The sequence below is a fragment of the Pseudomonas sp. NFACC08-1 genome (assembly GCF_900106735.1).
In the GTDB taxonomy this organism is placed as follows: domain Bacteria; phylum Pseudomonadota; class Gammaproteobacteria; order Pseudomonadales; family Pseudomonadaceae; genus Aquipseudomonas; species Aquipseudomonas fluorescens_Q.
The window spans coordinates 543325-600113 of the sequence record NZ_FNNL01000002.1; the positions used below are offsets into that span (position 1 = coordinate 543325).

At 58.7% G+C, this 56789-nt stretch carries 51 protein-coding genes (2 of these 51 only partly in view); 27 read left to right on the plus strand and 24 right to left on the minus strand.

All coding sequences use genetic code 11. The features are described from left to right. The 4 genes in view from BLU76_RS06005 to BLU76_RS06020 are tightly spaced (at most 23 nt apart) and all read left to right on the plus strand, a layout consistent with a single transcriptional unit that may run on beyond the window. On the plus strand, positions 1 to 82 hold the 3' portion of the coding sequence (locus tag BLU76_RS06005) for a cytochrome ubiquinol oxidase subunit I (protein ID WP_092141763.1). 1490 nt of this gene lie to the left of the window's left edge; the window shows 82 of its 1572 coding nt (coding positions 1491-1572); the start codon falls outside the window, past its left edge; it ends in the stop codon at positions 80 to 82. Continuing rightward, entirely contained in the window at positions 75 to 1211 is a 1137-nt protein-coding gene (gene cydB / locus BLU76_RS06010) for a cytochrome d ubiquinol oxidase subunit II (protein WP_092221932.1), read from the plus strand. Before BLU76_RS06005 ends, cydB begins: the two co-directional genes overlap by 8 nt. 23 nt (positions 1212 to 1234) lie before the next feature. Next, the gene (gene cydX / locus BLU76_RS06015; RefSeq protein WP_092221934.1) at positions 1235 to 1357 is read left to right on the plus strand and encodes a cytochrome bd-I oxidase subunit CydX; all 123 of its coding nucleotides are present in this window, start codon (positions 1235 to 1237) and stop codon (positions 1355 to 1357) included. After that, positions 1354 to 1641 carry a cyd operon YbgE family protein gene (locus tag BLU76_RS06020; protein ID WP_092221936.1) on the plus strand — a complete coding sequence of 96 codons (288 nt, stop codon included), beginning with the start codon at positions 1354 to 1356 and terminating at the stop codon, positions 1639 to 1641. The genes cydX and BLU76_RS06020 overlap by 4 nt, the downstream gene beginning before the upstream one ends. A gap of 92 nt (positions 1642 to 1733) precedes the next feature. On the opposite strand, the gene BLU76_RS06025 is transcribed toward BLU76_RS06020, so the two are convergent. From BLU76_RS06025 to BLU76_RS06035, 3 genes are read right to left on the minus strand one after another with little or no spacing between them, the layout of a single operon-like run. Continuing rightward, positions 1734 to 2219: a hypothetical protein gene (locus tag BLU76_RS06025; RefSeq protein ID WP_092221938.1), complete on the minus strand. Its 486-nt coding sequence runs from the start codon at positions 2217 to 2219 to the stop codon at positions 1734 to 1736. 42 nt (positions 2220 to 2261) lie between these two features. After that, positions 2262 to 5009, minus strand: coding sequence for a cation-transporting P-type ATPase (locus BLU76_RS06030; RefSeq protein ID WP_092221940.1), 2748 nt, complete (start codon positions 5007 to 5009; stop codon positions 2262 to 2264). 60 nt (positions 5010 to 5069) lie between these two features. Then, positions 5070 to 5993, minus strand: coding sequence for a universal stress protein (locus BLU76_RS06035; RefSeq protein WP_092141745.1), 924 nt, complete (start codon positions 5991 to 5993; stop codon positions 5070 to 5072). A 256-nt stretch (positions 5994 to 6249) separates the two neighbouring features. Between BLU76_RS06035 and BLU76_RS06040 the strand changes: the two genes are divergently transcribed. Together BLU76_RS06040 and BLU76_RS06045 are read left to right on the plus strand one after the other, a co-directional pair. Continuing rightward, positions 6250 to 7500, plus strand: coding sequence for an MgtC/SapB family protein (locus tag BLU76_RS06040; protein WP_092221942.1), 1251 nt, complete (start codon positions 6250 to 6252; stop codon positions 7498 to 7500). A gap of 100 nt (positions 7501 to 7600) precedes the next feature. Continuing rightward, positions 7601 to 8512, plus strand: a complete 912-nt coding sequence (locus BLU76_RS06045; RefSeq protein ID WP_092221945.1) for a universal stress protein — start codon at positions 7601 to 7603, stop codon at positions 8510 to 8512. Between the two features lie 51 nt (positions 8513 to 8563). Here BLU76_RS06045 and BLU76_RS06050 read toward each other — a convergent pair whose 3' ends face one another. Beyond that, positions 8564 to 9127 (minus strand): GNAT family N-acetyltransferase, encoded by a 564-nt coding sequence (locus tag BLU76_RS06050; RefSeq protein ID WP_092221946.1) that lies wholly within the window; start codon positions 9125 to 9127, stop codon positions 8564 to 8566. A 246-nt stretch (positions 9128 to 9373) separates the two neighbouring features. Here BLU76_RS06050 and BLU76_RS06055 point away from each other — a divergent pair, with 246 nt between their 5' ends. Then, the gene (locus BLU76_RS06055; protein ID WP_092221948.1) at positions 9374 to 10267 is read left to right on the plus strand and encodes a universal stress protein; all 894 of its coding nucleotides are present in this window, start codon (positions 9374 to 9376) and stop codon (positions 10265 to 10267) included. Here BLU76_RS06055 and BLU76_RS06060 read toward each other — a convergent pair. Next, on the minus strand, positions 10257 to 11240 hold the full coding sequence (locus BLU76_RS06060) for a zinc-dependent alcohol dehydrogenase family protein (RefSeq protein ID WP_092141734.1): 984 nt from the start codon (positions 11238 to 11240) through the stop codon (positions 10257 to 10259). The genes BLU76_RS06055 and BLU76_RS06060 overlap by 11 nt on opposite strands. Positions 11241 to 11410: 170 nt before the next feature. On the opposite strand from BLU76_RS06060, the gene BLU76_RS06065 reads away from it, so the two are divergent. The 3 genes from BLU76_RS06065 to BLU76_RS06075 all read left to right on the plus strand — a co-directional run bounded on the left by BLU76_RS06065 (position 11411) and on the right by BLU76_RS06075 (position 16196). Further along, a complete protein-coding gene (locus BLU76_RS06065) occupies positions 11411 to 13783 on the plus strand; it encodes a phosphoketolase family protein (RefSeq protein WP_092221950.1) in 2373 nt (790 codons plus the stop codon). A 66-nt stretch (positions 13784 to 13849) separates the two neighbouring features. Further along, positions 13850 to 14740, plus strand: coding sequence for a universal stress protein (locus BLU76_RS06070; protein ID WP_092221951.1), 891 nt, complete (start codon positions 13850 to 13852; stop codon positions 14738 to 14740). Between the two features lie 100 nt (positions 14741 to 14840). Further along, complete coding sequence (locus tag BLU76_RS06075; protein ID WP_092221953.1) at positions 14841 to 16196, plus strand: MBL fold metallo-hydrolase RNA specificity domain-containing protein; 1356 nt, start codon at positions 14841 to 14843, stop codon at positions 16194 to 16196. Between the two features lie 184 nt (positions 16197 to 16380). Here the strand turns inward: BLU76_RS06075 and BLU76_RS06080 are convergent, their stop codons facing one another. From BLU76_RS06080 to ftsH, 4 genes are all read right to left on the minus strand, one after another. Then, positions 16381 to 16920, minus strand: coding sequence for an Hsp20/alpha crystallin family protein (locus tag BLU76_RS06080; protein WP_092141722.1), 540 nt, complete (start codon positions 16918 to 16920; stop codon positions 16381 to 16383). 88 nt (positions 16921 to 17008) lie between these two features. Continuing rightward, a complete protein-coding gene (arcD, locus tag BLU76_RS06085; RefSeq protein ID WP_092221955.1) occupies positions 17009 to 18502 on the minus strand; it encodes an arginine-ornithine antiporter in 1494 nt (497 codons plus the stop codon). Positions 18503 to 18632: 130 nt separating this feature from the next. Further along, on the minus strand, positions 18633 to 19385 hold the full coding sequence (fnr, locus tag BLU76_RS06090) for a fumarate/nitrate reduction transcriptional regulator Fnr (RefSeq protein ID WP_092141716.1): 753 nt from the start codon (positions 19383 to 19385) through the stop codon (positions 18633 to 18635). 229 nt (positions 19386 to 19614) lie between these two features. After that, entirely contained in the window at positions 19615 to 21441 is a 1827-nt protein-coding gene (gene ftsH, locus BLU76_RS06095) for an ATP-dependent zinc metalloprotease FtsH (RefSeq protein ID WP_092221957.1), read from the minus strand. A 259-nt stretch (positions 21442 to 21700) separates the two neighbouring features. On the opposite strand from ftsH, the gene BLU76_RS06100 reads away from it, so the two are divergent. Then, positions 21701 to 21964 (plus strand): Lpp/OprI family alanine-zipper lipoprotein, encoded by a 264-nt coding sequence (locus BLU76_RS06100; protein WP_092141710.1) that lies wholly within the window; start codon positions 21701 to 21703, stop codon positions 21962 to 21964. A 78-nt stretch (positions 21965 to 22042) separates the two neighbouring features. On the opposite strand, the gene BLU76_RS06105 is transcribed toward BLU76_RS06100, so the two are convergent. Beyond that, complete coding sequence (locus BLU76_RS06105; RefSeq protein ID WP_092221959.1) at positions 22043 to 23386, minus strand: OprD family porin; 1344 nt, start codon at positions 23384 to 23386, stop codon at positions 22043 to 22045. Positions 23387 to 23696: 310 nt separating this feature from the next. On the opposite strand from BLU76_RS06105, the gene BLU76_RS06110 reads away from it, so the two are divergent. The 6 genes from BLU76_RS06110 (at position 23697) to BLU76_RS06135 (ending at position 29945) form a co-directional block, all read left to right on the plus strand. Beyond that, the gene (locus BLU76_RS06110; protein WP_092141704.1) at positions 23697 to 24428 is read left to right on the plus strand and encodes a GntR family transcriptional regulator; all 732 of its coding nucleotides are present in this window, start codon (positions 23697 to 23699) and stop codon (positions 24426 to 24428) included. Between the two features lie 122 nt (positions 24429 to 24550). Continuing rightward, a complete protein-coding gene (locus BLU76_RS06115) occupies positions 24551 to 25840 on the plus strand; it encodes an MFS transporter (protein ID WP_092141701.1) in 1290 nt (429 codons plus the stop codon). Between the two features lie 28 nt (positions 25841 to 25868). After that, positions 25869 to 26699 carry an amidohydrolase family protein gene (locus BLU76_RS06120; RefSeq protein ID WP_092221961.1) on the plus strand — a complete coding sequence of 277 codons (831 nt, stop codon included), beginning with the start codon at positions 25869 to 25871 and terminating at the stop codon, positions 26697 to 26699. 109 nt (positions 26700 to 26808) lie between these two features. Then, positions 26809 to 28992 carry a PAS domain-containing sensor histidine kinase gene (locus BLU76_RS06125; protein WP_092221963.1) on the plus strand — a complete coding sequence of 728 codons (2184 nt, stop codon included), beginning with the start codon at positions 26809 to 26811 and terminating at the stop codon, positions 28990 to 28992. Further along, positions 28989 to 29390 carry a response regulator gene (locus BLU76_RS06130; protein WP_092221965.1) on the plus strand — a complete coding sequence of 134 codons (402 nt, stop codon included), beginning with the start codon at positions 28989 to 28991 and terminating at the stop codon, positions 29388 to 29390. Before BLU76_RS06125 ends, BLU76_RS06130 begins: the two co-directional genes overlap by 4 nt. Positions 29391 to 29501: 111 nt before the next feature. Then, positions 29502 to 29945, plus strand: a complete 444-nt coding sequence (locus BLU76_RS06135) for an HIT family protein (RefSeq protein WP_092221967.1) — start codon at positions 29502 to 29504, stop codon at positions 29943 to 29945. Positions 29946 to 30147: 202 nt separating this feature from the next. Here the strand turns inward: BLU76_RS06135 and BLU76_RS31460 are convergent, their stop codons facing one another. The 7 genes from BLU76_RS31460 to BLU76_RS06170 form a co-directional block, all read right to left on the minus strand. After that, positions 30148 to 30741 (minus strand): hypothetical protein, encoded by a 594-nt coding sequence (locus BLU76_RS31460; RefSeq protein WP_170867280.1) that lies wholly within the window; start codon positions 30739 to 30741, stop codon positions 30148 to 30150. A gap of 118 nt (positions 30742 to 30859) precedes the next feature. After that, positions 30860 to 31819: a hypothetical protein gene (locus BLU76_RS06145; protein ID WP_092221971.1), complete on the minus strand. Its 960-nt coding sequence runs from the start codon at positions 31817 to 31819 to the stop codon at positions 30860 to 30862. 3 nt (positions 31820 to 31822) lie between these two features. Next, positions 31823 to 32734 carry a Rossmann-fold NAD(P)-binding domain-containing protein gene (locus BLU76_RS06150; RefSeq protein ID WP_092221973.1) on the minus strand — a complete coding sequence of 304 codons (912 nt, stop codon included), beginning with the start codon at positions 32732 to 32734 and terminating at the stop codon, positions 31823 to 31825. Between the two features lie 62 nt (positions 32735 to 32796). Continuing rightward, entirely contained in the window at positions 32797 to 34095 is a 1299-nt protein-coding gene (locus BLU76_RS06155; protein WP_092221975.1) for a hypothetical protein, read from the minus strand. A 39-nt stretch (positions 34096 to 34134) separates the two neighbouring features. Then, positions 34135 to 35226, minus strand: coding sequence for a hypothetical protein (locus BLU76_RS06160; protein ID WP_092221977.1), 1092 nt, complete (start codon positions 35224 to 35226; stop codon positions 34135 to 34137). Positions 35227 to 35964: 738 nt separating this feature from the next. Next, positions 35965 to 37824: an ABC transporter ATP-binding protein gene (locus BLU76_RS06165; RefSeq protein WP_063321528.1), complete on the minus strand. Its 1860-nt coding sequence runs from the start codon at positions 37822 to 37824 to the stop codon at positions 35965 to 35967. Between the two features lie 147 nt (positions 37825 to 37971). After that, complete coding sequence (locus BLU76_RS06170; protein ID WP_092221979.1) at positions 37972 to 38856, minus strand: LysR family transcriptional regulator; 885 nt, start codon at positions 38854 to 38856, stop codon at positions 37972 to 37974. 113 nt (positions 38857 to 38969) lie between these two features. Here BLU76_RS06170 and argC point away from each other — a divergent pair, with 113 nt between their 5' ends. Next, the gene (gene argC, locus BLU76_RS06175) at positions 38970 to 39899 is read left to right on the plus strand and encodes an N-acetyl-gamma-glutamyl-phosphate reductase (protein WP_092221981.1); all 930 of its coding nucleotides are present in this window, start codon (positions 38970 to 38972) and stop codon (positions 39897 to 39899) included. 28 nt (positions 39900 to 39927) lie between these two features. Here the strand turns inward: argC and BLU76_RS06180 are convergent, their stop codons facing one another. Next, complete coding sequence (locus tag BLU76_RS06180) at positions 39928 to 40719, minus strand: helix-turn-helix transcriptional regulator (protein ID WP_092221983.1); 792 nt, start codon at positions 40717 to 40719, stop codon at positions 39928 to 39930. Between the two features lie 138 nt (positions 40720 to 40857). On the opposite strand from BLU76_RS06180, the gene BLU76_RS06185 reads away from it, so the two are divergent. The 3 genes from BLU76_RS06185 (at position 40858) to BLU76_RS06195 (ending at position 44585) form a co-directional block, all read left to right on the plus strand. After that, positions 40858 to 41961: a polyamine ABC transporter substrate-binding protein gene (locus tag BLU76_RS06185; protein ID WP_092221985.1), complete on the plus strand. Its 1104-nt coding sequence runs from the start codon at positions 40858 to 40860 to the stop codon at positions 41959 to 41961. 152 nt (positions 41962 to 42113) lie between these two features. After that, on the plus strand, positions 42114 to 43442 hold the full coding sequence (tssI, locus tag BLU76_RS06190; protein ID WP_092221987.1) for a type VI secretion system tip protein TssI/VgrG: 1329 nt from the start codon (positions 42114 to 42116) through the stop codon (positions 43440 to 43442). Positions 43443 to 43877: 435 nt separating this feature from the next. Continuing rightward, complete coding sequence (locus BLU76_RS06195; RefSeq protein WP_092221989.1) at positions 43878 to 44585, plus strand: class I SAM-dependent methyltransferase; 708 nt, start codon at positions 43878 to 43880, stop codon at positions 44583 to 44585. Between the two features lie 19 nt (positions 44586 to 44604). Here BLU76_RS06195 and BLU76_RS06200 read toward each other — a convergent pair whose 3' ends face one another. The 3 genes from BLU76_RS06200 to BLU76_RS06210 form a co-directional block, all read right to left on the minus strand. Further along, positions 44605 to 46371: a S8/S53 family peptidase gene (locus BLU76_RS06200; RefSeq protein WP_092221991.1), complete on the minus strand. Its 1767-nt coding sequence runs from the start codon at positions 46369 to 46371 to the stop codon at positions 44605 to 44607. A gap of 97 nt (positions 46372 to 46468) precedes the next feature. Continuing rightward, entirely contained in the window at positions 46469 to 47035 is a 567-nt protein-coding gene (locus tag BLU76_RS06205; RefSeq protein WP_092141618.1) for a DUF6630 family protein, read from the minus strand. Between the two features lie 37 nt (positions 47036 to 47072). Then, a complete protein-coding gene (locus BLU76_RS06210) occupies positions 47073 to 47366 on the minus strand; it encodes a hypothetical protein (RefSeq protein ID WP_092221993.1) in 294 nt (97 codons plus the stop codon). Between the two features lie 217 nt (positions 47367 to 47583). Here BLU76_RS06210 and BLU76_RS06215 point away from each other — a divergent pair, with 217 nt between their 5' ends. Then, the gene (locus BLU76_RS06215; RefSeq protein WP_039011797.1) at positions 47584 to 47889 is read left to right on the plus strand and encodes an NIPSNAP family protein; all 306 of its coding nucleotides are present in this window, start codon (positions 47584 to 47586) and stop codon (positions 47887 to 47889) included. A 97-nt stretch (positions 47890 to 47986) separates the two neighbouring features. Here the strand turns inward: BLU76_RS06215 and arsH are convergent, their stop codons facing one another. After that, on the minus strand, positions 47987 to 48721 hold the full coding sequence (gene arsH / locus BLU76_RS06220) for an arsenical resistance protein ArsH (RefSeq protein WP_092221995.1): 735 nt from the start codon (positions 48719 to 48721) through the stop codon (positions 47987 to 47989). Positions 48722 to 48927: 206 nt separating this feature from the next. On the opposite strand from arsH, the gene BLU76_RS06225 reads away from it, so the two are divergent. Beyond that, entirely contained in the window at positions 48928 to 49644 is a 717-nt protein-coding gene (locus BLU76_RS06225) for a class I SAM-dependent methyltransferase (protein WP_092222166.1), read from the plus strand. Between the two features lie 23 nt (positions 49645 to 49667). Here the strand turns inward: BLU76_RS06225 and BLU76_RS06230 are convergent, their stop codons facing one another. Next, on the minus strand, positions 49668 to 49829 hold the full coding sequence (locus BLU76_RS06230; protein WP_080766468.1) for a DUF2986 domain-containing protein: 162 nt from the start codon (positions 49827 to 49829) through the stop codon (positions 49668 to 49670). A gap of 279 nt (positions 49830 to 50108) precedes the next feature. On the opposite strand from BLU76_RS06230, the gene BLU76_RS06235 reads away from it, so the two are divergent. After that, complete coding sequence (locus BLU76_RS06235; RefSeq protein WP_092221997.1) at positions 50109 to 50660, plus strand: cytochrome b; 552 nt, start codon at positions 50109 to 50111, stop codon at positions 50658 to 50660. Positions 50661 to 50771: 111 nt separating this feature from the next. Here the strand turns inward: BLU76_RS06235 and BLU76_RS30485 are convergent, their stop codons facing one another. Next, a complete protein-coding gene (locus BLU76_RS30485; RefSeq protein ID WP_139211584.1) occupies positions 50772 to 51299 on the minus strand; it encodes a hypothetical protein in 528 nt (175 codons plus the stop codon). Between the two features lie 1148 nt (positions 51300 to 52447). On the opposite strand from BLU76_RS30485, the gene BLU76_RS06240 reads away from it, so the two are divergent. The 3 genes in view from BLU76_RS06240 to fdhF are tightly spaced (each overlapping or abutting the next) and all read left to right on the plus strand, a layout consistent with a single transcriptional unit that may run on beyond the window. After that, positions 52448 to 52930 carry a formate dehydrogenase subunit gamma gene (locus tag BLU76_RS06240; protein WP_063321514.1) on the plus strand — a complete coding sequence of 161 codons (483 nt, stop codon included), beginning with the start codon at positions 52448 to 52450 and terminating at the stop codon, positions 52928 to 52930. Further along, a complete protein-coding gene (locus tag BLU76_RS06245) occupies positions 52924 to 54483 on the plus strand; it encodes a formate dehydrogenase beta subunit (RefSeq protein ID WP_092221999.1) in 1560 nt (519 codons plus the stop codon). The genes BLU76_RS06240 and BLU76_RS06245 overlap by 7 nt, the downstream gene beginning before the upstream one ends. Further along, positions 54480 to 56789, plus strand: partial view of a formate dehydrogenase subunit alpha gene (gene fdhF / locus BLU76_RS06250; protein ID WP_092222001.1) — the 5' portion only. The gene runs 567 nt beyond the window's last position; the window shows 2310 of its 2877 coding nt (coding positions 1-2310); the start codon lies at positions 54480 to 54482; the stop codon falls past the right edge of the window. Before BLU76_RS06245 ends, fdhF begins: the two co-directional genes overlap by 4 nt.

Below are 56789 nucleotides of genomic sequence, written 5' to 3' on the forward strand. Positions count from 1 at the left end.
GTTCGCCCGCCAGGGCCCCGGCAGCCTCGGTACAGGTCGTTATGTCCACGACGCCAAGTTGAAGGAGCTTCACCATGCTTGATTACTTCACGCTCAAGATCATCTGGTGGGCGCTGGTCGGCGTCCTGCTCATAGGTTTCGCCATCATGGACGGCCACGACATGGGCGTCGGCTCACTGCTGCCGTTTGTCGGTCGCAATGACATGGAACGTCGCATCGTGATCAACACCGTGGGCCCGCACTGGGATGGCAATCAGGTCTGGTTCATTACGGCCGGCGGCGCTTTGTTCGCCGCATGGCCGGTGGTCTATGCCACGGCGTTCAGCGGGTTCTATTGGGCGATGATCCTGGTGCTCTGGGCGTTGTTCTTCCGCCCGGTGGGTTTCGACTACCGCAGCAAGATCCATAACCCGGTGTGGCGCAGTACCTGGGATTGGGGGCTTTTCGTGGGTGGGGCCGTGCCGCCGCTGGTGTTCGGCATCGCGTTTGGCAACTTGTTGCAGGGCGTACCGTTTCACTTCAATCAATACCTGGTGTCAACCTATACCGGCAGCTTCTGGCAATTGCTCAACCCTTTCGCGCTGCTGACCGGCCTGGTCAGCAGCGCCATGATTACGCTGCAGGGGGGCACCTACCTGGCCCATCGTACGGAGGGCAGCATCCAGTCCCGGGCGATAAAAGGCGCGGTAGGCGCTGCGATCGTACTGGTGTGTTCGTTCATCGCAGCGGGTATCTGGTTGCAATGGATCGAGGGCTATCGCATCACGTCGCTCGTCGATACCGCCGGGTTGCCTGACATTCTCGGCAAGTCGGTCGTGAGGGAGGCGGGGGCCTGGATGGCCAACTATGGTCGCTATCCTTGGCTGTGGCTGCTGCCCGCGCTTGGACTGGCCGGCGCAGCCGGTGCGGCGCTGTTGCTGATGAGGCGCCGTACCCTTTGCGCGTTCGTTGCGTCATCGCTTGCGGTGGTCGGTGTCATCGGTACGGCAGGGGTATCGATGTTCCCCTTTGTCATGCCGTCGTCATCGATGCCAGCGGCCAGTCTGACCGTGTGGGACAGTGTTTCCAGTCACCTGAGCCTGGCCATCATGTTCTGGGCCACGTTGTTCTTCATGCCGTTGATCGTGATCTATACCGGTTGGGCGTATCGCGTCATGCGCGGCAAGGTTACGGCCACCCAGATCAACGCCAACGAACACTCGGCGTACTAGTGTCGACAGAGGAGTGAAGCAATATGTGGTATTTCGCCTGGATGCTGGGAGTCGGTTTCGCACTGCTGCTGGCGATACTCAATGCGATGTGGGGCGAGAACGAGACCGGTCGAGCCATGAGCGACCGTGACGAGGCGCAGCCATGACGCTGAATGTCGCGGGTGTCCAGCCCACGTCACGGCTGCATCGGCTGAGCCTCGTCGTTGCGGTGACGATCATGTTGGCCTGCTCGCTCTACCCGCCACTGATGACGGCGCCGGACGGGAAAGCCGACCATGTCTTGGCAACGGCCTTGTTTATCGCCATGAGCGTGGCGTTTGTCAGGGGCGTGGGGTTCATTCCCCGCAGGCCTTTCTGGCGAAGGATGTTTTCAGGTTGGACCTGCCTGGTGGCTCTTGCGCTTGCCGGTGGGTTGAAGTTGTTGCACTGAAGCCTGATGAGAAGCCCGGCGATGGCTGGACGGTGATCAAGAAAACTCACCTGCCGACGCGGCAGGTGAGTAGGGCAGTCCTGGGGGCCGGCCTAGCGAGCTGGCGGGCTCATTTGCTGTTGTTGCATCATCTGCTCCATCATCATCTGTTGCATGCCCATGTACCTGTCCATCATGTACTGGTGCTGCTTCATCTGCTCAGGCGTCATCTGGGAATAGTGGCTGCCCATTTGTTTCCAGCCCATCATCGGGCCGTTCCCCTTCATGTGGCCGCCCATCATGCCTGCCCCGCAACACCCCATCATCCCATTCATCATCTGCATGCTTTGCCGCATCGTGGCCTGGTGATCCTGCATGAGCTTCTGGCGTTGCGCCGGATCGCTGGTGTTCTGGATCTGGGTCATCTGTTCCTGCATTTTTTTCAGGTTTTCCTGGGCCGTCGCCATCTGCTGGTCGAATTGCTCAACGCTCATTGACGGCGGGGGCGCCTTGGCGGCGTCGGTGGCTTGCTGGGCAAAGCTCAGCGTGGGGAAAAGCACCGCGGTCAGGGCGAGGGCGGCGAGTCTGGATGCGTTCATGATTCAGTTCCTTGCAGGCTGGTGGCGCGGGGAGTGGGATCGTCACGGTTGACGATCGGACTCGGTTAAACGCAGTCGAAGCTGTTTTTCAATTTCGATGATGGCGAACAGCGCAATGCCCACCGCGATGATCAGCAGTCCATCCATGAAGGGCACCGCTTGGGTCGCGAACACGGTTTGCAGCGGCGGCGCGTAGGTGATGGCGAATTGAGCGACGGTCACTACCGCGACGGTCGCCCACACAACCTTCGTACCCCGAAGGCCCTTCCAGGTCAGTGACGTGCCGTAGAGATTGCGGATAAAGAACAGGTGGAAAATTTCCATCACGACCAAGGTGTTCACTGCCAGGGTGCGGGCCAGTTCGACGGAGTAGCCTCGGTCCAGGGCATAGGTAAAGATGCCGTAGACACCGCACAGGAACAGAATGGAAACGAGCACCATATGCCAGACTAATGCGCCGCTGATCAACGGCTCCTGTCGTGAGCGCGGTGGCCTGCGCATGGTGTTGTCTTCGGTTGGTTCGAACGCCAGCGCGATACCCAGCGTGATGGCGGTAATCAGGTTGATCCACAGGATCTGTATCGCCGTGACTGGCAATGTAAGGCCAAACAGCAGCGCGACAATCAGGGTCATTGTCTCGCCCGCGTTGGTGGGTAACGTCCAGCTCAGCACTTTCTTGATGTTGTCGTAGACCGTCCGGCCTTCACGCACAGCGGCCACGATGGAGGCGAAGTTATCGTCCGCCAGTACCAGGTCCGCGGCTTCCTTGGCTGCTTCACTGCCTTTGCAACCCATGGCGATGCCGGCATCTGCGCGTTTGAGCGCTGGCGCGTCGTTGACGCCGTCGCCGGTCATGGCTACGGTCATGCCGTTGAGTTGCAGCAACGTCACCAGCCGCAGCTTATGTTCGGGGCTGGTACGCGCGAAGATGTTCACTTGCTTGAGTGATTCCCTGAGGGTGGCATCGTTCATGGCGTCCAGGTCGCTGCCGGTCAGTACCTTGTCGGGGTTGTCCAGGCCGATCTGATCACCGATGGCGCAGGCGGTGCCGGCGTGATCCCCTGTGATCATCTTCACGACAATGCCGGCCGCCTGGCATTGCTTGATCGCCTGGATCGTTTCCGGGCGGGGCGGGTCGATCATCCCGACCAGGCCAAGCAAGGTCAGTGTCCCTTGCACATCGGCAAACTCCAGGATGGCGTGTTCGGGCGGGACGGATCTGACGGCGAGCGCCAACACGCGCTGGCCCTTGCGGGCGATGGCATTGGCCTGCGCGTGCCAATAGTCGGCATCGAGCGGGGCCGTCGCCCCCGTGTTGCTGCGCTGGTGCGTGCACATGGTCAGAATCTGCTCCGGCGCACCTTTGACATAAATGGCGGCTTGCCGGTCATGGTTGTGATGCAGCGTTGCCATGAAACGGTGTTTGGCGTCGAACGGAATGGCATCGGTGCGGGCCCAAGTGCCGCGTTCCTCTTCGCCGTTGATGCCGGCCTTGGCGCAAAACACCAGCAATGCACCCTCCATGGGGTCCCCTTCGACTTTCCAGGTGTCTTCGTGCTGCCTCAAGCGTGCGTCAGTGCAAAGGCTCGTCGCGCGCCCCAGTTCGGCCAGCACCGGGTGGTGGGAGGTGTCGATCAATTGATCGGCAAGGTTCATGTTGCCCGAAGGCTGGTAGCCGACACCGTCGACGGTGAAGGTCAGGTCACGGGTGACGACGGATGCCACCATCATCTCGTTACGGGTGAGGGTGCCGGTCTTGTCCGTGCAGATGACCGATACCGAGCCCAGGGTTTCGATGGCCGGCAGGCGCCGAACGATGGCGTTGCGCTGGGCCATCGCCCGCACGCCCACCGCCAGGGTGATGGTGAGTACGGCGGGCAATCCCTCGGGTATGGCTGCGACCGACATGCCCACCACGACCATGAATATCTCGGTGAAGACGTAATGCCCGACAAAGTGGCCATAAGCGAGTAGCAGACCGGCGATCAGCAAAATCAATAGCGTCAGCCAGCGGGCGAAGGCATCCATTTGCTTTATCAGGGGCGTCGTCAGCGGCTCCACTGCTGACAGCAGGTTGCTGATGCGCCCGATTTCAGTCGATGTCGCGGTGGCGACAACGACCCCTGTCGCTTGTCCGCAGGTCACCAGGGTGCCACTGAAGGCCATGCAGGCACGATCACCCAGGGCCGCTTCGATGCGCACCGGTTCGGTATTTTTTTCGGCCGGTGCGGATTCTCCGGTCAGGATGGCTTCCTGGACCTGGAGCCGGTTGGCATGCAGCAGGCGCAGATCCGCCGGGACCTTGTCGCCGGCCTCCAGCAAGACGATATCGCCGGGCACCAGTTCCTCACCTGCGATGCCCAGGCGTTCGCCGGCACGTATCACCGTTGCCCGGGGCGCGAGCATGTTGCGGATGGCGTCCATGGCCTGCTCGGCCTTGCCTTCCTGGACATAGCCAATGATCGCATTGGCCACCACGACAGCGAGAATGACCACCGTGTCCCACAGGTGTTGCAGCGCAGCGGTGATTGCAGCGCAACCCAGCAGCACATAAATCAGGATGTTATGAAATTGCAGCAGAAATCGCCGCCACGCTGGCCGTCGGGCTGACGCCGACAACCGGTTGAAACCCGTACGCTCAAGCCGGGCCTGGACTTCGGCGATGTCCAGCCCGGCTTGCTCATCGACATCAAGGTGTTTGAGCGCCTGTTCGGCGGGCAACGTGTACCAGGCCAGGCCCTGCGAGGGCGTTGTCGGGTGCGCCGCTGGTATGTTGCTCGGTCGGTTCATCAGCCGCGTTCCTGTGGATACGGAGCGGTTGTTCTACAGGCCATCGGCACAGGACTGCCTTCAGCCCATCTGCTGCGGCGCAATCACCCACAAGCTGCAGGGCATCTTGTACAGCAGGCCTTCGACGGTGCTGCCGATCAGCTTGTCCAGGCTGCCGTAGCGCACGCGCCCCATGACGATGACATCAATGTCATGGGACGCGGCGTAGCTCGCCAGCACCTTGGCCGGGTCACCCATGATCATGCGTCGCTGGTCCGCGGCGATGCCATTGCGTTCGGCCAGTGCATCGAAGGCGGCGCCCTGGGACTCGTAGAGCTGGCGGGCCAGGGTCGAGGAGAAGAACATCGAACCGTTGCCAAAACCGTATTCAGCGGCGGTAATGGACGAAAGGTCATAGGCGTAGATGACTTCCAGCGTCGCGTCGCAGCGGGTGGCCAGCTTGTTGGCTTCGCTCAGGATCCGATCATTGAGGCCTTCGTAGCGTCCGTCCTGATGGAACGGGTCGATGGCGGCCAGGATCTTGCGCGGGCGGGCGTGGGCGACCTTGTTGACGAAGTGCAGCGGGACCTCGCATTCGCGCAGCAGATGCACGTCCAGCGGCGTGAACATCAGTCGGGAAAACCACGACTCAGGGTCCACCGACTTGATCAGCGCAGCCATCGGCGCTTCCTTGAGGTGGACCAGGATTTCCTGCAAGGGGCGCTCGACCCACGTCACTTCTGTCGTGACTTCGATGCCGAGGTTGCGCAGGGGCCTGGCCTGTTCCTCCAGCCACTGCCGATGGCGCTCGATGTAGCCCAAGCGCATCTGCTCCAGCGCCTGCTCGTTGACCAGGCCCGCCGTGGCCAGGCCTTCGAGGTAGTCAAACGCGACAATATGCAGCGCCGCGCCTTCGGCCCTGGCCAGTGCGGCGGCCCGGTCGAACGCCGGGCTGTGTTCCATCAGTGGCGAGACGACCAGCATCAATCGTGATTGCGTAGACATGACAAACCTCCCGGGCAAGGACCTGTTGGCGCCGGGCGACGTTTCGCGCGGCGTGGTGTCTGTCATCGATCATGAGCGTCATGGAGCCCGGTAACTTGATTTGCATCAAACACGCTTCAAAGCGTTGCATCGAAGGCGGCAACGGCGCGGCAATCGCGCTATGTTTGAGCATGATCAGTCGCCCCAGGGCACGAGCGCAGCCGGCTCGGACCTCTGGATTGAGTGACAACCGCAGACAGTGCCAGAGAGCCGAACCATGACTGAAACCCTGGCCTTCGCCAATGCCGCCGCCGCGCTGGGAATCGGCCTGTTGGTGGGGCTTGAGCGCGAACGACGCAAAGGCGAGGGCGACCGGCGCGACTTCGCCGGCCTGCGTACCTTCGCCATCACGTCCGTGCTCGGCTACCTGGCGGTCCAGGCGGGCGGTCCCTTGTTGCTGGGGGGCATGACGCTCGCCCTGGGCGCATTGGTCACCGTGGCCTATTGGCGAAACCTCGACAAGGATCCGGGGATCACCAGCGAGGTGGCCTTGTTCGCAGTATTGGCACTGGGCGCGCTCTGTGCGAGCGCCCCAGGCCTGGCGACCTCGATTGGGGTGGTGATGGCCGGGCTGCTCGCCAGCCGCCAGGCGTTGCACCACTTTGCCCGCAACCAATTGACGGCCACCGAGATGCGCGATGGCCTGGTGCTGTTGATCGCCGCGCTGGTCGTGCTCCCGCTGGCACCGGATCGATTCCTCGGGCCTTATGACGCAATCAACTTGCGCAACCTGTGCACCCTCACCGTCATGCTGATGGCGGTGGGTGCGCTGGGGCATGTCGCGGTTCGAACCCTGGGGACCCGCTATGGCTACGCCCTCAGTGCGATTGCCTCGGGGTTTGCTTCTGCCACGGCGACTGTCGCGACCATGGGCGGTATCGCGGCCAAAGAGCCGATCAATCTCAAGGTGGTGAGCGCTGCGGCGATGTTATCCAATCTGGCGACGGTGACTCAAATGGGCCTGATTCTCGCAGCCGTGGACCCCGCGCTGCTGCGTTGGATGTGGGGGCCGTTGGTGTGCGGGATGCTGATGGTATTGCTCTATGCCGGCGTGCTGATGTTTCCCCGGCCAAGGGCGCGGGCCGATGAAACCATCAAGCACAGCGGCGCCTTCAGCCTCAAACTGGCGATGACGATGGTCCTGGCGATGGCCGCTATCACTGTCCTCTCGTCGGCGATGCTCGATGTGTTTGGCCAGGCCGGGGTGACCGTCACCGCGATTTTCAGCGGGTTGCTCGACGCCCATGCCTCGACGGCCTCCATCGCTTCTCTGGCCAAGGGCGGGTTGTTGCCCTTCGACGGCGTCGCCGTACCGGTCCTGATGGCGCTGAGCAGCAACTCTCTGAGCAAATGCGTCGTCGCCTGGCTCAGTGGCGGGCGAAGGTTCGCCGGGTATGTGATTCCCGGCCAGGTGCTGGTCACGCTGGCGATGTGGGCAGGGCTGTTGCTCCCGAGTTTGTCAGCCTGAATGATGGCTGTTTGATGAAGATCAAGTCCTGTCTCGGGCAGGCGTTCATTCTGGAACCCTCAATCCTTTAAGTGGCTGTCGCCACGTGCCGAGGTGTTCCATGTCCCAGACTCAACGTTTATTGCTAGTGGCGCCTGACGCCATGATCCGTACGCCGGCGTTCGACCGCGCCACCGAGTTGGCCCTGGCGCTGGACCTGCCCCTGCATATCGTGGCGTTCGACTACCTGGAGTTGCTCTCGGTGGCCGGTCTGTTCGCCCCGGAACAGGTCAAGCAAGCGCGTGAGGGTTATCTGGAAACCCATCGGCATTGGCTGTGGCAACAGGCCGAACTGGCACGTCGGCACGGCGTCGAGGTGACCTGCGAGGTGGTGTGGAGCAAGGATGCCTTCCAAGCCTTGCAGCAATACGTCAAGGAGATGCCGATGGCGTTGATCATCAAGGACGCGCAGCCGGAACCGGCAATGAAGCGGGTGTTTTTCACGCCCCTGGACTGGCGCTTGCTGCGTGACTGTCCGGTGCCAGTGCATCTGGTCACGGACGCTCGTAACCCGCGGCCTCGGCGGGTCCTGGCGATTGTCGATGTGCTGCGCAGCGAGGAGCAGGACCTGGTGTTCAACGACCGGATCGTCGACGCCGCGGTCAAACTGGCGGAACAATGCAACGCCCAGGTCGAGTTGCTGCACGCCTTCGATTGGACGGCTGTCTACGCCTCGGATATGGGCATTGGTGCGCTGCCCCTGGCCACTGGGCTCTATGAAGCGTTGGGCCAGGCACAGCACGAGGTGTTCGAGTCCCTGGCCGAGCGGCACGGGGTCGCACCGCAGCAGTGCCACTTCATCGAAGGGGCGCCGCTGAACAGCATTTGCACGTTCGCTACCGATCACCAGATCGATGTCATCGTCATGGGCACCACGGCGCATCGTGGCCTGGACAAGCGCCTGGGCACCACCGCTGAGCTGCTGCTGCAACGGGCGCCCTGCAGCGTATTGGCGATCAAGCCGCAAGCGTGATTGGCGCAACGCGGCGCGAGGCCATGCCAAGGCCTCGCGCAGCGTCCGGGATCAAAGGTAGAGCCGGTGGATGACCTGCCGGGTGTCGTCGGGATCGCTGTGGGTTTCAAAACCCAGGCTATGGGCCAAGTCCCGCATCGGCGCATTGCTGGCCGCATCGACGGAGTACATCTGGCGATAGCCGTTTTTACGCGCGGTGTCGATCAGGTGCTCCATCAACAACGTCCCCAGTCCCAGGTGTTGCCAAGGGTCGGCGACCGTCACCGCACACTCGCATTCGTGTTCCTGGGTCGCGCAATAGCGGCTGACACCGATCTCGATCAACTCGCCGTTGTCATGGACCAGGGCGATGTAGGCCATGCGCGTCTTGCAGTTGACGTCCATCAAGTTATCGAGCAGCGCCGCGCCTGGCTCATTGATCTGCGCCAGGAAGCGCATGTGCCGGGACTCCGGTGACAGGCGCATGATGAAGTCGTATTCGCGCTGGCGATCCTGCTCCCTGAGCGGGCGGATCAAGACATGCCGGCCGTCCTTGAGTGCCTGGATCCAGTGTTTGCCACTGATGCTGGCATACAGGGCAGCGGCGCGTTCGTTGTGGTCTTTGACAGTGAGCATGGTGCGATCCTCCCTCGGATGTGCACGTGCGGTGCGATAAAAAGCTACGCATTCGGTACTGTTCTACGCCCGCCACGGCGATCGATTCTGATCTGGATCAGTGCCTGCGTATCCGCCCGTCGATTGCCCGGCCTTTGATTCAGATCAAACCGTCCGGGGCCTTGATGGGCGCACGCTGAAGATCGCTCCGGAAAAGGCCGGTGCAAGGTTCTGGATTTCGTGTGGGCAATCCGATGGAGGTGTGCGATGGGGCAATACCAGCGTCTGCTATTGATCGTCGAACCTGATCTGCACCCCTCTGCAGCGATGCGCAGGGCCTGTGCCCTGGCCCGGGCCAGCGGCGCCGCACTGCACTTGTGCGCGTTCGTCCAACCGCCGGCGCGCACCCACTTATGGGGTGAAAAAATCGATGAAGCGAGTGTGCAGCGCTATCTGCACCGCTACCGTCGCTGGATGGTGGAGGAGGCGGCGCTGCTCAAGGAGGAAGGCCTGGATGTGACGACTCACGTGGTATGGACGCTCCATCCGTTGCTGGACATCCTGCGCTATGTCGAGCAGTTCCAGCCTGACCTGCTGATCAAGGACGTTGCCCTCGAACCTTTGCTCAAGCGCGTGTTCGCAACGCCGCTGGACTGTCATCTGTTGCGCGACTGTCCGGTGCCGGTGCATCTGGTCAACCAGGCGGTGCACGGCTTGCCGCGCCGGGTCGTGGCGGCGGTGGACCCTTCGGACCCCGAGGCCAATGCCTTGAACGAGCACATCGTCCAGACTGCTGCCGCGATGGCCCGGCAATGCGATGCCTCGCTTCATCTGTTGTACGCCTGCGACCTGTCGCCGGCCTTCAACGGCGAAGCCTCGTTGCTGGCCGGGGCTTGGGATGACGACTTTGCCGACGCCCTGCGCGAATCGCTGCATGCGGCGTTTATCAGCCTGGCCGGGCGCTGTGGCGTACCGGCGGAGCGTCGGCACTTCGTCGTTGGCCTGCCAGTGCCGGTGATCCAGGAATTCATCGACGAATTCGAGGCCGACGTGGTGGTGATGGGCACTGTGCACCGCGCCGGTCTTGAGCGTTTGATTGGCAGCACGACAGAACGTGCCTTGTACTCGGTGCCGGGCAGTGTGCTGGCGGTCAAGGGATGAGTACGATGGCCCCGTTGAGCTGTCCGCTCCTCAGGTGTTCCAGCGCTTGGTTGGCTTGGACCAATGGGTAGCAGGTCACGTTGCAATGCACGGGTGTGCGCTGGATCTGTTCGAAAAACGCCAGGCCGTCCGCGCGGGTCAGATTGGCCACTGAGCGCACGCTGCGCTCCTGCCACAACAGGCGATAGGGGAAGGCAGGGATGTCGCTCATGTGAATGCCGGCGCACACCACGCAACCGCCTTTGGCGGTGGCTTGCAAGGCCAGTGGCACCAGTTCGCCGACGGGGGCGAAGATCAGGCTGGCGTCCAGCAGATGGGGCGGGAGCTGATCCGATGCCCCGGCCCAGGTCGCGCCCAGCGAACGGGCATAGGCCTGGCCGAGGTCGTCACCGGGCCGAGTGAAGGCATAGACTTGCTGGCCCCGGCCCACGGCGACCTGGATCGCCAGGTGCGCAGCGGCGCCGAAGCCATAAAGGCCCAAGTGAGGGGCGTTTTGCGCCATCTGCAAGGCCCGGAAACCGATCAGCCCTGCACACAGCAGAGGCGCGGCTTCGGCGGCCTCAAGCGTATCGGGGAGGGGGAAGCAGAATCGCGCATCGGCGACGGTGTAGTCGGCATAGCCGCCGTCCAACTGGCAGCCAGTGAACAGTGCCTGGTCGCAGAGGTTCTCCCGGCCCGAGCGGCAGAACTCACACACCCCACACGTCCACCCCAGCCAGGGCACGCCCACCCGTCGGCCGATCCAGTCCGGGGCCACCTGCGCGCCGACGGCGGTGACCTCACCGACGATCTCGTGGCCCGGCACCCGAGGCAATCGAGCCTGGGGCAGTTCACCGTCGAACAGATGCAAGTCGGTGCGGCACACACCGCAGGCTTGCACCTTGATCAGCAGTTGCCCGGCGGCCGGCGTCGGTTGAGGGCGTTCTTCCAGTTGCAAGGGCTGGCCAATCGTGTGCAGGACCATGGCGCGCATGAGCATTCTCCTGTGTGAGCGGGCGCTCGCCATGCCAGTGAGCGGCGCCAGGGCATCAAGCAAGCACCTTGTATGACCTTAGCGTCCCTGGTTCTGATGTAAATCAAGTCACCCTTATTCCCGCGTTCCAGAATCAGGCATGGCAACCCTGTGTTTTTGCGGAGGACGTGATGAGCGATTTTCTCAGCCCCGACCAACTGGAAGGTATTGACGCCTACTGGCGTGCGTCCAATTACCTGGCCGTAGGACAGATCTACCTCAAGGACAACCCGTTGTTGCGCAAACCACTGCAACAGGGGCATGTCAAACCTCGCTTGCTGGGCCACTGGGGCACGACGCCTGGGCTGAATCTGATTTACGTGCACCTCAATCACCTGATCAAGACCCGTGACCTGAACATGATCCTGATCACCGGGCCCGGTCATGGCGGCCCGGCCATCGTCGCCCAGAGCTACCTGGAGGGTAGCTTCACCCAGTGTTATCCCTCGGTGGAGCAGAACGAAAACGGAATGTTGCGCCTGTTCCGGCAGTTTTCCTGGCCTTATGGCTTATCCAGCCATGTCTCGGCGCAGATTCCCGGCTCCATCCATGAAGGTGGGGAGTTGGGTTACTCCCTGGCCCATGCCTATGGCGCGGCGTTCGACAACCCTGACCTGATCGTGGCCTGCGTCATCGGCGACGGTGAGGCGGAAACCGGGACGTTGGCGGCGAGCTGGCATTCCAATAAATTCCTCAACCCCAGGCGTGACGGCGCCGTACTGCCCATTCTTCATCTCAACGGTTTCAAGATCGCCAACCCCACGCTGCTTTCGCGCATCAGTGAAGACGAGCTGTCGGCCCTGATGTATGGCTACGGCTACGATCCTTATTTTGTCGAAGGCGACGACCCGCAAGCGGTGCACCAACAGCTGGCCAGGACCCTGGACGGCATGTTGCTCAAGATTCGCGAAATCCAGCGCATGGCCCGCGCGGATTCGTCGGGACGTACCCTGGAACGCCAGCTCTGGCCGATGCTGGTGCTGCGCACGCCCAAGGGTTGGACCGGTCCGAAATTCGTCGATGGCCAGCAGGTCGAAGGCACCTGGCGCGCCCACCAGGTGCCGCTGAGCCACTTCGAGCTGCCCGTCCATTTGACGCAACTGGAACAATGGCTCCAGAGCTACCGTCCGCAGGAGTTGTTCGACGACAACGGTGCGTTGCTGCCGGACGTTGCCGCGTTGGCGCCGACGGGACATCGGCGCCTGGGCGCCAATCCTCATGCCAATGGCGGCGTGCTGCTCAAACCCTTGGAACTGCCCAGGTTCACCGATTACGCCATGCAATTCAACGCGCCCGGCAGCGTGCAGGCAGAGGCCACCCGGGTGTTGGGTGGTTTTGTGCGCGATGTGATGAAGCACAACCTGGGGGCAGCCAATTTCCGCCTGTTCGGTCCCGACGAAACCGCCTCCAATCGCCTTGATGCGGTGTACGAGGTCAGTGGCAAAGCCTGGATGGCGGCCCTGGAGACGGGCGATACGAACCTGGCGTGCGACGGCCGGGTGATGGAAATCCTCAGCGAGCAAGTGTGTGAAGGCTGGCTGGAGGGGTATCTGCTGACGGGTCGGCATGGGCTGTTTTCCTGCTATGAGGCGTTCATCCACATCGTCGATTCGATGTTCAATCAGCACGCCAAATGGCTCAAGACCGCTGCCCAGATCCCATGGCGCGCCTCGATTGCTTCGCTCAATTACCTGCTCACGTCCCATGTCTGGCGACAGGACCACAATGGATTTTCCCATCAGGACCCGGGGTTCATCGACCTGGTGGCGAACAAGAGCGCCGACGTGGTGCGCATCTACCTGCCAGCGGACGCCAATTGCCTGTTGTCCGTGGCCGATCACTGCCTCAAGAGCCGCGATTACATCAATGTGATCGTGGCCGGCAAACAGCCGGAATGGCAGTGGCTGGACATCGATTCGGCCGTTCGGCACTGCTCGGTCGGGATCGGTCGCTGGGCCTTTGCCTGCAACAACGACGAAGACCCGGACGTGGTGATGGCGTGTGCCGGTGACGTGCCAACGTTGGAAACCCTGGCCGCTGTCACGCTGCTGCGTGAATACGTGCCAGACCTGCGGGTGCGGGTGGTGAATGTCGTCGACCTGCTGGCCCTGCAACCGCCGCAACAGCATGCCCACGGGTTGCCGGACGCCGAGTTCGATGGGTTGTTTACCGTGGACAAGCCAGTGATTTTCGCCTTCCACGGCTATCCGTCGCTGATTCATCGACTGATCTACAAGCGTCACAACCACGATAACTTCCATGTCCGCGGTTTCATGGAGGAGGGCGCCACCACTACGCCGTTCGACATGGCGGTCATCAACCACCTGGATCGCTACCAACTGGCGCTCGATGTCATCCAGCGCGTGCCACGGTTGCAGCCGCTGGTGGACAGCGCTCGGGATCGCTACTGGGCAACCATGGAAAAGCATCAGCTGTACCTCATCGAGCATGGGCAGGACATGCCCGAAGTCTTGAATTGGCGCTGGACGCCGACGCCGCAATGACGGCCAACATGCCTCATGGCATCGACGCTGCGCCGTGGCGTTCGAGCCCGACTTTGGAGACCCATCATGAGCCAGTACCAACGCCTGTTGCTGATCCTCAACCCGGCACAACGCCATTCACCCGCCCTGCATCACGCCGCGGCCCTGGCGGCGGCCAGTGGGGCGCACTTGCATGTCACCGCCTTGATTCCCTCGCTGGACATCCTTTCGCTGCTTGAAGAAGGGCCTCGTGAGGAAGCGCGGCAGAACTATCTCCAGGACCATCGTCATTGGTTGGAGGATGAGGCGGACAAGTTGCGCCGCCGTGGCCTGCGGGTCACCACTGAGGTGGAATGGGCCCAGAAGATGGGCAAGCAGATCCTGCAACACGTTACGCAGATCCAGCCGGACTTGCTGATCAAGCAGGTACAACACGAGCCCATGCTCAAGCGGGCATTTTTCACCCCGCTGGACTGGCAACTGCTGCGCAACTGTCCTGTTCCGATGTACCTGGTGGGGGCCACCGGTCATGCGCTGCCGCGCACAGTGGTCGCGGCGGTGGACCCTTCCAGTGCGTTTGCCCAGAACAGCGGGCTGAATGACCGGATCATCCGCCAGGCCATGGGGCTGGCCTTACAGTGCGACGCCGAGCTGCATCTGGTTCACGCCTATGAGGTGTCGTCAGTCTATCTGGGGGATGCGGGCGGTGGCGGCCTGTCGCTGTCGCAGCTCAGCAAGGAACTGCGCAGGAGCCTGGAAAAAACCTTCCTGGAACTGGCGAACCTGTTTGGTGTGCCGGCCGAGCGCAGGCATTTTCTACTGGGGCATCCGGTCTCGGCCCTGAGTGAATTTGCCCTGGAGCATGAAGTGGACGTGATCGTCATGGGGCGATTCCAGCACGACGATCTGTATGGGCCACTGGGCAGCACGACCGAGCACATCCTGTACCAGGTGTCGTGCAGTGTTCTGGCGGTGTGATGAATCGGACTTGACCGCTGGGTTGTTGACAAAGATCAACGGCAACGAGGTCAAGCAATGTGACCAATAGACTTACGATCGATTGTCCAGGAGCACCGCCATGCGCATGACATTTCTCGGGGCCGCCGGTACGGTTACAGGCAGCAAGTACCTGCTGGAACACGACGATCAGCGCATCCTGATCGATTGCGGTCTGTTCCAGGGCTACAAGCAGTTGCGCCTGCACAACTGGGACCCCTTCGAGCTGCCGATGCGTGACCTGGATGCGATCGTACTGACCCACGCCCACCTGGACCACAGCGGCTACCTGCCGGTGCTGGTGCGTAATGGCTATCGCGGCCCCATCTACGCCACGCCGGCGACCTGCGAGCTGGTGAAGATCCTGCTGCGCGACAGCGCTCGCTTGCAGGAAGAAGAAGCCGAATACGCTAACCGCAAGGGGTTTTCCAAACACGCGCCGGCCTTCCCGCTGTACACCCGTGAACACGCTGAACGAGCGCTGAAACTGCTGCGCCCGATTGCATTCGAACACCCGGTGGAGATCGCCCGGGGGATCACCATCTTGCTGCGTCGCGCCGGGCACATCCTCGGTGCCGCGACGGTACAGGTCCAGGCTGGTGGGGTGACACTGGTGTGTTCCGGGGACTTGGGGCGACCCGAGGATCCGGTGATGTTCGCGCCGAAAGTCATCGAGCAGGCGGATGTCCTGCTGGTGGAGTCGACCTACGGCGACCGTCGACACCCACACGAGTCGCCGGAAGATCAATTGGCTGAGGTGATCACTCGCACCGCGCTGCGCCGTGGCATCACGTTGGTGCCCTCGTTCACGGTTGGCCGTGCCCAGTTGCTGATGTACCACCTGTATCGCCTGAAACAACGCCGGGCGATCCCCGATATCCCGATCTACCTCAACAGCCCCATGGCCATCGACGTCACCCGGTTGTACCAGCGCTTTGGTGACGAGCATCGTCTCTCCAGGGAAGAGTGCGAAGGCATGTGCCACATCGCCCATCCGGTGCGCTCGGTCAAGGACTCCATGGCCCTGGACCTGCAACGCACCCCGGCGGTGATCATTGCCGCCAGTGGCATGGCCACCGGCGGGCGCGTGCTGCACCACCTCAAGAGCCTGGCGCCCAACCCCATCAACACCTTGCTGATGCCCGGTTTCCAGGCTGGCGGTACGCGAGGTGCGAGAATTGTGGCGGGTGAGCCTGCGGTGCGCATCCATGGCAAGGACGTGCCGATCAATGCCGAAGTGGTGCCCATGCAAACGCTCTCGGCCCATGCCGATGCCGACGAAATCATGCAATGGCTGCGCGGCTTCAAGACACCCCCCCGGCACACCTATGTGGTGCATGGCGAACCCAATGCGTCCGACGTCTTGCGCCATCGCATTGGCGACGAACTGGGGTGGTCGGTGTCGGTGCCGGAGTACCGCGATAGCGTCGAACTCTGAACGACCGCCTTGGCGAGCAAGGGGATTTTCTGTGCCCACCGGATTTGTGCGCGCCACGCTCCAGAGTGGGAGCTAGCCTGCTCGCGAAGGGGCCGGCCGCTTCAACGACGCATTCGGCCTGAAATAAGCACAGGCATGAAAAAGCCCCTCGTCGTTGGCCGGCGAGGGGCAGGGTTCAAAGCGATCAATCGGCCTTGATCGGCACGACCTTTTCCGCTTTCAGTGCTTCCGGTTTTTTTGGCAGTGTCAGCGTCAGCACGCCTTTGCTGAACTGGGCTTCGATCTTGTCGCTGTCGACGCCTTTTGGCAGGTTGAACACCCGTTCGAAGGAGCCGTAGTGGCGCTCGGACAGGTGATAACCCTTTTTCTTTTCTTCCTTGGTTTCTTTTTTCTCCCCCTTGATGATCAGGTTGCCGTTGGCCAGGCGGATTTCGATGTCTTTCTGATCCATGCCGGGCAACTCGGCGGTGATTTCAAAGCTCTTTTCCTTCTCGGTGATGTCAACGGCCGGCAGGCTGCTCATGGAAAACTCGCGACGCCAGAAGGGTTCGACATCGAACAACCCGCGACTGAAGGGCGAAATCCCCGTGCCCCGGTTGAAGTCATCGAACAGGCGATCTACCTGCTGGCGGAGCTTTTCAAATGGATGCCTGAGGTCAGTCTTGGCGGGATGCGGAGCGTTGTCTTCGGTTTTGACCGGCATCTTTTTCACTGAATTGGACATTTGATTTTCCTCTTGGGTGATGTTCGGGCGGGTACCTGAACAGATGACCAGATACCGTTGCCGAACAGGTCAATGCATGCTTGCGAACTTACAAGGACAGTTGGCCGGACCAGAGCATCCAGCCGGCGAAGATCGCCGCCGCCCAGATCACCAGCAGCAGGCCCCAGCCAAAACCAGTGAGGGCCCGGCCCGTCCTGGCCCGTTGAGCGCTCAGGTAGATCAGCGAGCCGGGGGCATAGAGCAGGGCACTGAGCAGCATGTACCGGGGGCCGGCGGCGTAGAGCAGCCAGACGCAATAGCCCGTCGCGACCACAGCGATGGCCATGTCGCGCAGTTGCAGGCCGCGATGGCCGGCGTAGGTCTGGCCTTGCCAGGTCATTTTCAGTGCATACAGGCCACTGAACAGGTAGGGCAGCAGGATCATCGAGGTGGCGAGTGAAATCAGCGCCAGGTAGCTGGCGCTCGAATACAGGGTCAGCAACAGGAACAATTGGATGCAGCCGTTGGTGATCCATAGCGCGTTGGCCGGTGCGCCGTGTTGGTTTTCCGTGGCCAGCAGGCGCGGCATGACCTTTTCCTTGGCCGGGGTGAACACCGATTCGGCTGCCAACAGCGTCCAGGCCAGCAGCGCGCCGCCCACCGACACAATCAGGCCAATACTGATCAGCACCGCGCCCCAAGGCCCGGCCACCGCTTCCAGTACACCGGCCATGGAAGGGTTCTTCAGCGCGGCCAGTTCGGGCTGTCTGAGGATGCCCAAGGACAATAGGGAAACGGCGATCAGCAGCATCAATGTCAGGATGAAGCCAATCACCGTGGCGCGGCCGACGTCGGCCCGTTCGGCGGCCCGGGCGGAGAATACGTTGGCGCCTTCGATACCGATGAACACCCAGACCGTCACCAACATGGTGCTCTTGACCTGGTCCAGCGTACTGCCCAGCGCCGGCGTGCCCCAGAAATCCACCATGAAGGTGTCCTTGGAGAACGCGGCAATGACCAGTCCGATGAACAACAGCAACGGCACCACCTTGGCGATCGTCGTCAGGGCGTTGGCCTTGGCGGCGGTGCGCATCCCGCGCAGGATCATCCAGTGCAATGCCCACAGCACCACGGACGCGCCAACGATCGCGGCTTTGTTATTGCCTTCGCCAAACACGGGGAAAAAGTAGCTGAGCGCAGCGAACAGAATCACCAGGTAGCTGACATTGCCGATCCAGGCGCTGATCCAATAGCCCCACGCCGAATTGAAACCGAGGAATTCGCCACCCAGGGCACGGGCGTAGGCAAACACACCGTTGTCCAGTTCCGGTTGGCGGTTGGAGAGAGTCTGGTAGACCAGGGCCAGCGAGAGCATGCCCACGCCGGTGATGAGCCAGCCGATCAGGATCGCTCCGGCACCGGCGCTGGCGGCCATGTTCTGGGGCAGGCTGAAGATGCCGCTGCCGATCATCGAACCGACGACCAGAGCGATCAGCAAACTCAGCGACAGGCGTCTGGGCTCGACCTTTCGCAAACTGCCGGCCAAAGGGTGAGGTGTGACGGTCGGGATGACCGGTTCTGTACCTTGCAGGTGCGTTGCCATGATCAAAGCCTCCATGAGACGGGAGGTTCGGTAACCTTCGTCGATGCAAAGGTTCGAACGCTGAGTCTTAATCTCGGCTTGAAGGCGTGGAGGGGTATTGACGTAGATCAGATGTCATGCAGAGCAGGCATCACAGTTCCGCATGACGATGACAACCGGCGACTTTTTGCTTGAGGCCGGGCAAGTCCAGAATCGTGACGTTGCGCCCATGCATGTCCACCAGTTCCTCCTGGCGCAGGTGGGCGATGCCCCGGCAGATGGTTTCCAGGCGCAGGCCCAGGTAGGAGCCGATGGCTTCGCGGCTCATGCGCAGCACGAATTCCCTGGAGGAATAACCTCGCATGTTAAGCCGCTGGGACAGGTTCAATAGAAACGCCGCCAGGCGTTCGTCGGCGTTCATGTTGCCGAGCATCAACAGCATGCCGTGGTCGCGCACGATTTCCTGGCTCAGGAGTTTATTCAGGTTGTGCTGCAACGACGGTAAGTCGTGGGCCAGTTTTTCCAGGAGGTTGAAGGGGAGCGGGCAGACTTCGCTGTCTTCCAGGGCAATGGCATTACAGGCGTAGCGATCGGTGCTGATGGCGTCCAGGCCAAGCATTTCGCCTTGCATCTGGAAACCGGTGACCTGTTCGCGACCGTCTACCGAAAGGACGCTGGTCTTGAAGAAACCCAATCTCACCGCATACAACGAGCGCAGCGGGTCGCCGGTGCGATACAGCGCCGCGCCTTTCTTGACCTTCACTCGCTGGGCGATCAGGGTGTCGAGGCGCTCGACTTCACCGCCCGTCAGGCCAATGGGCAGGCACAGCTCAAGCACGCTGCAGTTCGAGCAAGCGGTCTTGAGGGCATGCACCCGCAGAAGTCGCGGTTCGGACTCGGCCATGAGGAAATTTCCTATAGTTGGAGCAAGCATAGAACAACAACTCAGCCATGCCTGTTTTTTGTCGCCTAAAGCCATACCGGCTATCGATAGACGCAGAACGGGTACAAAGGATGGGGGTGAAAACCTTCACTATGGGACTTGCAGATGACGCTATTGTGTCGTGGGTGGGCGTACAGGGGGGCGTTGGATTCGTTCACGCCGTGACAGATCGATCAACGGCCAGGCGCTGTCAAACCAGTCGCAAAGGCAGCGCAGCGCGTTTGAGCGGCAGGAGCGGGGCAAACTCTTCAGGTGTCAGGGTTTCCTTTTCCACCAGCAGATGGGCCCCGGCGTCGAGGTCTTCCCGATGGCTTTCCAGCAGTGTCCTGGCGCGTTGATAGGCTTCAGCGAGCAAGGCGCGGATACCCAGGTCGACTTCCCTGGCGGTTTGTTCCGAGTAGTCCTTGTCACCCATTTCCGTGCGCTCGCCCAGGTAACTGGCACTTTTGCGTTCCAGCACCGCCAGGCCAAGCTCTGTGCTCATGCCAAAGCGGGTGATCAACTGTCGGGCGATATCCGTGGCGTGGGCCAGGTCATCGGCGGCCCCGGTCGAGACTTGGCCGTAGGCAAGGCATTCGGCGGCACGTCCCGCCATCAGCACGACCATGCGGTCCTTGAGCATCTGGCAACTGACGAGAAAATGATCTTCCGTCGGTCGCTGCAGGGTATAGCCCAGCGAGCCAATGGCGCGCGGCACGATCGATACCTTATGGACCGGGTCCATGTCCGGGAGGTTGCTGGCCGCCAACGCATGTCCCATTTCGTGGTAGGCCACCACTTGGCGTTCATCGGGATGTAACAGGCTGCTCTTGCGTTCGATCCCGGCAACGATGCGCTCCACGGCCGCGGTGAAATCGTCGAGGCTGACCGTTTCGGCACCGCGGCGAGTGGCGATGATGGCGGCCTCGTTGACCAGGTTGGCCAGGTCTGCGCCAGTAAAACCCGTGGTGATGTCGGCGATACGCTCGCTATCGAGGTCCTGGCCAGTGACGATCTTCTGCAGGTGAACCTTGAGGATCGCCTGCCGGCCTTTACGGTCGGGGCGATCGATCAGGATCTGTCGATCGATCCGGCCGGCTCGCAACAGCGCCGGGTCCAATACCTCGGGGCGGTTGGTCGCCGCCAGCAGCACGACCCCTTCACGCGGGTCGAACCCATCCAGTTCTGCCAACAGCTGGTTGAGGGTCTGCTCTTTTTCGTCATTGCCGCCCAGGACGCCGACGCCGCGCATTTTGCCCAGCGCATCGAGCTCGTCGATAAAAATGATGCAGGGCGCGGCCTGTCGGGCCTGTTCGAACAAGTCATGCACGCGAGCGGCGCCGACACCAACGAACATCTCGACGAATTCTGACCCTGATATCGAGAAGAAGGGCACGCCGGCCTCTCCAGCGATGGCTTTGGCAACCAGGGTCTTGCCGGTGCCTGGCGGACCGACCAGCAATGTACCTTTGGGAATGTGCGCCCCCAAGCGTGCGTATTTCGCCTTGTCCTTGAGGAAAGAAACAATCTCCACCAGCTCGACCTTGGCTTCGTCGATGCCGGCAACGTCGGCAAAGGTCACGCCGGTATCGCGTTCGACGAACACCTTGGCGCGGGACTTGCCGATGTTCATCAAACCACCCATGCCCTGTTTTTCCGCCAGCCCACGAAACAGGAAATGCCAGATCACCATGATCAGCACGAAGGGCAGCAACCAGCCCAGCAGGCCACTCAGGAAGGTGTTTTCGTTGATGCCGGTGAACCCGACCCCCGAGTGGGCGAGATCTGCCGCCAGTGCCGGTTCCACCCTCACGGTCGCGAACTGGGTGTGGCCGTCGATGGGTTCCTGCAACTGGCCGCGGATCTGGTCCTTCTCTACCCGTAGATCGCTGACCTGCCGATTGTTCAGCAATTGCAGAAACTGGCTATAGGGGATGACCTGCACCGCGGGGCGTTCGAAAAACAGGAACTGCACCAGGCTGAACACGGCCAGCGCAATGAAGAAGTAGGACAGGTTCCATTGGTGGTTTTTTTTCATGGCCTCGACTCGATAAAAGGCCTCGGATGAACAGGCCGCGCATAAATGGTCGGGGAGATCGCCGGCTCCCTGGTTTGCTTTTTCTACGCCTGAGGGCTGCAAAGACATTGAGCTAAATCAACTCGGTTCAAGTGAGTCACGGTGTGGGCGTCGGACGAGCCAAGCAGTTGACAAGGATCAGAGTGGGCAGGGGGTGTTGCCAGATACTCGAGCCAGTTGCTAGCCGTTTTTCCTGCTGTGCTTAACCGAGGAAATAACCATGGCCTTGAATCGATACTTACCTGTCGTATTAATGAGTATTTTTCTGGCAACCACTGCCGGGTGCTGTAACAAGCTCGCCCAAGAAGTGGATGCCCGACTGGAATCGGCGGAAAATAACGCTGCAACGGCAAGGCTCAGGGCGGATGAGGCCTACAGGAAGGCTGAGCAGGCCGAGACAATGTCCGAGCAGGCCCAACGTACCGCCGAGGAGGCAAGCATCCGGGCCACTCGGATGACCGACGATAAGGCCTCGCGCAAGTAATCAGCGGATATATGGGGCATGGGCAACAGGCGGGCGCTGCGCGTGTTCGTCCACCTTCGGTTTCCTGACGCGCGAGGGTCAGAACGGCCCCAGCTTGAGCGGGTACTGGATGACGATATACAGCCGGTCGATGTCATCGCCGCCCTGGCTGCTGTTGGCGCGATGGGTGACATGGGACAGTTGCAACGACAGGTCCTTGGCCGGGCCTGACTGCACGATGTAGTGCAGGTCCAGGTCGCGCTCCCAATGGCGTCCGCCAGCGCCTTGTTGCGGACTGTAAGTGCCGGTGTCGCTATCGAACGGGTTGTAGGCACCGCCTTGGGGGGCATGGCTGCCGTCGATCCCGCGTCCAGTCACATAGCGGGCCATGAAGCTCAGGCCGGGGATGCCCAAGGTGCCCAGGTCGAGGTCGTAGCGCGCTTGCCACGAGCGCTCGCCGGGGCCGTTGAAGTCGGCATATTTGATTGAATTGGCCAGGTAGATGGAGTCGCCGCCGACGAAATCGAAGGGCGTGTCGCCGTTGATTTTCTGATAGGCCAGGGTGAACGCCTGGGCATTGAACCGGTACTTGCCGCTCAGGCTATAGGCTGTGGTGTCGATGGCCCCGGCAATGGCCTTGCCATCGTCGCGGGTGTGATACAGGTTGCCGTCGAGGAACAGTTCGCCAACGGTGGCATGCAGGTTGGCATAGTACTGGCGCCAGGTATCGCTCAGTTCGGAGGCGTAGAGCGCGCCGCCCAGGGCTTGGCCGGTGAGCAGGTCGGCGCCGATGAAGTCGATGACGCCGTGGCGCGTCGTCGCCCCATACCCGGAAAAATCACCCTTGCTGGTCGAGGCGTCCTGATTCTTGAACGCACTGAAGTGGCCTGCCTGCAGGGCTACCCCTTCGAACTCGCGGCTGGAGAGTAGCAGGCCGCTGGCGTATTCGGGTTGCAGGCGCTTGTCTGCGGTATCGAATACCGGGCTCTGCACCGTCATTTCGCCGACCGCCAGGGTGGTGCGTGAGGCGTTGAATTTCAGCGCACCGCCGGCACTGGAGTAGTGGTCCTCGCTTCGCCCGTTCTCATCCAGCGGCAATAATCCCGTTCCGGAGTGCCCCTTGCCGCCGTCCAGTTTCAACCCCAGGAACCCGTGGGCATCAATGCCTACGCCAATCGTGCCGGGGGTGAAACCGGACTCGAACGAGGCGATGAAGCCCTGGGCCCATTCCTGTTTGTAGCTTTTGCCTGCCGGGGTCGGGGCGCGATAGTCATTGTTGAGGTAGAAGTTACGGCTGAGGACTTGCAGCGTCGCCCCGTCGAGAAAGCCAGGCGTGCTTTGCGCGAGTTCCGCTGCCATCGCCGGTGCGGTGCCGCTTGTGAGCAGGGCAAGCAGCCAGAGCGGCTTCAGGGCGGCGGTTGAGTGGTGTGGTGCAGGTAACATGCTTCATTTCCATGTGAAATTGGGCGGGCGAAGGGGCGGTACTACGCGCAGCCAGGTGGGAAGCGTCCGGCGCGGCGCAGGGTGACCGAGCAGCTTGGCGCTTGAGAAACCAGGTCTGGGCAGAGGGCTTCATTCTTGGGCGTGGGGCGCGAGCGTGCGAGTTAAACGTTGTTAATTGCGGGCCGCTACATCATTGGCTTTACCATTCATCAACGGGCCACCCTGGCATTTCTTGACAGCCATCGCGCCTGGGTAAATACTCGCCACTCATATTCATATATATGACTAGATAACAAGGTGAATAAGGTCAATGAACGCTCTCTCCAGTGATGCCCGCCTGCCGCTTTATCAACGTTTACGCGACCAATTGGCTGAGCAGATCGCCAATAACCGCTGGCGCCCGGGGGAGGCGATTCCTACTGAGGCGGCACTTTCAGCCGAATACCAGTTGTCTACCGGTACGGTGCGCAAGGCCATCGATGCGCTGGTCAGCGAGGGCGTCCTGGAGCGCCAGCAAGGGCGCGGCACCTTCATTCGCCGGCCGCAATTCCAATCGTCGCTGTTCCGTTTTTTCCGCTTTCAAAGCGCTTCAGGCGAACGCCGGGTTCCCGAGAGCCGGATCCTGTCCGTGGAGCCGGTGGCCGCGCCTTCGGCGGTGGCCCAGGCGCTGGGGCTACCGGCCGACGCTCCGGTGATTCGTATCGTGCGAGTGCGTCTGCTGGAAGTGGAGCCGGTGCTCGCCGAAGAAATATGGCTGCCCCGTAGCCGCTTCCAAACCTTGCTCGAAATCGACCTGAGTCAAAAGGGCCCGTTGCTTTACCCCATTTATGAAGAGGTTTGCGGCCAGGTTGTCGCCTATGCCGAAGAAACCCTCACCGCCGAATCGGTGAATGAGGTGTACGCGCGATTGCTGCAAGTGCCGGTCAACAGCCCGGTGGTGGTGATCGAGCGTCTGGCGCGGGATTACGCCGGCAATCCCCTGGAGTGGCGACGCTCTCGCGGGCATGCCGAGCACTTCCGCTACAGCGTGGAAATTCGCTGACCCGACCCGGCTAGCGGCGAGTCGGTCGCCGCTGTCCCTACCGTTTTGTTTGTCATGACTGGCCCTGTAGCGGCGCGGTTCGCTCTCGGCTGCCTTTCGTTCCACCCATAAGGATAACAATCATGTTCAGTTGGTATCGCCAAGTCACCGCGCGGGAGCGCAAAACGTTTTGGGCCTGTTTCGGCGGATGGTCGCTCGACGCCTTGGAAGTACAGATGTTCGGCCTGGCGATCCCGGCGTTGATCGCCGCGTTCGCCTTGAGCAAGGGCGATGCCGGGCTGGTCAGCGGCGTGACCTTGGTCACTTCGGCCATTGGCGGTTGGGTCGGCGGGACGTTGTCGGACCGTTACGGTCGGGTGCGCACGCTGCAGTGGATGATCTTGTGGTTTTCGTTCTTCACCTTCCTGTCGGCGTTCGTCACAGGCTTCCACCAGCTGTTGATCGTCAAGGCGCTGCAGGGCTTCGGGATTGGCGGGGAATGGGCCGCCGGCGCAGTATTGATGGCCGAGACCATCAACCCCAAGTATCGCGGCAAGGTCATGGGCACGGTACAAAGCGCCTGGGCGGTGGGTTGGGGGCTGGCGGTCGGCGTCTTCACGCTGATCTACTCCCTCGTGCCCCAAGACATGGCCTGGCGGGTGATGTTCGTCGTGGGCCTGCTGCCGTCGTTCCTGATCATCTGGGTGCGGCGCAACGTTGAAGAGCCCGACAGTTTCCAGCGCCTGAAAAAAGACAACGTCATCCCGCAAAGTTTCTTCAAATCCCTGGCCGGTATCTTTCGCCCCGAGTTGATCCGCGTGACCTTGTTTGGCGGGTTGCTGGGGCTCGGGGCGCACGGTGGTTACCACGCCGTGATGACCTGGTTGCCGACCTTCCTCAAAACCGAGCGCAACCTGTCGGTGCTCAACTCCGGCGGCTATCTGGCGGTGATCATCTTCGCCTTCTGGTGCGGCTGCGTAGTCAGTGGCCTGTTGATCGATCGCATTGGACGTCGGAAGAACATCGTGCTGTTCGCGCTGTGCTGCGTGGTCACCGTGCAGTGTTATGTGTTCCTGCCGTTGACCAACACCCAGATGCTGTTCCTGGGGTTCCCGCTCGGCTTCTTCGCGGCCGGTATTCCGGCGAGCCTCGGAGCATTTTTCAACGAGTTGTATCCGGCGGATGTGCGCGGTGCCGGTGTGGGGTTCTGCTACAACTTCGGCCGGGTGCTCTCGTCGGTGTTCCCGTTCCTGGTCGGCCACATGAGCGACTCCATGTCCTTGGGCTCGGCCATTGGCATCGACGCCGGGATTGCCTACGGCGTGGCGGTGATCGCGGCGCTGTGCCTGCCGGAAACCCGCGGCCGCAGCCTGGAAGCCGCTGTGGCATCGGCGCCTGTGGTGGAGAGTGACGGCCAGGGCGCCCGAGCCTGATTTTCCCTATTTTCGATAGATGAAACCCATGGTTGATATCCGTACTACGCCGGTCACCGGCATTGACTGCCACGCCCACGTGTTCAGCCGCGGGCTGGAACTGGCGGCTGTCCGGCGCTACACACCTGACTATGACGCTACGCTCGCTCAATACCTGGGCCACCTGCACGTCCACGGCTTGAGCCATGGGGTGTTGGTGCAGCCGAGCTTTCTCGGCACCGATAACCGCTACCTGTTGGCCGCGCTACGGCAAGCACCGCAGCAGTTGCGCGGGGTCGTGGTGGTGGAGCGAGACGTCAGCCGAGCCGAGTTGGACGACATGGCCCGGCTGGGGGTGGTCGGTGTGCGCTTGAACCTGATGGGCAGGGCGTTGCCTGATTTTCGTGACGTTGCCTGGAACGGTTTTTTGCGTCATCTCGCGGAACTGGATTGGCATATCGAACTGCATGCCAACCTGGTGGACTTGCCGGGGCTGATCGGTCAACTGTTGCCGTTTGGTGTCCGATTGGTGGTCGATCATTTCGGTCGCCCGGATGCGCGTCTGGGGTTGGATCAACCTGGCTTTGCCCAATTGATGGAGTTGGGGCAGGGTGGGCAGGTGTGGATGAAGGTGTCCGGTATCTATCGATTGGGTGCAACGGCCCCGCGAAACCTTGAATTCGCCCGCGCTTCGTTGGCGGTGCTGGAACGCAGTTTTGGCCCCGAACGCCTGGTGTGGGGCAGCGATTGGCCGCACACTCAGCATGAAGCGCATGTCGGCTTCGAGACGGTCATGGCGCAGTTGCGCGCATTGGAATGTTCGGCGTCGCTGATGCATGCGTTAATGGTCCAGGCACCCCAGGCGCTCTTCAAGTTTTGAGGCGCGAGGCTGTGAGATTGAGTTTTCCTGAACTCGCCCGGTGAATAGGGATCTAGACATCCATTGATGCCCTGTGAAAGGTTTCAGCCAGGCGGTTTGAGGATGACTGATGTCGAACATTGAAGAGCTACCCAGGGAAACGCGTACACCAAGCGAGTACGAAAGCTTGATCGCGATGGGGACGAGCGCACTTGATGCCATTCCTGGTGCGGTATACCTCTGTGATCGCAAGGGGTGGCTCGTCAGGTACAACGGTGAGGCGGCTGAGCTATGGGGAAGGGCGCCGGCACTTGGGAAGAACGGTGACCGTTTCTGCGGCGCTCATCGACTGTTCCTGACCGACGGTAGGCCGCTGGCATTCGAACACTGCCCGACAGCCTTGGCGCTCGATACCGGCATTGCCTCGCGCAATCAGGAAGTGCTCATCGAGCGCCCGGATGGCTCGCGGTTCGTGGCGCTGATGAACATCCGCGCGCTCAAGGATTGCCGAGGCGTCATTCAAGGGGTGATCAACTGCTTCCAGGACGTTTCGGCGCACCACGCCATGGCCGAAGAGCTTCGGCGCAAGAGCGCCGACCTGGAAGACTTTTTCGAAAACAGCGCGGTGGGCCTGCATATCGTCAGCGGCGAAGGCATTATCCTGCGCGCCAACAAGGCGGAGCTGGCGCTGCTGGGCTACTCGGCCGACGAGTACATCGGCCGCCACATCACCGAGTTTCATGTCGACGAACCGGTTATCGGCGACATCCTCGCCAAGCTGGGCAGCGGCGACTGCCTGCAAAGCTACCCGGCGCGACTGAGGGCAAAGGACGGCTCGATCAAGCATGTCATGATCACTTCCAATGGCCGGTTCGAAGACGGGAAACTCTTCAATACGCGCTGCTTCACCATAGACCGGAGCGGTGTCCATGCAGCCGAGGCGGCGCGCCAGGACAGCGATGACCGACTTTCGGCGACCTATGAAGCGGCGACCATCGGTATTGCCGAGGCCGACGTCGACGGTCGCTTGCTCCGCGTCAACGACGCCCTGTGCAACATGCTGGGCCGCTCGCGGGAACAGCTCCTGTCGATGACATTCCTGGACTACACCCACCCGGATTGCATCCCGCAGGACGCCGGATTGTACGCCCGCCAAGTGGCCGGTGAACTTGATAACTACGTGCTTCGCAAGCGCGCCGTGAAGCCCGATGGCGAGGTCGTTTACCTCGACATCCATAGTTCCTCGGTGAGGGACGCCAACGGTACGTTTCGTTATGGCGTGCGAGTGCTGCAGGACGTCACGCTGGCGCGGCGGATGGAAAACCAGGTCCGCGAAAGCGAACGGCACATGCGCAATCTTCTCGAGGCGTTGCCTGCTGCGGTGTACACCACCGACGCCGATGGCCGCATCACCTTCTACAATCGCGCCGCCGTCGAACTGTCGGGGCGCATGCCTCAGTTGGGCGACATGTGGTGTGTGACCTGGAAGCTGTTCAATACGGACGGAACCGCGCTGCCTCACGATCAATGCCCGATGGCGGTGGCCCTGAAGGAAAACCGGCCGATACGCGGCGTCGAGGCCGTCGCAGAACGGCCGGACGGTAGCCGCGTTCCGTTCACGCCTTATCCCACGCCTTTGCATGATGCCGATGGAAACCTGGTGGGCGCCATCAACATGCTGGTCGACATCTCCGAGCGAAAGCAGGCGGAAAATCGGCAGAAGACGCTGATCGATGAGCTCAATCACCGGGTCAAGAACACCCTGGCCACGGTGCAATCGCTGGCAGCCCAGACGGCACGCAACGCAGAGGATGCGAAAGACGGCTACAGGCGTTTCGAGGCAAGGCTCTTGGCCTTGTCACGGGCACACGATCTCTTGACGAAACGGCATTGGGGGCAGACGCCGCTCGACACCCTGGCCCACGAAGTACTGATGCCGGTGTTTGGGCATGAGCCTGGCCGCATCGTGATCGAAGGCCCTTCTGCAGACGTCGGCACTCGTGTGGCGCTCAACCTTACGATGACCCTCAATGAATTGGCGATCAACGCGCTGAAATATGGTGCGATGTCGGTCGAGAGCGGGACGCTTGCCGTCACCTGGCACCTGCAAGCCCGGGCGGGCGGAACATTGCTGACCTTCGACTGGCGCGAACAAGGAGGACCCCCCGTGTCACCGCCGGAACGGGAAGGGCTGGGTTCTCGCTTGATGCAGCGTTGCATCGAGCGCGACTTGGCCGGCAAGTTCGACCTTACCTACGCTCCGCAAGGCGTTTGCTGCCGCTTTTCGTTCCTGATTGGGGTGCCCGGGGCATGAGCCCATTTGTAGGCGTCAGGGTGCTGGTCGTCGAGGACGAAGGCGCGGTTGCCCTGTTGATCGAGGATATGCTGGAGGAGTTCGGATGCGAAGTGGTGGCCTCGGTCGCCCGGCTCGCGGCAGCACGTGACATGGCCGGCTCGGCGCAGGTCGATCTGGCGATCCTGGACGTCAACCTCGCTGGCGAGCGCGTTTTTCCGGTGGCCGAAATCCTTCGCGGTCGCCATATTCCCTTCCTGTTCAGCACCGGATACGGCGCCAGCGGACTGCCAGCCGAATACGCTGGCTGCCCGGTCTTGCACAAGCCGTTTTCGCAAACTGAGCTGCAGCAAAAAATTGCCGTTACGCTGGCGGGGGCTCGTGAAAGCGGCTTGGCTGCCAGCACCGATGGCGACTGAGCCGCCGCCATCGTGAGCAAGCCCAGCCCTTGGCTTCAAGTGGGCCTCTGACTGTGCTAAATCTCTTACCGGCAGCCCACCAACCTCTCTAAACCCATTCAAGGAGTGATCATGAGTCTCCACGGTCATTACGATCCGCAGAACATCTTTGCGCTGATCCTTCGCGGCGATGCGCCGTGCTACAAGATTTACGAAGACGCCGATGTGTTGGCCTTCCTGGATCTCTTCCCTCAATCGCGCGGCCATGTCCTGGTCATCCCCAAAGCGTCCCAGGCGCGAAATATCCTCGAGGTCGAGCCCGCCGTCCTGGGTGCGATGATGTCTGCCGTGCAGCGCCTGACGCGGATCATCGTGGACGAATTGCAGCCGGACGGGGTTCAGGTCGCGCAGTTCAATGGTGCTGTGGCCGGGCAAACGGTCTATCACATTCACATGCACATCATTCCTCGTTGGGACGGTGAGGCGCCCGGTGTGCATGGCAGGGGCAAGGCCGATCCGGATGAGCTGGAAGCACTCCAGGCGCGTCTGGTCGAGCGGATTCGCTCAGGAGCCTGACGCCGGGCAGGATTCTGTAAGGGCACAGGGCGTGCCCTACTCATAAAAACTGACGGCAACCTTGCCTTTGAGCACCCCAACCGCACCTGTGGCCCATTGGCAGGTGATCGTGCGCCGGACGCACCGATGCGCGGGGCGGCCGGTCAACTGCAACGGCTGTTCGATCTGTTTCAGGGCGCGCCCCCACTTACTTTTAGCCAGGCTAAATTGAAAAATTGCCAGATAATCGGGGTTGCAAGTTATGTAAGTTTTCATAATGCGACACCGCAATCTTCAGCTTGTTTTTATCAAAAAAGAATTTTCTCTTTTCGATGTTTTCAGCCTTGTATTCCTGGCCGCTAAGCGCTTTCTTGAGTAGCCCGGATACTTGGAAGCCAGGCGGGTCGTTCGGTTTAATGTACTGGTTATACTGGTCAGGAAGTGGGACGCTGCCCATGGCCTTTCTGATCAGGTTTATTTTATTGCGGCAGTCTGCTTCGTCTTCCAGGATTAAAGAAACCGAATCCATTCGCTGAAGATATTTTGTATGCACCCGTACGGTGTTTTCATAGGCTTGCGATAGGCGTATTGCTGCCTCATCTGGAGTGACTTTAAAAGAGGCAAGCCATGATGAAAAACAGTCGATAGGGTTGCGAAGAATAGTGATCAGCAGGATTTTTTCAAGGTTGAGATTGTTCGCCAAAAGTTCTACTGGATCATAGGTTGCTTCCGAGGCAAGGTATGGACCAAAGGCCTCTTTGAGCACCAGCCGTTTGCCAGCAAAATCCCGGAGTGAGAGGGTGGGATCGATTTTCATGTGCTCGCATCTTAAGATGTGCTTTAACGGTTGGAAAATTCCTATGTAATGAGAGGACGCCAGTGCGTTGAAGAGGAATGTAGTGCCGCTTCTGCAGGGGCCAAGAATCAGCACGCAATCATACATTTAATATCTCCTTCTCGATTTGTCGCGTTAAGCCCTCTAGATCAGAATAACTCCAGTGGATACAAGCAGTACTTACCTTCTCGAGCAGCGACGCAAGCGGGAAATTTTGGGGGGCGCTAAAGCCTAGCCATTTGGGGCGCTGAGGATCTATTGGAGAAAGCATCTGGCTTGCGACAATTTCCGCCGGTGATGAGTCGTTTTGGATACGGGTTGGAAGAATTATTTTCTTCAGGTACACAGGTTTTTTTTGTATGCGCGATGGATCTACGTAGTCGGTAACACGGACAACTTCTTTTTTTGTGCTGCCTGGGATGACTAAACGGATCTCTTCAAACCACCCTAGAGCTTTGAATCCTTCCCCGCTTGGAATGATGGGTAACCTGTCATTGGTCAGGTAGCCAACGTCGGGTATCTGGAGAGATTGAAGCAAACTTGTTGTTTTTCCTTGACCTTTTTCCCCTACGAAGCAGAATCCGTAATCGCCGAAGGAGACGGCAGAGGCGTGGAGTATTGCGCCACCCTGGCGTTCTATCTCTGTAACAATAAGCTGTTTCAGTAAGCGTTGAAAATCTTTGGTGAATGAGCTGTTGTTGCGATACAAGACTTCAATGGTGTTCTTGTCTATTGAGAATAGTGTTCCGGAGTTGGGGTTGTAGATTGTGCGGGAAGTATCGGAGCTGTGCTTCACAAAGCCAGTACCAAAATCGCTTATGGCATTGTCGGTAAGGGGGTTGAAAAAAACAGTTTCTGACCAGTCAGAAAGGTCTGCTTTAAAGTCGGAGGTATTTTGGCGCAGGTTGATTTTATAGTCGAAGGTGTCGCGGGGAGACTCGCTAATGGATAGGAATGGAAAAAGGTGCGCTTCATAGAGGTCTAAAAAGGCTAGTTTTTCTGTGGGCGAATGAAAGGTTACCAGGAAAATAAACTCATCGTAGTAATTCAGGTATAACATGATTTACGCCACCTTGTAGTTGGATAGTTGATCGAGATGCATATCTATGAATTGCATGAGGCAGGTGTCGGTGCAACGCAGATTTTTCCCCAGCAGTGGCACGCCAATGAAATAGGTGGAGCCACTCGGGGTTACAACGCAAACCTCAGCGTGAATCACGCTATGGATGTTTTCGTTTAAATTGGATAAGGTTTGCATAATCGCCAATGCGCATGAATAGGAAGAGCTATTGACGACAGTATGGTATCTCTGGATTTTCCACCATTTATGGATGTCATTCTCCAAGAATGTGGAATGCAATTTTTCAAAGTCGCCACTGCTTACGTAGTCGTCCTGCTGGCTGCGAGCCTCAGAGTAAACCTTTGTAGACTTGAAACCATCAAACAGAAGTTGTTGGCTGTTATTGAAATAACACTGCTCATTCAGGTTGTGTGCCCCCATCACAAAGTCGACATGCGGGCACTGAAACTTCAGGCGATTGAAGTCATTTTGAACACCAACACCTACGATGAAGGCGTCAAGTCTCTGCCCTAGATAGGTGCCTAATAATGTCGTTGGATTGGTGACCAAAATTACGTTCTTGTGATTCAAGAAGTCCAAGTAAGGGTCAATGACTTCCTTGTTGAGCTGGTAGAGGTCGCTTTTTCCGCTTCCTCTACTGGTTCGTTTCCCAGCTATCAGGATAATAGTGTCAGCCTTCTGAATTGCTTGTGGAGATCTACAGATTTCAAAATCGACCAGATTATCCTGGAAGCTAGCTCGGAGCTTGCATTCTTGCTCGTAGCTTTCAGCGTAAAATACGATCGAGAGTTCGTTGGCTGTTCTCAGGAAAGAAACCAGCGTTTGACCTACTTTGCCCGTGCCACCGATGATGCAAACTCGCTTGACTGGGTATCCTTCCCTGAGTAACTTCATGTTTATCCTTTGTCACAGGCTGTAGATATGTGGATTTTTCAAACTTTTGCATTGGAAAATTTCTACAGCGATGGCTGTAGTTGTTTTGCCTGGAAATAGTGTACGTTGGCACCTAGAAATAAGAAGCTCAATAGATAGCAGAGTGAATAAGTGGTTAACAAGGTGGAGCCAGACATGCTTGAGTCGGCATACCTGAAAATGTAACCCACATACCCTATGTAAACGACGGCGTTCATGACTATTTGGGTGATGATAGTATTGCCCAGTGCTCGAATGTGAGCCGATACGAGCATCATCAGGCTTGTGCAGCAAAACATGAAAATCAGGCTAGGGTTCAACCAGGGGTCTGCCGTATACATGTGAGCAGTAACGCCAAAAAGCTGACCGATTTCAATGCCCCATGTCACAAGGATGGCGATAGGTATAAGCATGCTAAGCGCGAGGTAGCGAAAGACCATCGACGAAAGACCTGGTTGGCCATTTCTAGATACGTAGATGCTGTGAATCTGAGTAAATGCCGAAACCGGGATTATTAGTAGGGTTGTTATGCTTACTGCAATTGAAAAAATAGATACGAGGTCTTTATCAATTAAAAATAATTTTTTATTGGCCATGAAGAATGCGAATCGCTGGGATGCAAGGCCAAGTCCGTTGGGGCTGCCAATTATAAAAAGGTGCCGAAGTACCGAGTAATTGAAGCTGAGTTGCCAAAGCTTGAGAGTGCTGCTTTTATAGATGTAGTAGGCCAGTTCCAGGCATTCACAGCCAAGCATGAGGTACGCAATAGTGAGCGAATAATTTTCTTTGTCGCTCAGCGCAAACGCCGCGCCTGAAAAAAACATGAACGGGAAGAAGTTTATGAATCGGGCGATGCTGCTGCTGTTGCCTTTTACGTGAGCCTCAAAATATGCGTTAAAGAAGCTTGTAAGGATGTATATCGACATATAAATAAGGTACACATGGCAAAACGTCAGCGCCTTATAGCTTTTGGAAAGGCTGTCTATTTCACGATCGGATGTGATTGTGATCAGGTAACAAGCGGCTGCTACCAGGAATGAACAGGCAATGACCATAAGAAAGGATGACATGAAGATATTCTCACGTGTGCGTCCTCCCTCCAATGCCAGGTTTCCCACCGCCCTGAACATGAAGGTGACAACCGTCGCGGGAAATATAAATGCTGATGTGATGTAGCTGAAAAAGGCGAATTCATCGAAGTTTTTGTTTGCAACCAGAATTCCGGCAAATGCCATGCTGACAAAGGGGAAAAAACGATTTGCAGAAAACTTGAGTATGCTGGAATAGTAAAAGTTGGCGTAACTTTGGCGCGTCGCAGCTGCTTTCATTTGGCGAAAACCCATTTTCAAATGATCTGGTACCCATAAGCCGTAGGCAGGTAATTATATTGCTCTATGGCTTTTAGGTATTTCAAATGAGTGCGAGCTGATTGCCTTGGCTGCGGCTAGTGCATCTAAATACTCAAGACAAACATTGTCGGTTATTTTCAGGTGCTCTTTTGCACGATCAATAATCATGTCCACTGATTGTGCGTTGTCTATTAATGCCCAAAAAAGCGCGGCCGAACTGGGGAGCTCCAGAATCGCTTTAGACTCGATCGTGAGGTACCATTTTGACATATGAAACATGACGCGGGCATCCGGATTTTTGAGAATCAGCGGTTCATCACTCAGTTGATCAGTATCAACCAGTCTGGATTCAACAAAAAAAATCTCTTCCGGTACGATGTCGGCAATAATTTTGTAATCGGTGATCATTTGGTGAAATTTTTTGACAGAGATCAAGTATTTTTTACTTTCAACTGTCGATGAAACTGGAATGGAAGAGGCGAGTTCAAGAAATCTACGGAACCCAAGATGGTGCTCTCCCAGGTATCGAACTGCGTAGCGTACATGCCATTTTTCCAAGACTGATGTCGATCCGCGTATTGCCAGAAGGACACTGAGACTGTGCCTGAGTGCTTTATGTGCACTGAAGAGTGCTGAGCGCAGGTCATTAACCAACTTGAACCCCTGCGATACCTTGAGTTCACGCTCAGCGTTAAGCAAAGACAAGTCAGCGAGCCGAGTCCTGAATGTAGTAACATCAAATTCTTTTTTTATGCTGTCGAACACTGATTCCCCGCTAAGGGCAATGCCGGAATACACTCGATGGCAAATTAACATTTCATAGGCGCCGACGGACGCGAGATTTTCACCCTTTGAAATGAATTCCATTATTGAGTGTATTTTTGCGAGCGAAATCTTCGTTAGTTCTACAGGGCGCTCGAGTTCCGAAATCAAGACTTCTTCTTCTGTACAGTTGTCAAATACTGCATAGATGTCGTAATCGGAATTGGGTGTAGAGATTCCCTCCGTGATGGACCCTGACAAAAAACTGAAAATGGGTTGTGCCGTTGAGTGGAAATAACCTTTGACTAAGTTTTTTAAGGTGTCGAGCTCTTCAGTAGAAAGGTCTGCTGATGTTTGTTGCATGACATACCTCCATGTATGACTCAGTCCATCATCCGAAAACTATCGATGATTTTTAATGCGTGTAAGGCTGTAGACTCTAACAGGAATCGTGCACTTCCATGTGCGCTGGCTATCCTTGCGTTACTATTGACTACGCCGTGGCTTATTAAGCCACGCCGCCACCGCCACCGCCGCCACCACTTTTGGTAAAGGCAGCAGATGCACTGATGGCTTTCTGCTCTTGTGCACTAAGTACACGAATTGTCGTCGTCATAGTCTAATTCCTTCTAGTAAAGTTTTGTTCGAAGCAAAATCACTTCGAGCCCAAAACCTAGTCGTGGAAGAAATATTTGTCAAACGTCAGTGTGGAAAAAAGTTAAAACTTTTTTTTGGCTGAAGTGAACTGGCGCGCTGGCCGATAATTATGATATGTGCCTGAGTGGCATTATCTAGCCATCATTTTTAATTGTATTTGATTTGTAACCGGCAGGTCCGCATGATTGTTATGTCTGGGCTCTCATGTGCCTTGATTTTTAAAGAATCAGGACCATTGCAATAAGGTATTTAAGGTCGTCAGAAAAAAACGTTGAGACACGTGATACAAATCCATGTCTTCAATTCAGAATTTGGGTATTCGGCAGCGCATCCAACCTCAATGCCCACTTGACCCAGCGCTTTTTCACCTAGCGCTGGAGGGGGCACAGTCACTGCGATTGGTTGAGAAAAGGTAAGTCGGGTTTTCCCCCGGGCCATCCACGCTCATACCTGATCCATCGCCTCAGTCACCCACTGATCCTCACCCAGAAACCCGCCACTCTGATGCTGCCATAGCCGCGCATAGATGCCGTTTTTGGCGAGCAATTCAGCGTGCGTGCCCTGTTCAATGATGCGTCCATCGTCCATGACAATCAGTCGATCCATCGCCGCAATTGTGGACAGCCGATGGGCGATGGCGATGACGGTCTTGCCCTGCATCATTTCATCGAGGCTTTCCTGGATGGCCACTTCTACTTCCGAGTCCAGCGCGCTGGTCGCCTCGTCGAGGAGCAGGATCGGAGCGTTCTTGAGCATCACTCGGGCAATCGCGATGCGCTGGCGCTGGCCGCCCGACAGCTTGATGCCGCGCTCGCCCACCAAGGTGTCGTAGCCGGTGTGGCCCTGGCGATCGCTCAGTTGGCTAATGAACTCGTCGGCCTGGGCATTGGCCGCGGCACGGCGGATTTGTGCGTCGCTTGCATCGGGTCGGCCATAGGCGATGTTTTCGCCAATGGAGCGGTGCAGCAGGGACGTATCCTGGGTGACCATGCCGATGGCGCTGCGCAGGCTGTCCTGCGTCACATGCGCAATGTCTTGCCCGTCAATGCGAATCTGCCCGCTGTCGACGTCATAGAAACGCAGCAGCAAGTTGATGAGCGTGGATTTGCCCGCGCCGGAGCGACCTACCAGGCCGATTTTCTCGCCCGGACGAATGTTCAGGCTCAAGCCATCGAGCACCTGGCGTTCACCGTTGTAGTTGAAGCTCACATTGTCGAAGGTGACCGCTCCGCCGGAGGTCACCAACACCCCGGCGTCCGGCGCATCCTGCACCTTGGGGCCGCGGGTCAGGGTGGCCATGCCGTCCTGTACGGTGCCGATGCTCTCGAACAGCGAGGTCATTTGCCACATGATCCAGTGCGACATGCCGTTGATACGCAACGCCATGGCAGTGATCGCCGCCACGGCACCGGCGCCGACTTCGCCCTGGTGCCACAGCCAAAGGGCATAACCGCCTGCGGCCATGATCAAGCCCACCACCAGCGCCTGGTTGACGATCTCGAACTGGCTGACCAGGCGCATCTGGCGAAAGCCGGTCTGTTTGAAGTCCTCCATGGCCGCGCGCGCGAAATGCGCTTCACGATTGGAGTGGGAAAACAGCTTTACGGTCGTGATGTTGGTGTAGGCGTCCGAGATGCGCCCGGTCATCGAGGAGCGCGCATGGGCCTGTTCCTGTCCGACTTTCCCTAGGCGGGGGACGAAGTAGAGCATGGCCAGCCCGAACAACACGATCCAGGCAAGGAAAGGCAGCATCAGTTTCAGGGCGAAGCCGCCGGCCAGTGCGATGATCGCGATGAAATACACGCCGATTCCGGGGGCGATCTCGATCAGGGTGAACAGCACGTCACGCACGGCCAGCGCTGTCTGCATCACCTTGGTGGTGACCCGACCGGAGAACTCATCGGAAAAAAACGACAGGCTTTGCCGCAGCATCAGACGATGAAAGTCCCAACGCAGGCGCAACGGCAGATTGATCGCCAATACCTGGTGCTGCACCATGGTACGCAACGCTACCAGTCCGATGCTGGCCAGCATGACGATGCCCATGCCCCACAGCACGCGACCTTCCTGCGCCGCCGCCTCACCACCGGCTTGCCAGGTCGAGAGCAGGTCTACGACCTGACCGAGGAAAGAAAACAACCAGGCTTCGTAGATCGACACTCCGGCGCTGAGCAGCGCAAAGGCAAGGATGTAGCCGCGGGCGCCCCGTGTGCACGCCCAAAGAAACCGAGCCAGGCCTTCGGGTGGCGGCGGTACCTCGTCGGGCGGGAAGGGGTCGAGTCTTTGTTCAAACACGCGAAGCATGGAGGGTCTCCGAAACGATCGATTAGGGAGATTCTGCCACTTAAAGGCTGCTTTGAGGGTTATGTGGCGCTGTGGTCGAATTGACCGCTCTCAGGAATTGGCTCTCATCCGGCGCCGGATCGCCGTGCGCAGACGCATTCGAGGGCATCACTGCGCACTCAATTCCCACAACACATCCAGCACATGTTGCGTAGACCGCTCGATGTCCAGACTGCGGTGGGCGATACCCAGTTGACGCCACAATAAGGGCTTCAATGGCCGCATGACGATCCTGTGATCAAGCAATGGCGTGGCCGCCTCATGGGGCAACAACGTCGCACCATATCCTGCCGCCACCAGGCTTTTTATCGCGTCGTTGTAGTTCAGTTGGATACGCGGCGCAGGCTGTTGCCCATCACTGGCGAACCACTCCGCCGTCAAGCGCGAAAGACGCGTGCTGGCGTCATTCAAAATCAACGGCTGGGCGGACAACCAAGTGGGGGTCACAACCTCCGGGGGCTCCCAGCGAGCCGGCAGGAACGCCATGACCGGGTCCCGTCGCCACGGCTCGATCCGCAAGCCCTTCACCGGGGACTGCGGCAGTGCAACCAAACCAACCTCCAGGGAGCCCTCGGCCAGTTTCTGCAAGGTTTCCTGGGAAGTCAGCACCGCGACTTGTACGTCGATAGCGGGGTGGCGTTGGCTCAACGACTCCAAAGCATGGGGCAGCAACTGCGCGATGGCCCCGGTGGAAGCGCCTAGCCGCACACGCCCGGCCAACCCTTGCACCTGACGTTCGATGTCCTCAAGCGCCTGCTCTGCGTCTGCCAACAGGCGCCGCGCGCGTTCTACCAGCGTGTTCCCTATCGCTGAAGGCTGAACGCGCCCGCGCGTGCGCGACAACAGCTTGCCGCCCACGCGCGCCTCCAGGTCGGCGATATGCAGACTGACGGTGGGTGGTGCAAGGTGCAGCGCACGGGCGGCCTCGGCAAACGATCCCAGGTCGGCAATCGCCACCAACGTGCGCAGACGGTCCAGGCTGATTTCGCGCATGAAGATTTCCTTATTCAGAAAAACTGAATTTCATGGTTTGTAAATTCAACTTTTCCTATCTTAGAGCCTCGCTGAAGATTGGGCTCCTGATTTCCAATGTCCGAGAGCACTCCATGGCAAGTCCCCTTGTATTCATCGATGGCGACCAAGGCACCACCGGGCTGCAAATCCATCAACGTCTGCGCGAACGCAACGATCTGCGGCTTTTCACACTCAGCCCCGAACATCGCAAGGATCCGCAACGTCGCGCCGAAGCCATCAATCACTGCGACATCGCGGTTCTCTGCCTGCCCGACCAAGCCGCACGCGACGCCGTAGCGACCATCGAAAACCCCGTCGTTCGGGTGATCGACGCGAGTTCGGCGCACCGCACCCAGCCAGACTGGACCTATGGTTTCGCAGAGATGAATCCGCAACAGGCCCAACGCATCGCCGCTGCGCGACGGGTCAGCAATCCCGGTTGCTATCCAACGGGGGCGATCGGGTTGCTGCGCCCATTGCTGGAGGCCGGATTGCTGCCCAGGGATTACCCGCTGAACATTCATGCCATGTCGGGTTATTCCGGAAAGGGACGCATCGGCGTGCAAGAGCATGAGGGAGCAGGCGCAGCACAGGCGTCGGCGTTTCAGGTCTATGGGCTGGGGCTGGCACACAAGCATATTCCGGAGATTCAGCAGCAAAGCGGACTGACGCAGCGGCCGATGTTCGTACCGGCCTATGGCGCTTTCAGGCAGGGGATCGTGTTGACCATCCCCTTGCACACCCGATTGCTGGCGCCAGGCGTGAGCGCGGTGCAGTTGCATGGGTGTTTGATGCAGCACTACGCCGATGCGCGCCATGTACAGGTGATGTCGATGCAAGAAGCGAAAGCGTTGACGTCCCTTGATCCTCAAGCGCTTAACGGAACTGATGATTTGCGATTGTCGGTGTTTGATAACGATGAGACCGGGCAGGTTTTGCTGGCTGCGGTGTTTGACAATCTTGGGAAGGGCGCCGCTGGCGCGGCGGTGCAGAATCTGAACTTGATGCTTGCAGGCGCATGACCGAACAAATCAGCCCGGCGTCCTGGCTTCAATGGGTAGCGGGAACATTCTGTTTGGGCATGAAGAATCGAGCAAATAGCTCAGATTGCGACTTGATATTCAATTTTGCGTAAATGTTGCGGCGGTGAACTTTTATGGTCTCCGCCGAGAGGGACAGCTTTCCGGCTATTTCCTTATTGGAGAAGCCGCTGAGTAATAAACGGAGTACGTCACTCTCGCGTGCTGTTATTTGGGTGCCAAGCTGATTGACCGTTTCCGGCCACAGAGGCGGCTCGGCCAGGGTTTTCTCTACGTCAATTTCAAAACCCATGCGCTGATGCATCAATGCGGTCACCCACGGTTTTATGATATCCAGCATGGTTATTTGTTCTTGGCTAAAGCGGACTTTGCTGCCGATGGAAATGCATAGCGTTCTGTCGGCGTCGAGTTGGACATTGAACTGTGCCTCATCCATGGAGATGTACTGCGCAAAGTACTGATGGTAATACTCGGTTTCAAGGAAGTATTCCGGTGCTATATCCAGTAGGTGGAAGAAACCACTCTGTGGATTTTCCCGGTTGGCTATATAGAACGGATCCAGCAAGTAAAGACCCTTCACATAACGATGAATGAATGCGTCGACTTCTTCCGCGTCCGCTATCTCAGGAAGGCTAACAACCTGCACGTGTTGGTTGCTGAAAATCAATACAACCCAATTATCGATTTGTACATATTCATTCAAGGTGCGAACAAGTGAACTCCAGAAATCTGGACGATTCAGCTGCATGATCAGCTTTCCAATCGATCGATGCCAAGCCAGGCTGTGGAGGTCAAACGGCATTTTCTACCCCTTTAGGGTTAGGGATTCGCAGGTCAAAGGTAAGTATTCGTAGGTATTTACTATTCGGTAACACCCGGTATATTCGCTGCCAGGGTTAACGATGGCCATGAGGGCGTATCGTCTTGACAAGGATGTTGCATGAGAAAGTCACATTTGCGAACCATTTTTTCCGCCTCGCTTCTCTGTGCAGGGATAAGCACATCAGTAGCGGCCGTAGAGCCCGGGATGTATCTGTATAACTGGTTCGGGTTGCTTGCGCCGGAGACGCCAAAGGAGTTTGAACAGGAAACTGGCACGCGCGTGCATATGGATGCGTTCGACAGCGCTGAAATCATGCAGAGCAAGGTCATGGCCGGGCGCACCGGGTATGACGTGGTTGTGGCGACCTCCAATGTGTTGCCCAGCCTGATCCAGGCGGGAGTCCTTCAGCCATTGGATCGTAGTCAACTGAGTAACTTCTCACACATCGATCCTGATCTCCTGTCCCAGCTCGCGGTCAATGACCCTGGTAACCGCTACGCCGTACCTTATCTATGGGGCACTACCGGCATTGGTTATGACGTTGACAAAGTCAGGGGCGCGTTGGGTGATAATGCCCCGGTGAATAGCTGGGACCTGATCTTCAAAGAGGAAAACATTAGCAAGCTACAGTCGTGTGGTGTGGCAATGCTTGACTCTCCAAGTGAGATCATTTCGATTGCGTTGAATTACCTTGGACTCCCTAGCAACAGTAAGAACCCGGATGATTACCAGAAAGCGCAAGCCTTGCTGTTGAAAATTCGTCCTTACGTCCTCTATTTCGACTCATCCAAAATCGACGCTGACCTGGCCGATGGCAATATTTGTGCAGTTGTGGGATGGGCTAACGGTGCCCTTGCTGCGCAGGCCATCAACGAGAAGGCCAACACGGGGCGCAAGATCGCCTACAGCCTTCCTCGCGAAGGAGCGCTGTCCTGGTCAGAGAATCTGGTTTTGCTGAAAGATGCTCCCCATCCCAAGGAAGGCATGGCGTTCATTAATTATATGATGCGACCAGAAGTTATCGCCAAGACCTCAAACCACACGCTATACCCTAACGCCAATAAGGATGCCGCGGAGTTCGTCGAGCAGAAGCTGCGAGACAATCCTTGGATTTATCCAGACAAAAAAACTATCGCAACACTTATTCCACTTGAGCCACTGCCGTTGAAGTTGGAGCGGATCCGCACGCGGATCTGGACCAAAGTGAAGAGTGGTGTCTGATCTGACTTGATTTGTATGTCTGGAAAGTAAGACGCAAACGCCGATATACAGGAACGCTGGGCGGGTGGGTTAGTACCTGTTAATCCATCAGCCCAGTATTGTTCGGGGTCTTCCGGTCCATTGCGCCGCCTTATGTAAGAAGAGAACAGCGGATGTTCAGCCCAGCCAATCAAACGCACTTCAGTTTGACCATCGAAGGTTTTGAGCACGATTTTCAAGTGCTCGCATTCACTGGAAAAGAGGCGATCAGCAGGCCGTACCTCTTCAATGTGGAGTTTGTTAGCGAGCGGTCTGACCTTGATCTCAAGAGCCTCTTCGACGTAGAGGCTTTTCTGACCTTCGACTCGAAGGGCAACGGCATTCATGGACGGGTCTACCACATCGCTCACAGCAGTAACGGTGAGTGTTTGACGCGCTACAGGCTGGCCCTCGTACCGCACCTGGCCTACTTGCGCCATCGCATCAACCAGAGGATCTATCAACAGTTCTCGGTGCCGAAAATCGTCGCCTTGATACTGGAAGAGCACGGCATTCTGGGCGACGCCTATCGGTTTCATCTGGGGGCGACCTACCCCGAGCGTGACTACTGTACCCAGTACGACGAAACGGATTTGCACTTCATTCAGCGCTTGTGCGAAGAAGAGGGTATCCACTTTCACTTCCAACACAGTACTCAAGGCCACGTGCTGGTCTTTGGCGATGATCAGTCGGTTTTTCCCAGTATTGGCCAACCCACTGCTTATCGGCATGAGAGCGATAGGGTGGCCGACGAACCCCTGATCAAGCGCATCAACCTGCGTCTGGGACAGCTCACCAGTCGTATCTCGCACCGCAACTATGATTTCGAGCAACCGCTGGACATTGAAAAAGATGACAGTCCGCAGCGTTATACCGGTCATGAGCACGGCAAGCAGATACGTCTTCGGACTATGGAGCGCCGCCATGCGGCCTATCGACAAGCTGAAGGGCAAAGTGACCAGACTCGGTTAGTCAGCGGCCATGTGCTGGAAATCTCAGGCCATCCGCGCCAGGAGTGGAACACCCTATGGCTACTGACCCAAGTCATCCACGAAGGCCGGCAACCACAGGTATTGGGTGAGAACGTCGCCCGTGGCAACACTGTGAACGAAGATGACTTTCATCAGGGTTACCGCAACCGCTTTGTCGTTCTTCCGTGGAATGTTTCCTATCGTCCGCCGTTGGCTCACAAGAAACCTCAGGTGCCAAGCATGCAGACCGCTGTAGTCGTCGCTTCAGAAGGCGAGGAGATCCAGAATGATCGGTGCTTCGGACGGATCAAGGTCAAGTTTCCCTGGGACCGTGAAGATAGATTTGACGACAAGAGTCATTGCTGGCTGAAGGGCGCCGCCGACTGGCGTTGTGAGATTGGGCCGCCTCGGATGGGCATGGAAGTCGTGGTCACATTTCTTGAGAGCGATCCTGATCAGCCGGTGGTTGGCGGTTGCCTGTGTTGTCGTTGAGTGTGCTGCTTTTTATGTCTTAGGCATGGGTTGCTGATCCAGTAGACTCTGCTCAAGGTTTATGCAGACCTGTTCGAACCAAACTGCAAAAGTTGGCTAGCTTTCGTTCGTGCTTGCGTTGTGTGACCTGTATCGAGCCACGCCAGCCTTTGATATGCAGTAGTAGTCTCTATTGGTTGCTGACATTCGCCAGAAAGCACTCGTCATCGATAGGGTTTGTGCTCGCACGGCGTGTGAATACGAGTGGGGGGACATGTGATGGCCTTCGCACAGGCTGCCGGGCTTTCCAAAAAGGATGTGATCGTGAGGGCGCGCGGGAGCTATGAAAAGGTGCGGACCTTCGACACCTATGGGGCTTGACAGCCCTGGGATACTCAAAGCGTAGCCACATCCATCGCGGTACATCCCATCACGACGCAAAGGAAGGTGCTCTCCATGCGCAATGAAGAACTCAAGGCCTTATTCGACCAGCAGGCCGCCAGCTACGACAAGCAATGGGCGGGAATGGCGCCTATTCGTGACGCCCTGTACACCCTGCTCGACGCCGTATTCGCTGACTTACCGGAGAATGCCCGGATTCTCTGTGTCGGCGTGGGCACCGGTGCGGAACTGGTCCACCTGGCCAAGCAGAACCGCGGCTGGCATTTCACCGCGGTTGACCCCTCGGACGCCATGCTCGATATCTGCCGGCAGAAAGCGGTACAAGAAGGCTTCCTCTCGCGTTGCAGCTTTCACCAGGGTTACCTCGACGCGCTACCTGCCGAGCCTGAGCACGACGGCGCTACCTGCTTTCTGGTGTCTCAATTTTTGCTCGAGCCACAGACCCGCATAACTTTCTTTCACGAGATCGCGCGCCGGCTCAAGCCGGGCGCAATACTGGCAAACGCCGACCTCGCCGCCGACATCGAGTCACCTGCCTATGAGGCACTGCTGCGCAACTGGATGACGCTGATGTCCTCTGCAGGCGTACAGCCGGAGATGCTGGCCAGAGCTCGTGCCGCCTACGCCCGCGACGTGGCTATCTTGCCGACACAGCAGGTCGCCGGTCTCATCGGGACCGCTGGGTTCGAGGCTCCGGTACAGTTCTTCCAGGCGGGGCTGATGCATGGCTGGTTCTGCCCGCGCAAGCAGACATCGTCTTGAGTTGGACTGACCTAGGCTTTCAACGCACGCGGTCGCGGCTTTGTGCGGCCAGGTCCAGGGCCTTTTGCATGTCCAGCCGCGCTGAGCGGCCGACGTCTTTGTCGTTGAGTTGATAGCGACGCTCCGACGGCAGGATGGGCGCGGTGAGGTCTTCGGCGTCCATCTGTTCGAAGTCGTGGTTGTCGCCGATGGTCATGGCGCTGCGGCGTAGCAGCATGCGCAGTTGCTCGGGGTGCAGTTGCGGGTTGATGGACAGCATCGCCGCCAGCAGGCCCGCGACCATGGGCGTGGCGTAGGACGTGCCGCAATGCACTGCGCTTTGCTGGTCGGCATTGGTCGTCGAGGCGTGGGCGCATGCGGCGGCGGTGATGTCGACGCGCATGTCGATGTTCGAGGAACTGCGCTTGACTGCATAGGCCGGGTCGTCGACGGCGACGTCGGTATGCTCGCTGCGCTGGTGCCCGCCTACCACCAGCAATTGTTCGGTGATGAAGGAGGAGGGCAGGCGGTATTCGTCGCTGCCCGAGAACGAAGCGCCATTGCCGGCGGAGTTCACCACGATGACGTCGGGATGTTCCTTGCGCAGCCAGAGGAAGAATTCCTCCAGCAACTCCTCGTATCCGCCCATGGCGATGCCCGAGCGCAGCAGCGAGTCGACCTCATCGCCTTTGATGTCTTTGGCGCCGACGCGGTGGATGCCCCAGCTCCAGTTGAGCACGCGCACACCGTCCTCTACGAGGTTGACGGAGGCGGCGATATTGGCGGTGATCCCGGCATCGGAATTACGCTCGACGATGACCTCGAAGCCACCGCTGGCTTTGTCCAGGCCACGGAGAAAACCAGTGTTGCCGTTGTCGTCCCAGCGCGCGGCGAGAATGCCGGCGACGGTTGTGCCATGGTTGTCCGGCTTGTCTGCATCGCGGGCGTAGACACAGGTGCGCGGCGGTGAGCAGGCGCCGAGGTAGTCTGCGAAGTCCGTCGTGTCGAAATCCACATCACGCTCGATCAGGCCGATGCGCACCGGTTGCAGCTGGATGGGCGGCTGTCGTGCGGGAATGCGTCGTTGGTAATAATTCACCGCGTCGAGGAAGCGATTCGCGGCCCACTCATCGGAGTCCAGGGCAGGCTTCTTCGGTTCTTCAGGATGGGCTGCGGCTTGCTCGGTTTCTTCGGCCGAGGACTCTTCGATGACCACGGCGTCCACGCTGGTCTCGCTGCCCAGGCGCAACACCAGGGCGTCACGCTGCACCAGGTCCTTGGCCGGCAGGCGAAGTTGGTACAGGTTCAGCGGCGCGATGCTGCCGACCACCGTTGCCCCATACCTGCGGGCCAGGCGCTCGGCTTCCTGACGGCCGTCACGGTCTTCCTCGATCAGCACGCTGACCAGGTCGATGTAGGTGGTCAGGCCATCCATGTTCTTCGCTACTTCGTCCGCTCCGGCGGCCAGTACGTGACTGTTGCGCAACGTCAGCCAGGCGGCATTGCTGGCGCGTGGGCCGTCCTGCAGCGAGAGCGGGCCGCTCTGGTAGTCGGCGCTGTCCAGGCGCAAGCGCAGGTTGTCCCCTTCGCGTTGGATCGTGTCTGCCGGTATCACCTTTGCGCCCAGTTTCAGTTGCGGCGTTGCGTTGCCCAGTCCGCGCACGGTCAGGCACCAATCCTGGCGCTGGCTTTGCAGCAGGTCGCCGCAGCGTTTCAGGCTTTCCAGGCGCAGCGGTTCAGGCACTGCGACCGCCGCGCTGGCAGCCAAAGAGAACAACGTAGCGAGGGCAGCGGATCGTAGGGGCATGAGCCAGGTTTCTTTGCCGAGGGTCTTGTTGCTCCGACTGTTACCTTGCTCGCTTTGTTCAGCGGGATGACGTTATCCAGCGATGACGCCTCTTCGTTCAGAAGCTATCGAGGCGTACTTCAACACCTGCTTGCCGCCCGAGCTCGATCATGGCTTCAACCTGGTCGGTATAGGCGATGAATCCCACATATTCGTCGCCACCAGAGTCCAGGTGCAGGTAGCGTTTGTCGAATGCCGCCAGCCACTGGTCAAAACTGGCCAGCGTCTCCGGCATCGATAGCGTGCCCTGGCGCCGATAGGTGTAAGCCTCTTTCACCCCGCTAGCGCTCACCAGGTAAGGCGCCAGATATTCGAAACCATCAAAGCCTTTCCAGTCGACGCCGAGCAAAGCCAAGTGTTCGAGCTTCTGGCCCCGGTCTGTATCCAGCAATCCTTCCACCAGTGCCGAGACTGGCTCCTGGCCCGAGCCGTATAGGCGCAGCACGCGCCGAACCAGCCTGGTGCGCTCGTTTTCCGGCATGCGGGCCAATATGGCTTGGGCAAATGCCTTGAGCTCGGAGCGATAGGGATGCAGCTCCCGCATGATCGCCGCGTCGCTGACGGTCGTTTCCTCCGGCGGCGGCAGCGTAAAGCGGCCGCCGAACAAGCGATCAAGAATGCCCATGTCCTTTCCTTGAATTGTTCATTTTTCCAGCCAACCGTTACACGCGCCCAACATGAACGCGATACCTGATATCCCGATCAAAACTGTCTTCCGGGTTTTCATAAGCTTCCAGTGTTTCCAAGAACCCTGTGCACTCAAGACTCGCCAGATCCTCAAGGGTCCAATCAAAGGGGAAATCGCTGGAAAAGCTTTCACCCTGATATTCAACCCATCGGAAAACCGGGAAGGGCAGGTAACCGAGCCACTCTGACCGATAGGTAATCTCGTCGGATTCGCCGCTCGTCACCATGGCGTGGATCTTGTTTTTGATGGTTGCTTGGCGTTCATCCATGGTGTTTCGATCCTGGTTGATGATTGATCGCAGGCGTCAGGCACTGCGATAGCAAGCGCCGCATTTGTTTTTTGAGCGCTCGATCATGGCAGGGGAGTACTGACCCGGGTGATGAGAGGGAGCGAGCGAAGAAGTTGTTCGGCCAATGGCAATCATCGACGACATGCCTCGTATCCTGTGTAGAATCCGTTTTTTTAGTTTTCAAAGGATTGAGCCCATGATTACTTGCCATGTCAGGTATGTCATTGACCCCTACCAGATCCCAGCTTTCGAGAGCTACTCGCGCCAATGGATCGAAGTGGTGACCCGAATGGGGGGCGTCCATCATGGCTACTTTCTCCCCGCCGAAGGCGCCAACAACATCGCCTACTGCCTGTTCAGCTTTGCCAGCCTGGCCGACTACGAAAACTATCGAAGGAAAGCCGAACAGGATCCAGCGTGCGTTGAATTAGTGACCCAGGCGACGGAACAACGATTCATTCTGAGTTATGAGCGTAGTTTCCTGCGTCCTGTTCTGGATTGAGCGGGTGGATGCTTGAATCAATGCCAGATTTCAAGCCATGAGCCAACGTCCGTTAAAGTTCTACATCCCACCGAAGAACCTATCACTATCGCTGCACCTAGATTGACCTCTGGTTAACGCGTTTGGAGAGCGCTTCGGCGCTTTCCTTGCGCTCGGAGTAGCGGTCGACCAAATAGGTTTCTCTGCCGCGCACCAGCAAGGTGAACTTCATCAGTTCCTCCATGACATCGACGACCCGGTCGTAATAGGGCGATGGCTTCATGCGCCCGACTTCGTCGAACTCAAGGAAGGCTTTGGGGACGGAGGATTGATTGGGGATCGTGACCATGCGCATCCAACGCCCCAGCACACGAAGTTGGTTCACCGTGTTGAAGGATTGTGAGCCGCCGCATACCTGCATCACCGCCAATGCCTTGCCTTGGGAAGGACGAACCGCGCCCAGCGCGAGCGGGATCCAGTCGATCTGTGCCTTGAACACCGCCGACATCGAGCCGTGGCGTTCTGGCGAGCACCAGACCTGGCCTTCCGACCACATCACCAGGTCGCGCAGTTCCTGCACCTTGGGGTGATCGACGGGCGCATCGTCCGGCAATGGCAGCCCGGAGGGGTCGAAGATCGCGGTTTCGGCGCCCATGAGCTCCAGCAGGCGCGCCGCTTCGCGGGTCAGCAACTGACTGAAAGAGCGCTCGCGGGTTGATCCATACAGTAAAAGTATGCGCGGTTTATGTTCTGGTTCTGCGCCCTTTGCGAGTTTTTCCGCTGTTGGTACGTCGAAGAGTGACAGGTCAAGGTTTGGGAAGTCATGCGGGGTTTCGCTGGAGAACTCAGTCATTACACAGCTCCAATTCGGTCCAGAACATATGGAAAAAATTATATTCGTATTTCCATATGTTTATCGCAAGTCGCAATTGACTGACCGCGCAAAACGCTGCCGATGGGAACCGATATTCCCTACGGGAATGGTTTGCATAAAATTAATGAATTTTTATTATTCATAAGCGAGGCGTAGCCTGATTTCAGCACATGGAGAACTGCGCTTTGAAATCATCCTCGTTTAATTCAGCGGAAAAATTTGATACCTCACGGGCCAACGAGTACGGCCGGCAGAGCCGCATTGCGCTCGCTGGATACGACGCCTGCCAGGACCTGGCGGCGTGCATGCTGGCGGCGACCCTTGGGAACGTGGGCTCGGCGAAAATACTGGTGGTGGGCGCCGGCGGTACGGCGCAAGAGATCATTGCAATGGCCAGGCTGGAGCCGGGTTGGCGCTTCACTGCCATCGACCCCTCCGAGCCTATGCTGGAGGCCGCGAAGCAGCAATTAGCCGCAAACAACTTGCTCGGAAGAACCGCCATGCATCTTGGGCACGTTGAAGACCTGGTAGCCAACGGGTCGTACGATGCTGCTACCTTGATCGGTGTACTCCATCATCTCGACGGGGATGAAGCCAAGTCGAAAATATTGCGGTCCATCCAGGCTCATCTAAAGCCGGGGGCGCCGCTGATTGTCGCCGGGAACCAATATGCGTATGCCAGTCAACCGTTACTCCTTGCGGCCTGGGGGCAACGGTGGCGACAGCATGGCGCCAGCCCGGAAGAAGTGACGGTCAAGCTTGGCAAGATTCTTCAAGGCGCCGATCCTCCACATTCCGAGGCTGCGGTTCAAAAACTGTTGAGTGATGCAGGATTCGGCAGTGCTACCCGGTTCTTCAGCAGTCTTTTCTGGAGCGCCTGGTTAACGTGCAAAACGGCCTGAGGATGGAACTTCAGCGACGTGGATCAGCTTTCCGGCGGCGTGATGGGGGCGTCGCTGGCTTCAGCCGCCAGTTTCAGTCGGTCGGCTTTGCTGATGTATTGAGTCTTGTTTTTGGGTGCGAGCTTGGCACTGGCTTTTTTGGCGTTAGCCTTCAATAACTGGTTTATTTTCTTGCGGCGATTCATGGTGTTCTGCTCAGCATGTCAATTTCCCGGATGGTATCAGCTTTCCGTTTTTCCAGGCTTTTTCCTGACTTGGCTATGGACTTCACGCGGTGCTCGATAATGATCGAGTTATTTGGGGCCTCTAAGCGGATCGCCGAAGTTTGAAGGTAAAAAACTTCTTGAAATGTCGGTCTTCAGACTGCCTTAAGACTTTGCCTGCAAGTTGGCAGCATCGGTTCCAGCGACCGGATCGAGGCTGGCGAATGAGTCGGCAGCCGTCAGACTTTCACGAGGCGTGTCATGACCCGCGATGTTGCCGTAAACCGTTATGGAAAACTGTCGATCACCCTGCACTGGTTGATGCTGGCACTGTTCGTCGGTGTGTATGCCTGTATCGAGATCAAGGGTTTGTTGCCCCGTGGCAGCGCCGGGCGAAGCCTGTTCCTGGGGTTGCACGGGCTCTTCGGGCTGAGCATCTTTGCGCTGGTTTGGGTTCGTCTGTTCGGGCGCCTGACACCACGCCCGCCCGTCACACCCGCGCCGCCAGCCTGGCAGACGGGTGTTTCCCACCTGATGCATGCGGCCCTGTATGGCCTGATGATCGCGACACCCGTGCTGGCCTGGTTGATGCTGGCCGCCGGCGGTAAGCCCGTACCGTACTTCGGGTTCTTCTTGCCGGCTCCCGTGGCGGTGGATCCCGATTTGGCCAAACAGCTCAAGTATTGGCACGAGTTACTCGGCAGCAGTGGCTACTGGCTGATCGGCCTGCATGCGGCGGCGGGGCTGTTTCATCACTACTGGGTGCGTAACAATACCCTCGTCCGGATGCTGCCGGGGCGAAACCGCTCTTGACCACTCTCCCGTCCCTTGTCATCTCAGATTGCTCTGGAAGAAGCTCGTCAGCTTATCGAACGGAATGAGGTCGACCCGATCATAAAGATTTAGTAACTCACATGCTAGCCCTCATGAGAATCTCGATATCCACCAAGTGATATAGGTTTCAAGGTAATTGTTTGACCATGATATGTATTTCAATCCTTGGTGGTTGGTCAGGTGTTTTACGGTCAGTGTCTCGGATTTACTAGCTGGGTGCCTTTCGAATACGGTGTCTGATGCTTTCGGAAAGTAGGATGTGGCAAATAATCGTCCGTTTATAAAGCTGAATTGCGCAGGGGCGGTGCTATTGTTCATTTTGTAGTTGGGTACTTCAAATATCTTTAAAGAGAATTTTTTTCGAAGAAGGCCGCTGTTCTTTTCTGAGCTTTCTAGGAGTACAGGTTTGTAGCCTTCCGCTTCAAGGAAATCCAATGTTTGATCAACAAGGCTGCAGCTATTGAAGTTGTTTGTTAGTGGGGGGGAGTCCTCGCAAACACGTTCAATGTTCACGGGTTCTTGGTATTTGAGTCCGATGACAGCAAAAACCACAGTCACCAAAGCAATTAGTGCTGCTGTTGTTTTCGACAGTTTAAGAATGGTATTAATAGTGCGCACCTTCAGAGCTTGCCTCTGTCCTTAAAATTCCATTGTTAAGAAATGTCATACAGCTTTTGGGGCGGTTTTCAGGAGAGTTGTTGCCCTTGGCTGCGCATATGTTCGCTTGGTTGTTATTTTGTATTGCTATAAGTAAATATAAGTAAGAAGGATTAGGTCGAGTCCTAGGATGACTCTGCCAAAAGTGCAGAGATTTCCGACGCTTTCTTTATAGCTGCTCTTATAGAGGCACCACCATGGTCCGGCCACTACAATGCCTTGGCCCTTTTTGGCATGTGGATACGCCGTTATCATCAGGCTTATATAAGTCAGACCCAGTATTGAAAAAATGTATGCGAGCATTGTTTAGTACTCTATGGGGCCAGTGCTGTAGTTGGGCCCCGGAATGCCGCCCATAAGTCCGCCATAGGCGCAAAGTGTTCCGTCGGGGTTCAGTTGTCCTCCTAAGAATAGACCGGCTCGGCCCGGCGCCCCGGATAAGGTGGGAGTGGCAGAGCCGTACTCATACATTTCGTACTCAGTGTTTTCGTGCAGAAATCGACAGGCTTGTTCTGGGGATAGATGATTTTTCTGTGGTCCCTGCCAATCCCAAGCTTCCGGTTGAATATGCCAATAATATTCCTCTGCTGTTGTGTTAAAACTAGTGGCAAGCAGTGAGAGTGACAGAGAGTATGAGGCGAGTATTTTGGGTAACATTGGGCGTCCTTACGGTTTTTTAGGTTTTAAACTCCCTTGATGATCTCTTGGTGCGACGTTGTGAAAACGATACATATATAGTGTGTTTGTAACCTTGTGTTGTGATCCAACAAAGCACTCGCCACGCTGCCAGTCAGGAAAACGACCAATAGCCACCGATCGCTGCGGGTCGCCTACACTCACTTGTGTATTTGACTTCCCGCGGACGCAGGGCAACTTTTCACGCCTAGTCGCTTTCAGAACACGTTTCGTCGTCCATGTGCAATCGCCAACCCCCGGGAGTGGCAAGCTGTGAGGATGCCCCGGATCAGGTGCGCCAAAGACACCTGGCCGGAGAGCGAGAATGGCGATCGGATGTGCCACGCGACCGTGACGTGGGCCGGACGCCGCAGCCAAGACTCCGGACGGCTGCCGCTATGCGGTGGTGTCGTTCGAGATGCCGAGGTACGTTTATGCCCGATGAGACGCTTCACCTGCCTTTGATCCACAGCGTGCTTGCGCGCGAAAAGGACACCCCCGGTGCCTTGCTGCCTATTCTCCATGCCATCCAGGCAGGCTGCGGGTATGTCCCCGACAGCGCCGTCCCGGAGATCGCCCACGCCCTCAACCTCAGCCAGGCTGAAGTGCGCGGGGTCATCAGCTTCTACCACGATTTCCGCACCACGCCGCCGGCGCGCCATACCCTGCGCCTGTGCCGGGCCGAGTCCTGCAAGAGCATGGGCGCCGAGACCCTGGCTGCGCAGTTGCGCGAGCAATTGGCGCTGGACGATCACGGTACCAGCGCCGATGGAAGCATCAGCCTGCGGCCAGTCTATTGCCTGGGCGCCTGCGTCTGCTCGCCGGCCCTGGAGCTGGACGGGGAGTTGCATGCGCGGATCACGCCTGAGCGTCTGCGTCAGTTGGTTAATGATTGCAGGGAGGAGGGCGCATGCTGACGCTCTGTATCCCCCGCGATTCGGTAGCCCGTGCCGTGGGCGCGGACAAGGTGGCCGATGCGTTGGCCCTTGAGGCTGAGCGTCGACAGCTGCCGTTGACGGTGTTGCGTACCAGTTCCCGTGGCCTCTATTGGCTGGAACCGCTGGTGGAGCTTGAAAGCGCCGGCGTCCGGTTGGGCTTTGGCCCTGTCACACCGGCCGATGTGCCGGGCCTGCTGGATGCGCTGGCAGGCGATCCCGGCAGCCATCCGCTGGCCCTGGGGCCGGTGGAGGAGCTTCCCTATCTCAAGAGCCAGCAGCGCCTGCTGTTCGCGCGCGCCGGCATCACACAACCGCTGTCCCTGGACGATTACCGTGCCCAGGGCGGTTTCCTGGGCCTGGCCCGGTCCATCCAGATGGATGGCGCTGACGTGGTCGCCAGCGTGCTCGATTCCGGCCTGCGCGGTCGGGGCGGTGCGGCGTTCCCGGCGGGCATCAAGTGGCGCACGGTGCGCGATGCCGTGGGTGCACAGAAGTATGTGGTGTGTAACGCCGATGAAGGCGACTCCGGCACCTTCGCCGACCGTATGTTGATGGAGGGCGACCCCTTCCTGCTGATTGAAGGCATGATCATCGCCGGCCTCGCCGTAGGCGCGACGATGGGCTACATCTACGTGCGTTCGGAATACCCGGCCGCCATCAGTACGCTGAACGATGCGTTGCGCATTGCTCGCGACGCCGGCTATATGGGGGCGAACGTGAGCGGTAGCGGCCGCACCTTCGACATTGAGGTTCGTGTCGGGGCCGGCGCCTATATCTGTGGCGAAGAAACCGCACTGCTGGAATCCCTCGAGGGCAAGCGCGGCACGGTTCGCGCCAAGCCGCCACTGCCAGCGATTCAAGGCCTGTTCGGGCTGCCGACGCTGGTGCACAACGTGGTGACCCTGGCCTCGGTGCCGATCATCCTGGAGAAGGGCGCGCAGTTCTATCGCGACTTCGGCATGGGTCGTTCCCTGGGCACGATGCCGTTCCAACTGGCCGGCAACGTCCGTCAGGGCGGTCTGGTGGAGCGCGCCTTCGGCCTGAGCCTGCGTGAACTGGTGGAAGGCTACGGCGGCGGTACCGCCAGCGGTCGCCCCCTGAAAGCCGCGCAAGTGGGTGGGCCGTTGGGGGCCTGGGTGCCGCCTTCGCAATTCGATACGCCGCTGGACTACGAGGCGTTCGCCGCCATGGGCGCGATGCTTGGCCATGGTGGTGTGGTGGTCGCCGACGACAGCCTGGACATGGCCCAGATGGCCCGGTTCGCCTTGCAGTTCTGCGCCGAGGAATCCTGCGGCAAGTGCACGCCGTGCCGGATCGGCTCCACCCGTGGGGTGGAAGTGGTGGATCGCTTGATCGCCAGCACCGAAGCCGGTGCTCGTCAGGAACAGGCCCTGCTGTTGCAGGATCTGTGCGACACCCTGCAATACGGTTCGCTCTGTGCCCTCGGTGGGATGACGTCCTACCCTGTCGCCAGCGCCCTCAAGCATTTCCCCGCCGACTTCGGTCTGGCGACCACGGAGGCCGACCAATGATCAACATCTTCGATCCCAGCACCGACATCGACCTGGGCACCCCGGCGCGTGAAAGCGACGTGCAGGTCAGCCTGACCATCGACGGGCGTGAAATCAGCGTCGCCTCCGGCACCTCGGTCATGCGTGCCGCGGCTTTGCTCGGCACCACCATCCCCAAACTCTGCGCCACCGACAGCCTGGAGGCATTCGGTTCCTGCCGCATGTGCCTGGTGGAGATCGACGGCATGCGCGGCTATCCCGCGTCCTGCACCACGCCGGTAACCGAAGGCATGGTGGTGCGCACGCAAACCTCCAAGCTCGCCACGCTGCGGCGCAACGTCATGGAGCTGTACATTTCCGACCACCCGCTGGACTGCCTGACATGCCCGGCCAATGGCAACTGCGAATTGCAGACCGTGGCGGGGCAGGTGGGCCTGCGCGAAGTGCGCTACGGCTACGAAGGCGCCAACCACCTGGCTGAGGCCAAGGACGTTTCCAACCCGTATTTCGACTACGACCCGAGCAAGTGCATCGTCTGCAACCGCTGCGTGCGTGCCTGCGAGGAAATCCAGGGCACCTTCGCCCTGACGATTACCGGACGCGGCTTCGATTCCCGGGTGGAAGCGGCCGGCGGTGACAACTTCCTCGATTCCGAGTGCGTTTCCTGCGGCGCCTGCGTGCAGGCGTGCCCGACGGCGACCCTGATCGACAAGAGCGTCGTGGAGATCGGCCAGCCGGAGCGTAGCGTCATTACCACGTGCGCCTACTGCGGCGTGGGTTGCTCGTTCCGCGCCGAGATGAAAGGCGAACAACTGGTGCGCATGGTTCCGGACAAGAACGGCCAGGCCAACCACGGCCACTCTTGCGTCAAGGGCCGCTTCGCCTGGGGCTACGCCACGCACCCGGACCGCATCACCAAGCCGATGATCCGCAAACATATCAACGACCCGTGGCAGGAAGTCAGTTGGGATGAGGCGGTCACCTACGCCGCCAGCGAGCTGCGCCGCATCCAGCTGAAGTACGGGCGTGACTCCATCGGCGGCATCACCTCCAGCCGCTGCACCAATGAAGAAACCTACCTGGTGCAGAAACTGGTACGCACCGCCTTCGGCAACAACAACGTCGATACCTGTGCCCGTGTTTGCCATTCGCCCACCGGTTATGGTCTCAAGCAGACCTTGGGCGAGTCCGCCGGTACCCAGAATTTCGATTCGGTGATGAAAGCCGACGTCATTCTGGTGATGGGCGCCAACCCGACTGACGCGCACCCGGTGTTCGGCTCCCAGCTCAAGCGCCGCCTGCGCCAGGGCGCACGGCTGATCGTCATCGACCCGCGGCGCATCGACTTGGTGGATTCGCCTCACGCCCGTGCCGAGCTGCACTTGCAACTGCGTCCGGGCACCAACGTGGCCATGCTCAACGCGTTGGGCCATGTGATTGCCACCGAAGGCTTGATTGACCAGCCTTTTGTCGACGCGCGCTGCGAGGCGGCGGACTTCGCGCGCTGGCGCGATTTCGTCAGCCAGCCGGAAAACTCCCCCGAGGTCCTGGGCCCGGTGTGTGGCGTGCCTGCCGAGCAGATCCGCGCCGCGGCACGGCTCTACGCCACCGGCGGCAACGCCGCCATCTACTATGGTCTCGGCGTCACCGAGCACAGCCAGGGCAGCACCTCAGTCATGGGCATTGCCAACCTGGCCATGGCCACCGGCAACATCGGTCGCGAAGGCGTCGGGGTGAACCCGCTGCGTGGACAGAACAACGTCCAGGGTTCCTGCGACATGGGTTCGTTCCCCCACGAACTGCCCGGCTACCGGCACGTTTCCAACGAAACCGTACGCGCCCAGTTCGAACAGGCGTGGAACGTGACCCTGCAACCCGACCCGGGCCTGCGTATTCCGAACATGTTCGAGGCCGCGCTGGACGGCACCTTCAAGGCGCTTTATTGCCAAGGCGAGGACATCGCCCAGAGCGACCCCAATACCCAGCATGTGACGGCCGCGCTGTCCGCTTTGGAATGCGTGATTGTCCAGGACATCTTCCTCAACGAGACGGCCAAGTTCGCCCACGTGTTCCTGCCCGGCAGCTCGTTCCTTGAGAAGGACGGCACCTTCACCAACGCTGAACGTCGCATCTCCCGCGTTCGCAAGGTGATGGATCCACTGGCCGGCAAGGCCGACTGGGAGGCCACCATCGCCCTGGCCGACGCCCTGGGCTACAAGATGCACTACAACCATCCTTCGCAAATCATGGATGAAATCGCCCGCCTGACGCCGACTTTCAGCCGCGTCAGCTACGCCGAACTGGATCGTCACGGCAGCCTGCAATGG

What these genes read in the sequence shown, in the direction of transcription:
- BLU76_RS06105 (WP_092221959.1), bottom strand. Translation starts at nt 23,386, where the DNA reads ATGTTACCTGCACCACACCACTCAACCGCCGCCCTGAAGCCGCTCTGG.
- BLU76_RS06035 (WP_092141745.1), bottom strand. Translation starts at nt 5,993, where the DNA reads ATGTCTACGCAATCACGATTGATGCTGGTCGTCTCGCCACTGATGGAA.
- BLU76_RS06120 (WP_092221961.1), top strand. Translation starts at nt 25,869, where the DNA reads ATGGTTGATATCCGTACTACGCCGGTCACCGGCATTGACTGCCACGCC.
- arsH (WP_092221995.1), bottom strand. Translation starts at nt 48,721, where the DNA reads ATGACTGAGTTCTCCAGCGAAACCCCGCATGACTTCCCAAACCTTGAC.
- BLU76_RS06135 (WP_092221967.1), top strand. Translation starts at nt 29,502, where the DNA reads ATGAGTCTCCACGGTCATTACGATCCGCAGAACATCTTTGCGCTGATC.
- BLU76_RS06215 (WP_039011797.1), top strand. Translation starts at nt 47,584, where the DNA reads ATGATTACTTGCCATGTCAGGTATGTCATTGACCCCTACCAGATCCCA.
- BLU76_RS06150 (WP_092221973.1), bottom strand. Translation starts at nt 32,734, where the DNA reads ATGAAGTTACTCAGGGAAGGATACCCAGTCAAGCGAGTTTGCATCATC.
- cydB (WP_092221932.1), top strand. Translation starts at nt 75, where the DNA reads ATGCTTGATTACTTCACGCTCAAGATCATCTGGTGGGCGCTGGTCGGC.
- BLU76_RS06155 (WP_092221975.1), bottom strand. Translation starts at nt 34,095, where the DNA reads ATGGGTTTTCGCCAAATGAAAGCAGCTGCGACGCGCCAAAGTTACGCC.
- BLU76_RS06245 (WP_092221999.1), top strand. Translation starts at nt 52,924, where the DNA reads ATGCTGACGCTCTGTATCCCCCGCGATTCGGTAGCCCGTGCCGTGGGC.
- BLU76_RS06040 (WP_092221942.1), top strand. Translation starts at nt 6,250, where the DNA reads ATGACTGAAACCCTGGCCTTCGCCAATGCCGCCGCCGCGCTGGGAATC.
- BLU76_RS06235 (WP_092221997.1), top strand. Translation starts at nt 50,109, where the DNA reads ATGACCCGCGATGTTGCCGTAAACCGTTATGGAAAACTGTCGATCACC.
- BLU76_RS06130 (WP_092221965.1), top strand. Translation starts at nt 28,989, where the DNA reads ATGAGCCCATTTGTAGGCGTCAGGGTGCTGGTCGTCGAGGACGAAGGC.
- BLU76_RS06030 (WP_092221940.1), bottom strand. Translation starts at nt 5,009, where the DNA reads ATGAACCGACCGAGCAACATACCAGCGGCGCACCCGACAACGCCCTCG.
- BLU76_RS06110 (WP_092141704.1), top strand. Translation starts at nt 23,697, where the DNA reads ATGAACGCTCTCTCCAGTGATGCCCGCCTGCCGCTTTATCAACGTTTA.
- BLU76_RS06070 (WP_092221951.1), top strand. Translation starts at nt 13,850, where the DNA reads ATGAGCCAGTACCAACGCCTGTTGCTGATCCTCAACCCGGCACAACGC.
- BLU76_RS06180 (WP_092221983.1), bottom strand. Translation starts at nt 40,719, where the DNA reads ATGCCGTTTGACCTCCACAGCCTGGCTTGGCATCGATCGATTGGAAAG.
- BLU76_RS06240 (WP_063321514.1), top strand. Translation starts at nt 52,448, where the DNA reads ATGCCCGATGAGACGCTTCACCTGCCTTTGATCCACAGCGTGCTTGCG.
- cydX (WP_092221934.1), top strand. Translation starts at nt 1,235, where the DNA reads ATGTGGTATTTCGCCTGGATGCTGGGAGTCGGTTTCGCACTGCTGCTG.
- BLU76_RS06115 (WP_092141701.1), top strand. Translation starts at nt 24,551, where the DNA reads ATGTTCAGTTGGTATCGCCAAGTCACCGCGCGGGAGCGCAAAACGTTT.
- BLU76_RS06170 (WP_092221979.1), bottom strand. Translation starts at nt 38,856, where the DNA reads ATGCGCGAAATCAGCCTGGACCGTCTGCGCACGTTGGTGGCGATTGCC.
- BLU76_RS31460 (WP_170867280.1), bottom strand. Translation starts at nt 30,741, where the DNA reads ATGAAAATCGATCCCACCCTCTCACTCCGGGATTTTGCTGGCAAACGG.
- BLU76_RS06045 (WP_092221945.1), top strand. Translation starts at nt 7,601, where the DNA reads ATGTCCCAGACTCAACGTTTATTGCTAGTGGCGCCTGACGCCATGATC.
- arcD (WP_092221955.1), bottom strand. Translation starts at nt 18,502, where the DNA reads ATGGCAACGCACCTGCAAGGTACAGAACCGGTCATCCCGACCGTCACA.
- BLU76_RS06080 (WP_092141722.1), bottom strand. Translation starts at nt 16,920, where the DNA reads ATGTCCAATTCAGTGAAAAAGATGCCGGTCAAAACCGAAGACAACGCT.
- BLU76_RS06025 (WP_092221938.1), bottom strand. Translation starts at nt 2,219, where the DNA reads ATGAACGCATCCAGACTCGCCGCCCTCGCCCTGACCGCGGTGCTTTTC.
- argC (WP_092221981.1), top strand. Translation starts at nt 38,970, where the DNA reads ATGGCAAGTCCCCTTGTATTCATCGATGGCGACCAAGGCACCACCGGG.
- ftsH (WP_092221957.1), bottom strand. Translation starts at nt 21,441, where the DNA reads ATGAAAAAAAACCACCAATGGAACCTGTCCTACTTCTTCATTGCGCTG.
- BLU76_RS06020 (WP_092221936.1), top strand. Translation starts at nt 1,354, where the DNA reads ATGACGCTGAATGTCGCGGGTGTCCAGCCCACGTCACGGCTGCATCGG.
- BLU76_RS06165 (WP_063321528.1), bottom strand. Translation starts at nt 37,824, where the DNA reads ATGCTTCGCGTGTTTGAACAAAGACTCGACCCCTTCCCGCCCGACGAG.
- BLU76_RS06145 (WP_092221971.1), bottom strand. Translation starts at nt 31,819, where the DNA reads ATGTTATACCTGAATTACTACGATGAGTTTATTTTCCTGGTAACCTTT.
- BLU76_RS06185 (WP_092221985.1), top strand. Translation starts at nt 40,858, where the DNA reads ATGAGAAAGTCACATTTGCGAACCATTTTTTCCGCCTCGCTTCTCTGT.
- BLU76_RS06160 (WP_092221977.1), bottom strand. Translation starts at nt 35,226, where the DNA reads ATGCAACAAACATCAGCAGACCTTTCTACTGAAGAGCTCGACACCTTA.
- BLU76_RS06050 (WP_092221946.1), bottom strand. Translation starts at nt 9,127, where the DNA reads ATGCTCACTGTCAAAGACCACAACGAACGCGCCGCTGCCCTGTATGCC.
- BLU76_RS06200 (WP_092221991.1), bottom strand. Translation starts at nt 46,371, where the DNA reads ATGCCCCTACGATCCGCTGCCCTCGCTACGTTGTTCTCTTTGGCTGCC.
- BLU76_RS06205 (WP_092141618.1), bottom strand. Translation starts at nt 47,035, where the DNA reads ATGGGCATTCTTGATCGCTTGTTCGGCGGCCGCTTTACGCTGCCGCCG.
- BLU76_RS06100 (WP_092141710.1), top strand. Translation starts at nt 21,701, where the DNA reads ATGGCCTTGAATCGATACTTACCTGTCGTATTAATGAGTATTTTTCTG.
- tssI (WP_092221987.1), top strand. Translation starts at nt 42,114, where the DNA reads ATGTTCAGCCCAGCCAATCAAACGCACTTCAGTTTGACCATCGAAGGT.
- BLU76_RS06075 (WP_092221953.1), top strand. Translation starts at nt 14,841, where the DNA reads ATGCGCATGACATTTCTCGGGGCCGCCGGTACGGTTACAGGCAGCAAG.
- BLU76_RS06060 (WP_092141734.1), bottom strand. Translation starts at nt 11,240, where the DNA reads ATGCGCGCCATGGTCCTGCACACGATTGGCCAGCCCTTGCAACTGGAA.
- BLU76_RS06065 (WP_092221950.1), top strand. Translation starts at nt 11,411, where the DNA reads ATGAGCGATTTTCTCAGCCCCGACCAACTGGAAGGTATTGACGCCTAC.
- fnr (WP_092141716.1), bottom strand. Translation starts at nt 19,385, where the DNA reads ATGGCCGAGTCCGAACCGCGACTTCTGCGGGTGCATGCCCTCAAGACC.
- BLU76_RS06230 (WP_080766468.1), bottom strand. Translation starts at nt 49,829, where the DNA reads ATGAATCGCCGCAAGAAAATAAACCAGTTATTGAAGGCTAACGCCAAA.
- BLU76_RS06055 (WP_092221948.1), top strand. Translation starts at nt 9,374, where the DNA reads ATGGGGCAATACCAGCGTCTGCTATTGATCGTCGAACCTGATCTGCAC.
- BLU76_RS06125 (WP_092221963.1), top strand. Translation starts at nt 26,809, where the DNA reads ATGTCGAACATTGAAGAGCTACCCAGGGAAACGCGTACACCAAGCGAG.
- BLU76_RS06195 (WP_092221989.1), top strand. Translation starts at nt 43,878, where the DNA reads ATGCGCAATGAAGAACTCAAGGCCTTATTCGACCAGCAGGCCGCCAGC.
- BLU76_RS06210 (WP_092221993.1), bottom strand. Translation starts at nt 47,366, where the DNA reads ATGGATGAACGCCAAGCAACCATCAAAAACAAGATCCACGCCATGGTG.